We start from the raw sequence: 57,671 nt of genomic DNA on the forward strand, positions 1-57,671 counted from the left end.
ACTGGGCCTCAAGGACCTCAGGGTTTACAAGGTGTTACGGGCTCTACTGGAGACACGGGACCTCAAGGACCTCAGGGTTTACAAGGTGTTACGGGGGCTACTGGGGACACTGGGCCTCAAGGTGTCACGGGCTCAAGTGCTATAATTCCTTATGCATCAGGATCACCTGCTACGTTAGTTACTGTTTTAGGTGGATTAACGAACACAGGCACTATACTTGGATTTGGAAACTCGTTTGCTGGTGTTAATGTAGCCGGTGCAACAATAACTTTAGCACCTGGAAGTGTTTTAGACTTTGCATTCGTTATGCCTCGCGCTGGAACAATCACATCATTATCTGGTTTCTTTAGCGCTACAGCAGCATTAAGCTTATTATTAAGTCCTGTAAACGTTCAAATGCAAATATATGTTGCCCCTGCAGCCAGCAATACTTTTAGTCCAGTAGGTGCCCCTTTATCATTCTCATCCTTCTCTCTACTTTCTATTGGTGATACCTTTGCTAATATTCAAGCTCAATCAATATCCGTATCTGCACAAGATAAAGTTTTACTAGTTGTCTCTACAAACACACAAAGTGCTAGTCTTGCTACTACTATCGCTGGCTTTGCAAGCGCAGGTATAACGATTAACTAACTCTAATATAAATAGAATTCTTTGTAAAAGGTGAATTCAAACGGTAAAAGTTCTATCCTTAGAACTCTTACCGTTTTTTATTAATTTTAAGGTAAATAAAAAACTCCTTAATTCGCATATTAAAAATACGAATTAAGGAGTTCCTATATATAAATACAAGTTGATTTTTTAACATATGAGTCGCTGCTATGCAGAACAAAACATGGCCGCTACTTGCTTTCTACCTTTGTTTTAAACTTTGCACGTGGCAGGAAAAGGAACTGACCGCTTCTATGCATGGCCAGTTGCTCTTGATCTCTCCTAAAAAAAGTGGTTTTTATGTCATTTTTTTAATTTGTATTTATATATGTCCTGTCTTCCGAAAAATCATTTCTATTTTCTTCTTATAGAAAAACATATACCTTATCCTAAAATATGATAACCAGAATCCACATGAATATTCTCGCCAGTCACACCACTTGCTAGGTCACTGAATAAGAATAACGCTGTGTTTCCTACTTCTTCTTGTGTTACGTTACGACGCATTGGCGCACGTTCTTCAATTTGTTTTAAGATGCTGTTGAAGTCGCCAACACCTTTTGCAGATAATGTACGAATTGGTCCTGCTGAAACAGCGTTAACACGAATGTTATGCTTTCCTAAGTCGTTTGCTAAATATTTTACGCTTGCTTCTAATGATGCTTTAGCAACGCCCATTACGTTGTAGTTTGATACAACGCGCTCACCGCCAAGGTACGTTAATGTAACAATGCTTCCGCCCTCTGTCATTACTTCTTTTGCTGCTTTTGATACAGCTGTTAAAGAGAATGAGCTAATATTTTGCGCTAATAAGAAACCATTACGAGATGTATCAACGAACTCACCTTTTAAATCATCGCGGTCTGCGAATGCAATACAGTGAGCTAGTCCATGAATAACACCAACCTCTTCCTTAATTGTTTGGAAGCAGTTTACGATATCTTCATCATTTGTTACATCACATGGTAATACAAGTGATTTTTGTCCTTCTAACGATTCTGCTAAATCACGTACATTCTTTTCTAAGCGTTCACCAGCATATGTGAAAATTAAGTTTGCTCCTGCGCTATGTAATGAACGAGCAATTCCCCAAGCGATGCTTCGTTGGTTTGCAACACCCATTACAACAATATTTTTTCCTTTTACATTGAGAAGATCCATATATTTATCCTCCTATTTTTAAAATAACAGTAGTTGTTAGTACCTGATACTATTTTCATAATATCATAAATAATCAAGAAGGCAAAATAAAAAATCATTGTCCATTTCAATGATTTTTTATTTTGCCTATAGAAATACCTAAAACTCTATGAGCCCATACGGATAAAATTCATAATATGTGATCGCTTCAAGCGCTACTTGAACCGGTCTCCCTTCTTGATCTAATATGTGAAATGAGCCACCATGTTTCTCCTGAATTTCTTGTAATAGTCTAAAAAACAGATCTTTATCTTCCCCAAGCATAACGACATTCCACTCAAATACAATTCGTTTTATTTTCTTTTGTTTAATTAGCTCCATCATTCCTAAAAAGGCGTGATACTCTCCGCCTTCAATATCTATTTTTAATACATCAATTTGCGGGATATCCCGTAATTGCTGATCAAGTGTAACGCCCTCTACATCAATTATTGTATAATCCTCTACACGATTTTCATTTTCGGGCCTAACATGTGTAGAAGAATCACCGTGAAATTTATTCGAAGAACGAAAACTTAATGTTTTTTCTTCTGAATACACCGCTTTGTTATACAGCTTCGTTTGTGTCGTAGTCCAATTCATCGCAATGTTATCTTGCAGTATTTCATAAACAGTAGGATTTGCCTCATATCCGATAACTTTTCCGTGTGTTCCAACTAAGTAACCAGCTAATACGGTAAAATAGCCGACATTCGCTCCAATATCCACAATTGTATTGCCTGGTTTCACTTCTTGAATAAAAAATTTTGTGAGTAAAGGTTCAATTGCCCCTGTCGTAACTAAAGAAGGCATTAAACTAAGGTCTTTAGATGAAATCATTAAAAAGCCGCAATAACTCATTTTAATTAACATCTTGTCATCCCCGATATATGTACCAAACATATCATTCAATCTCCCCTTCCACTCACCTTTTCACACACAAAACGTTATCAATACGAGTAAGACGCCACTTTTCGTATATATTTTTCTAGCAATTCCATTTTTGCTTTATAAGCAAATTGGCCGGCTGTTTCCAACCCTTTATCAATAATGCTCTCCCTCATCGCTTTATTTGTGAGTACCTCAATTATGCCACTTCCTAAACCTTCTATATCGCGCGGTTCATATAGCAACGCATTGTCGAGATGTTTTGCATACATCTCTACTCCTCCGCACTTCGTACAAACAACAGGCGTTCCTGAAGCCATTGCTTCTAGCGGCGGCAGTCCAAACCCTTCATAGTAGGAAGGAAATAGCAATACATCTGCTTCTCTAAATTGTTTCGCAAGCTCGGTTCGACCTGGATTCATCACATATTCAATCGAAAATAACGAGGACTTCAAATCCATATAATACGGCATTACCCATTTCACTTGAAAAGAGATTCCTTTACGCTGCACATATTCAAGCGCTTGTATTGCAATTTGCGATCCTTTAAATTTCAAATACGGATTACCGACAACTAAAACGGTATTTCCGTTTTTCTCTTTTTTAGTTGGATAAAATGTAGTCAAATCAATTCCATTAGTGATCACAGGAGCTTTTCGATCAAATTTTCCCCGTAAAACGTGTGCGACAAAATCAGATACAGCAAATAAAAATATATTACTCCGATAACTTGTATGCATACGCGTTCGAATCGCTGTCACATCAGACGTAGAAAAAGGCATATCTCCAAATAAACATTCATGGCCTTGTTCCCAATATAAAGTTGGTAACATCGCATATTGAAGTTCTGCAATTTGCTGCCACCAACCTGCGACAACTACATCTGATCCCTTTACGTACGGAATGTAAGATTCATTCCAAGGAATATGAATCTCTTTATCTATTTCAATCTGCATATGCTCATGAAATATGGAGCTATCCGGATCGTTAGAACGAAGAATTGCTTGCACAGTATGACCTCTTTTTTTCAACCATTCCATTTGACTAATTAACATCTTTAATCCGCCCGTAAGATTTTTATGCGGCAATACATACGTGATACAGAGCTTCTTTTCTTGCTGTTCTATCTTCTTTGTTATGTACCGATCTAATTCTATTCCTTTATTCTCTCTCGTTCTTTTAGGATATAGTTTTATAATTTGCGATCCATTTCCGCCTATCGGTAACTCTTTACAAGAGAAATCAAAATCTTGAAAATCCATAATTGTCCATCTGCTTTTATGTATTTCAAAAGAATTTCCTTTATATGCAAGTTGTTGTGAAGGATAGGTAGGTGTTGAGACAACTAGCGCTTTATTTGTATGATGAAGTAATTGTTTTAATAGATGTATTCCTTCCTCTTTCGTAAAATGTTGGATAACATCGGCAAGTAAAATCACATCATATTCTTTCAAATCGTCTATTTTCCGAAAAATATTATCATAATACATATGATTATATATATGTTCATGAATCGGATTTCTATAATCTGCAAATACTTCAATACCATCAATTACAACTTGCCATTCCTGTTTATGATATCTCTCATACGGTACATCCAATACTTCTCTTAGAAGTAACCCGTACTTTCCAAATCCTGCTCCAACATCTAAAATTGACATAGGTTCTTCTACGATAATATGCTCTAATATATCTGGAATTGCTTGATAAAAAGAACTCGGCACCGTAGTCCCCCCTTTTTGTATGAATCCATTATGTCTATGTCATTCTATTCGTAATATAATCCCTATATGTCTTAGATTTCTTTCTCTTTTATACACAAATTATCTTTTAAAGTTTACACACCCTCACAAATCCCATTATTTTGTACCCCCCATCTGACATTCCTCTCCCTAAATGTAAACAACGTATTTGCAAACACAAAAAAATCAGATAAGATGGTAATAGTGTCTTTTTTAATAACAATGAGTAATAGAAAGGAATACAGTACGGTGAAAGATAAAAATTCTCAATATCAAATAGATTACGTTTTAATTCTAATTGTACTAGCAATCGCTATAGTAAGTTGCTTTGCCATCGCAAGTGCGCAACCTTCCTTGCCGCCAAAATTCCAAAAGGTTAACTTCGTTGCCCAGCAAATTAAATGGTATGTAATTGGTGTGATAGCAATTGTTGCTGTTATGGTAATCGACTTTGATCGTTATAAGCAAATTTGCTGGTATTTATATGGATTTGCAATGGTTCTTCTTCTTGGACTTGAGTTTCATGTTCCAGGCGCAGTAACAACTAAAGGGGCAACCGCTTGGTACTCAATTCCAGGGATTGGTAATTTCCAGCCGTCAGAAATCATGAAACTCTTTTTAATTCTCGTTGTTGGCCGTCTGATTGTAGACCATAACGAGAAATATGTAGTTCGAACACCGCACGAAGATTTGCTCTTACTTGGAAAAATATTTGCCGCAAGTTTACCACCGCTATTATTAATTGCAAAAGAACCAGATTTAGGGAATACGATGGTAATTTCAGCAATGCTTGCCGCAATGATTTTAGTATCCGGAGTTCGCTGGCGCTTTATTTTCGGTTTAGCTGGCATTGTCGTTGGAGTTGGTGCAATCCTTGTATATATTTACTTTGCACACACGGCATTCTTTAAAGCACATATTTTACAAGAATACCAATTAGATCGTTTCTATGGTTGGTTAGCACCTTATGAATACCCAACGCAAGGTTATCAGTTAACCCAAGCTCTTTTAGCAACCGGATCAGGTGAATTGTACGGCAAAGGTTGGGACGGTGGACAAGTATACTTCCCTGAACCTCATACAGACTTTATTTTTACAAATATCGCTGAGAAGTTCGGATTTTTAGGAGGAAGCGTCGTTATTTCACTATACTTCCTACTGATTTATCGTATGATTCACATTGCATTAGAAAGTAACGATCCATACGGCAGTTATATATGTGCCGGAACAATCGGGATGTTTACATTCCAAGTATTCCAAAATATCGGTATGACAATTGGACTACTTCCAATTACCGGTATTACATTACCGCTTTTAAGCTACGGTGGTAGTTCCTTGCTCACCTATATGATTGCGATTGGCTTCATTCTGAACGTACAATCGCGAACGAAAAAATTTATGTTTGATTAAACCATATCCGAGTGGATATGGTTTTTTTCTTACCTTCTTAGCGGTATACTAATCAAAAAAGAGGAGGTGATCTCATATGAAATATGATGTTATTGGCGATATTCACGGCTGTTTAGAGGAATTTTCATCATTAACAGAACAGCTTGGTTATACTTGGGATAGCGGATTACCTGTTCATCCGCAAAAACGACAGCTTGCTTTCGTAGGCGATATTACAGATCGCGGTCCTCATTCTTTGCGAATGATTGAAATTGTATGGGAGCTTGTCATACATAAAAAAGAAGCATATTATGCCCCGGGGAATCATTGTAATAAATTATATCGCTACTTTCTTGGGCGTAAAGTACAAGTAACACACGGCCTAGAAACAACTGTTGCAGAATACGAGGCATTAAACACACGCGATCAAAAGATGATCCAGAAAAAGTTTATTGACCTTTACGAACAATCACCGCTCTATCACGTACTAGATAACGGAAAACTCGTTGTCTGTCACGCCGGTATTCGCCAAGATTATATTGGAAGAAACGATAAGAAAGTGCAAACTTTCGTTTTATATGGAGATATTACTGGGGAAAAGCATCCTGACGGCTCTCCTGTTCGCCGTGACTGGGCGAAACATTATACTGGGGAGTCTTGGATTATATATGGGCATACACCTGTACAAGAGCCACGCTTCGTCAATCATACTGTGAATATCGATACTGGATCTGTATTTGGCGGGAAATTAACTGGACTTCGTTATCCAGAAATGGAGACCGTTTCAGTACCTTCTTCGATGCCGTTTGTACCTGAGAAATTTCGCTCTATTGACTAAAAAAAGCTGATGGAACCCTTATTCCATCAGCTTTCTCATATCTTCAGGCAACTCCGCATGAAATGTGAGCTGCTTTTCTAATATCGGGTGATAAAATGTTAAGCTTGTGCTATGCAGGGCTTGTCTTTTTATTTCATCCGTTTTCCCGCCGTACAAATCATCACCAAGTAACGCATGACCAAGGTGCGCCATATGTACTCTAATTTGATGCGTACGCCCTGTTTCTAATTGAAGTGCGACATGCGTTTTATTTTCCCATCTTTTTTTCGCATGAAAATGAGTTACAGCCCGCTGTCCATCCCCGCGCACGATGCGCTCAATAATACTATCATCTTTTCGTGCAATTGGAGCATCAATTATTCCGCTATCCTCTGCTATCATTCCATGAACAATCGCTTCGTATGTTCTTTTCACTTGTTTTTGCTGATGTTGCTTCGATAACAAATGGTGAATAAAACGATTTTTAGCAATTAACATTAAACCGGATGTATCCCGGTCAAGCCTAGTAACGATATGTACGGTACTGGCAAGATTTTGCTGATCATAATAATGCAAAAGAGCATTTGCTACACTTCCGCTTGGATGCTCTCTTGACGGAATTGTTGACATATAAGGCCGTTTATTAATAACAAGGACCGATTCATCTTCATACACAACGGAAAGAGGGATATTCTCACTTAGCATCCCTTCACTTCTTTGTTCAGGTGGGAAACATACTGCTAACTTTTCACCTTCTTGCAAAACATGACGCACATTTACATGATGTTCATTCACTTCAATCGCACCGCCATGAAACTTTATATCAGTTAACGCTGCTTTTGAAATACCTTTCGCTTTCAAAAATTCTCGAATCAGCATTCCTTCATCAGCTTTTGTTATACACCACGTTAACGTAAATCTTCTCATCTTCTAACCCTCTCTAATGGTGTGTTCACAATGCAAAAACGCCCGTATGAACCTGATTAGCCGATCTAAGAGGTCCTGACCGCTTCTATGCATGGTCAGACGCTCTCGATCCCCCAAAAAAATAATGGGGGCTTTGTGTCGTTTTTTCAATTTATATTAATATAGCAGCGGGAAAAGAACCCGCTGCTATAAGTTTTCCCTTACTGATCCGCGACAAATGAATCGCGCACTCGCTTCCAGAATGGGAATGGGCGAAACCTAACAAATCGAACTCTTTGATCTGCCACTCGGTATTGAATCGATTTGACATCTTGATGCACCATCGATAAATGATCAATTGTAATTTGCAAATTCATTCCGGTAACTGGTCTTAACACACATGTATGATGCTTCGGTAATACGAGCGGAGAACCAACTGTACGGAAAACACGATTATTAATAGACGCCATTTCCGTAATTTGAATTGCTTCCAAAGACGGGTGAATAATTGCACCACCCAGAGCTTTATTATATGCCGTACTACCAGAAGGTGTTGAAATACAGAGACCATCGCCGCGGAATGTTTCAAAATATTCACCGCGAATTTCTACATCCATAACAAGCGTTCCTTCACTGCTTTTTACTGTTGCTTCATTTAGCGCTAAATATTGCGATTCTTTATTCCCATTCATATAACGAATAATGACCTCTAATAATGGATATTCAACAACTTGAAAAGGCGTTTTCGCAATCGCAATGACAAGCTTCTCAACTTCTGTCGGTAACCAATCTGCATAAAACCCTAAATGCCCGGTATGCACCCCGACAAATGCTGTTTTATCTAACCGATTCTGGTAGCGATGAAACGCATGCAGCAGCGTTCCATCTCCCCCAACGGAAATTACAATATCTGGCTCATTTTCATCCATTGTAAATTTAAAATCACATAAGTACTCTATCATCGTACTCATAAGCGCATTTGATGATTGATCTCCCTTTGACATAATTGCAAACTTCATCGCCCAACACCCTTTAGTTTATTATTCTGTTTCCTTCGATTCTTTCTTGCGTGAAAAAATCTTTTGTGCTTCTTTAATTTCAAGACGAATCGAAGACATCTCTTCGTCTAATAAGTAAGCTGCTTCAGCTGCGCGCTGCAAACGCACTTTAATATCTTCTGGAAATCGTCCACGATATTTATAATTTAAAGAATGCTCGATTGTTGCCCAAAAATTCATTGCTAACGTGCGAATTTGAATTTCAACTAACACTTTTTCCTCTCCGCCAATCGTTTGCACAGGATAACTAATAACAACGTGATAGGAGCGATATCCACTTTCTTTCTTTTGCGTCACGTAATCGCGTTCTTCTACAATTTCAAAATCGTTACGTTTACGTAAAAACTCCATAACCGGCTTAATATCATCAACAAATTGACACATCATCCGAAGCCCCGCAATGTCTTGCATCTCTTCTTGCAAACGACTGAGCGGAATGTTTCGTTTTTCTGCTTTATCAATAATACTTGCAACAGATTTGACTCTACCTGTTACAAACTCAATCGGCGAATGTTCGGCCAACATTTCAAACTGAGAACGCATTCCTTTTAATTTTACTTTCAATTCTCCTACTGCTTGATGATAAGGAGCCAAAAATTCTTCCCAATTTCGATCCAATGTAACCACCACCAAAACAAATCAGTTTCTTTTCCCCGCTGAAAGCATCCCTTTACAGAAACACTCTTTCTACTTCATTTACGAGTTCCTCACCGTAATTTGCATTTCCTTCAATATTTCCAATCAAATACTCTAATTCTTCTTTCATTTGTTCTAACTCAATTTCAACGTCTTGAATACGAACAAACATCGTTTTATCGCCCTTCATCGCCTGTTTCACTTCTTCCCAACACGTATGCGGGATGCTTACGTAAATAAAGGCTGTTTCATTCTCTAAAATATATAAAAATGATAAATTATCTGAATCCACAAGTACATGGCTACGTGCTTTTAATCCTTCTGCACATAACTCTGTATTTTCCGCACAAAAAATAAGAGCATTCTCTCTATGTTCTACGCTCTTAACTTGAATTTTATTTTGCATACTTTAACTCCTCCATAATCATACTTCCTGTCATAATCAACACTTTCATTGTAACATAACATACACTGAAACAAATAAAACATTGATTGAAATTTAAGAAAAAGCGATAATGAGTAACAGATATTTCATAAAAGGAGCGTACGTATGAAACAAGAAATTGAAATTGAGTTTAAAAATATAGTTACAAAAGAGGAATTTCATTCTTTATGCCATGCATTTTCCATTACAGCATTTGCAAAACAAGTGAATCATTATTTCGAAACACCAGCATTTTCATTAAAAAACGCCGGCGCCGCCCTTCGCATTCGTTATAAAAACAATACATATACGCTAACACTAAAACAGCCCGCAGAAATCGGCTTGTTAGAGACACATCAAACTTTAACTGAAGAAGAAGCACATAGAATGATGGAAACAAATACATTAATCAACGGTGCCGTTTTTAAGCAATTAGAAAACCTACAAATTCCTGTTTCTTCATTACAGTATATGGGCAGCTTAACAACAGAACGAGCAGAAACAACATTTGAAGTTGGTACACTCGTATTCGATCATAGTTTTTATTACGAGCATGATGATTATGAAATCGAATATGAAGTAAGCGATGAGCAAGCTGGACAAGCAGCATTTTCTTCTTTCTTAAAGGAGCATAATATTCCAATTAGGCCTACAAAAAATAAGGTACAACGCTTTTTTCTTGCCAAAGAGCAAAAAGAACAATAAACTAGCAAAGGATTGATTGAGAGCTATTTATTTGCTCTTCATAACAATCCGTTGCTACAATAAAGTGAAACTTCCTTTTGTGAGGTGCTTTTCCTCACAAAAGGTTAGTTGAACCAATCGGGCTCAAACGGACAGTTTTCATCTTGGAACACTTGAAGATACTGTCCGTTTGAGCGGGGTAAAGTGAAACTTCCACTTGTGAGACGCTTTTCCTCACAAGTGGTTAGCCCTCACCAATTGGGCCTTACATTATCTCTTGCCTATCTCTTTGTCTTACTACAAACAATAGCGAGGATAGATATATATTTGATGGAAAAAGGAGTTACAAGGATGAACAAGCAACCAACGACACCATTTGAAGCAATTGGCGGTAAACAAGGCATTGCAAAATTAGTCGATACATTTTATTCCTATGTCAGTAAACACCCTGACTTATCTCCCATCTTCCCAGACGATTTAACAGAAACTGCTAGGAAGCAAAAACAATTTTTAACGCAATATTTAGGTGGACCGAGCCTTTATACAGAAGAGCACGGTCATCCAATGCTACGCGCTCGTCATCTACCATTCGAAATTACACCAAAGCGGGCAAAAGCCTGGCTCTCATGTATGGAGCAAGCGATGGATGATACTGATGTACATGGACCGATTCGTGACTTTGTATTCGAGCGTTTAACATTAACTGCACAGCATATGGTTAATACTCCTGAAACAGGTGACGCTTAATGGATAAACAGGAAACAAAATATACTGTACCAAGCTCTCCTTCAAAATGTGAGCCGAAGTCTGTAGAAGCCTATTTATTTATTGATCCACTCTGCAAAGATTGTTGGGAAATTGAGCCATTAATGATTAAATTATGGCTCGAATATGGAGAATACTTTTCACTCCGTCACATCGTTACTGGTAAAGTAGAAGGGGCTATTTCCCCATCACACAAATGGAATAAACCTGCTAATATTCGATTTGTGTGGGAGAAAACAACAAGTTTACAAGGGTTTTCTTGCGATGGAAAAGTATTTACGCATGGCGGCGCATCAACTCCGTATATCACTTCAATTGCAATTAAAGCAGCAGAATTACAAGGTCGAAAAGCAGGTTCGAAATTTTTACGGAAACTACAAGAGTCTATTTTACTTGAAAATATAGCGAAACCAACCATAGACACGCTGCTCACATGTGCAATGCAAAGTGGAATTGATGCGGAAGAATTCAAACAAGATATATATTCTGTAAGTGCAGCAAAAGCATTTCAATGTGATTTGAAATTTACAAATGAAATGCACATTACAGAAATTCCTTCTCTCGTGTTCTTTCATGCAAATTCAAACGAAGAAGGAATTAAAATTGGCGGTATTTATCATTACGATGTATACGTACAAGTATTAAAAGAAATTGTGAAAGAAGACATCAAGCCGCAGCCGCTTCCTCCTCTAGAACGATTCCTGGAGCATGTTCAGTTTATGTCAACAAAAGAAATTGCTTTTATTTATAATTACTCTGAAAACGAAGCAGAACGAGAAATGAAAAAATTGTTATTAAAGAGGAAAGTGCGCATGATTGATATAAAACGAGAACATTATTGGCAATGGATTATAAAAGAAAACGACCTAGTGTAAACACTAGGTCGTTTTCTTTACGGCTTATAAAAATATTAAAGGGGATGGGAGAAATTTCACGTTCAAACAAAGGGGTATATGTTTGTATGTGAATTCGTTCACGTTTATTATATTACAAGATTCGACGTTAATTGACAACCTTTTTTGTCGAATTTCACATTTCTGTCACATTCTAAACGTTTTCATTTTAGAATACAATGTACAAAGAATCTTTTTAGGAGGGTTTTCATTGAAAAAATCCTATCTTTTATTACTTCTCTGTATTATTTTTTTGTTTTTTTGTTTATACGTTCTCTCATTACTACAAGTGTTTCCGCTTATTTTTTCACTGCCTCTTTTATTTGTAGCAATTCTATTCGCTGTATCTTATTTCAATAACCAAAAGCGTTTTAAAGGATTTTAACAATCAAAAAGAGACCTGCGTTTTTTTTGAAAGTAAGAAATAAACATTATATAGAAAAAAAAGAAAAGGATAGAAAATAAAGAATAAATCTGTATTTTCTATCCTTTTTGTACTACAACCACATTTACCACTACAATATTATATGATTTATTGCGACATATTTTAGTTTCACTAATGATAATGCTGCGTTAAGCTGTTATTTATGATATAAATCGCTCATATATCTGTTTCTCTTTTTGTGAATAAGCCGATAACTATAATCATAATACCGTTAATAGCAAATAGCAAACTATAAGAAATCATTAGCATGGCAGTTCCCCATCCTGCTGGATCAAAAAAACTTACTACAAAACCAGTACTAAAAAAGATAATAGGAGTCAAAAGTACAACGATAATTCCAGACCAAATTCTTTTCTTTTTATTTCTCTCTGCTATTTTGAACACAATAAAATTTGTTATGCTTAAAATACCAATTATAATAAAGATGAACAAAAAGAAAATGAACATTTCCACGTTTGTTAACACCTCCTGTAATTTTATTACACTATTAAAAATATTATTCATTTAAATCTCCCAACATAATTCGCAACCCATTTTTGTTGATTAAAAGCAATATATTGCTCTGCTTAGATTAATTGTTGCACAAGTTCTTTCTTAAATAAATTCATGTACTTCGATTCCACATTCTTTACATTTCATTCTGTATTGATACGTCAGTAGTCGATAGGATTAACTCCAATAATTCACCTCATATAAATTTTAAAATATCCATAATATTTTATTTTGGTTATAAAAAAATGAACGCTGTGGTAAATCTATTTTTTGTTATGGTCGTACATGAGATCATGTAGAGGTCTTCTAAAATAAAAAAGCACACCACTCTCTAATGAGTGGTGTGCGAACAAATTATATAATGTGTAACAGTGTATAAAAATATTGTCTTTATAACTACTGTGATTAAATTTTCTACTTCTCTTCAAATAAAAGTGCTTCTAATTCATTTAATTTCTCTTCAAATACTTGCATTGCTTCCTTGACAGGCTCTGATGACGTCATATCAACACCTGCTTTTTTCAATACTTCAATTGGATAGTCAGAGCTTCCTGCTTTTAAAAACTCATTAATATAACGTTCTACAGCTGGCTCACCTTCTTCTAGAATTTGTTTTGATAAAGCCGTCGCTGCACTGAAGCCCGTTGCATATTGATATACATAATAATTGTAATAGAAATGTGGAATACGGGACCACTCTAAACCAATTTCTTTATCAATCACTAAGCTATCCCCAAAATACTTTTTATTTAGCTCATAGTAAATGTCTGTTAACATATCTGGCGTTACTGCATGACCTTCTTGCACTTTTTGATGAATCACATGTTCAAACTCGGCAAACATTGTTTGACGGAATACCGTACCACGGAATCCTTCTAAATAATGATTTAATAAGTATAGGCGCTTCTTCTTATCATCTGTCGTTTTCAATAAATAATCATTGAGAAGTGCCTCATTACATGTAGACGCTACTTCCGCGACGAAAATCGAATAATCGCCATACACGTAAGGCTGCGTTTTTCTTGTATAGTAACTATGCACAGAATGGCCAAACTCGTGCGCCAGCGTAAATAAATTATTTACATTGTCGTGCCAGTTCATTAATACATACGGATTTGTTCCATAAGCACCAGATGAATAAGCACCGCTTCGCTTCCCTTTATTTTCATATACATCTACCCAGCGATTTTCATACGCTTCTTTTAAAATCTCAACATACTCGTCTCCAAGTACATCTAATGATTGTAAAAGCATATCTTGCGCTTCTTTATATGTGACGTTCATTTTCACTTCTGGTACGAGCGGTGTGTATAAATCATACATGTGCAATTCATCTAATCCAAGTGCTCGCTTTCGAATATCAATGTAACGATGTAATAAATGTAAGTTTTCATTTACTGTTTCCACAAGTTGATCATATACAGACTCTGGAATATTATTATTGCTTAGCGCCGCTTGACGAGCAGAATCATATTTACGAACGTTCGCATAAAAATTATTTCGTTTAACCGCACCATTTAATGTGCTCGCAAATGTATTCTTATACTTTCCATACGTTTCATAAACTGCATGGAACGCATCATGACGAACACGAGGATCATCACTTTCTAAAAATTGAATATAACGTCCGTGCGTCACTTCAACCTCTTCCCCATTTTCATCTTGAATAGATGGGAACTTCAAGTCTGCGTTATTTAGAATACCAAATGTATTACTAGATGCACTCATAACCTCAGAAGCTTGTGCTAATAACGCTTCTTCTGCCTCTGATAATACGTGAGGACGCTGACGCGTAATTTCTTCTAATGCATGCTCGTATACCTTTAGTTCTTTATTTTCTTGTAGAAATGATTGCACTGTCTCTTCTGCAATTGTTAAAATTTCTGGCACAATGTACACCATATTACTTGATACTTGCGAATACAAACTTGTCGCACGGTCATTTAATGCTTGATAAGCTGAATTTGTTGTATCTTGGTCATAGCGCATATGTGCGTATGTATACAATTTACCAAGACGCATGGATATTTCATCTTCATATTGCAGCGCCTCTAACAATGTATTTGCTGATTCTCCAAGTTTCCCTTTAAATTCCGTCAGCTTTGGTAATAGTTCTTTCACCGCCTGGAATTCAGCTTCCCACTCTGCATCTGTTTGGAAAATATCTTCTAAGCGCCACGTATTATCTACTTCAATTTCACTACGCGCTGGCAGTGCTTTTACTGTTTTTTGTTCAGTCATTTATAAACCCTCCTTATTCCTATCTCCTAGTACAATTCGATTCTTCTTATGTAATTCCTTCTGGGTACCTTTCTATTATATCCGTTTTCCCTCCACTCATGTTGTACTTTGCTTCCATTAGTCTAAGGGCTTCCGTTAAAAAGAAACGATCAAAATTCTGCACTTCTTCTTCTGTTTTAGGAATAATAAAACAGCGTATTTTTCGATATTTGTATACATCTACTTGCTCAATTTCCCCAATTACACATAAAAATTGCATATATTCTCTCACTGCTTGCCGCCAAAATATTTGCGGAAAATATGGCAGCAAGCGTCTCCGGATCCCCTGATGCCGTTCAACATACTGAAAAACAGTATGCAACGAAAAGTATTCTCCTACTGCAAATTTTCCGAGTAACTCAATTAAAATATAAGCTTGCCATATGAAAGAATGCGTACGAAATGCTAAAAGCGATGGTAACGGAACACCTATTTCAGCAGGAAAACAAGAGAGGGATATGCAATTCCCATAAAGAAGCTCTAAAAAAGAGCGCTCACCCTGCTTCCACATATGAATACTATTTGCTCGGAAGCGCTGTTTTTTATTCATCCACTCCTTTTCTAAACGTTCAATGGAAATCGGTGATGTTGTAAGAAGATTTTTGAATGTAGAAATATGAAGAGGAAAATATATTGCATGCGAAAAAACAATAGACGAGGAAAAAGGTAAAAGAAGATTACATTTGAAAAAAGCTTTTGCATCGGGGCAAAAATAGAGGAGATATGGATTGGGGTGATATTGCACACAGCAGGAATGGAAAGAGGAAAGCGCCAGCCAATATGATCCATGACGTTTGAGTTGATTTCCTCCTAAAATCCATAATATTTGAATCCCTTCTTTCCAATACCCTTCCGTTCGTTTTAACAACTGTTCTGCTGATAAACTTGCGCATTGATATTCAATCGCAATTTGCCGATTCCCAACTGCTACAAACAAATCAGGCCGTTGTTGAATCGCTGGTAAATAGTGCTCTATGTTTACCGAACAACCTTGTGACTGAAACCATCTGTATAACTGTTCTTTCCCCCGCAAGTGATACGCCGATTCATTTTCAAATTCAACTTCACAGCTATGTGATTTCTTATGGGCAAAATGCCACTGTTTTTGTTTTCCTAATTTCAACTGTACCTCGAGGTGACAAATGGGACAGAAAAAGCGCTCATTCTTCCGTAACATCATAAGTTCCTTTTCCCTCCATTCATGAAGAAGATGAATCTCTTCTCCATTTTCTCTCTTTGCAACAAACATACAATCACTCCTTTCTTCCGTATGGACTATTCGACAACAACGGGCGGGTTCCTGCCTTAAAGTAGCGGGATACAAAAAGGCTCATTCGCATGAGCCTTTTAAAGTAAAGGAGATAATAAACGATATGTCGATTCTACAATGCGCATCACAAGACGGCGATTATTAAAACGATCCATATGGATTTCATTCGACACCTGCAAATCCTCTTCAAAATCGGTCACAAGTTTGCGAATGCTGTTTGTATCATATAAAAAAGCATTCACCTCAAAATTTAAATGAAAACTTCTCATATCCATATTCGCTGTTCCAATTGACGCTAAATCAGAATCAACAATCACAACTTTGCTGTGTAGAAAACCTTTTTCATATTCATATATTTTAACGCCTGCCTCTAACAATTCTGGAAAATAAGAGCGGGACGCATAAAATACAGTCCTCTTATCAGGTTTACTCGGCATTAACAAGCGAACATCAATACCCGCTAAGGCCGCTACTTTTAATGCTGATAAAATATCATCATCGGGGATAAAATATGGCGTTGCAATCCAAATTGATTTTCGCGCAGAGGCAATCATCGTAAAATATAAATGTTTAATCGTTTCCCACTTATTATCAGGTCCGCCTGCAACGAGCTGTACTCCGCCCTGTTCTTCCTTCTTTACAACATCCACCTGTAAATAATCAGGAGTTAATACCGCTTCCCCCGTCATATAAAACCAATCTTGTAAAAAGATAAGTTGTAAACTTCGCACTGCTTCGCCTCGTAAATATAAATGAGTATCTCGCCAAAAACCAAAATATTTATTTTCTCCTAAATACTCGTCCCCAATGTTCAAACCACCAACAAACCCTTCATTTCCGTCAACAACAATAATTTTCCGGTGATTTCGATAGTTAATTTTATCATTTAAAATTGGAAAACGCACAGGAAAAAACGGGACCATTTCAACACCGGCGTTGTTCAATTCCTCAATATATGCGTTTGAGAGTTTAAAACTCCCTACAGCATCATATAAAAATCGAACAGCCACGCCCTCTTTTGCTTTTTGGATAAGGATGTCCTTAATTTTTGTGCCAATTTTATCATCACGCACAATATAATATTCCATATGAATATGATGCTTTGCCTTTTTCAACCCATCTAAAATTGCTTGAAATGTCTCTTTTCCATTTGTTAATACTTTCGTTTCCGTATGAAAGGAAATATTTAATGCCCCTAGACGATCAGCTAACCGAAATAACAATTCTTGATGCCCATGCTTTTTCAATATACGGTCCTGATCGTACTCATGCCCTTTATACTGTAAAAATGCTTGCTCGTCTAAAAGCGCTTTCTTTTGAAACATTCGTTTCCTTCGAAAATTTTGTCCAAACAGAAGATATGCAAAAAAACCAACTACCGGAAAAATGCCAAGCACCATTAACCAAGTTAATGTTTTCGAAGGATGACGGTTTTCTAAAAAAATGACAAAACCAATTAGAAACCCTGATATTGTAAATAAAATACTTAATATTCCTAAAAATGAAATATCTTTAATGCCGATTACATCTGAATAAAATGTTACATCAATAAAAAGACGTAACGAAATAAATACCGTAAATAAACCAACTAAAAAGAACAATAGCTTCAACGTATTTTTCATATCCGCCCCCCTTACTTACAATCACTGTTCGTATATACACATTTAAAAAGCCGATTTCATTATAAGGAAATCGGCCTACATTCCAGAAGAAAAATGATGACGAATTGTTTCAAGTGCCCTTTCAGCAACAACTTGCTTTCCATATTCACGAACACGGTGAATTGTTAAAGCGGATTCCTCTCCATATTCTAAAATCACGCTTAAAACACGGTCAATCTCCTCTTCATCGTGCACTACCTCATCAAACTCGACATATACATAATAGCGGTCTTCAAATGAATATAATTCATCTTTTATCTCTTCAAATATAAGTCGATGACTTAATGAAATCACATGCTCAAAGTCGTCAAATTTAATTAAAAAACCAAATGTACCATCTTCGTTAAAGATAGCTCCTGCTTCTTCTTCTAATTCCTGCTCAAATAACGATTCAATTCGTTCATCTAAAGGAATATCGATTATCTTATCAAGGCCAATTGGTAATTCTAATTTTTGTCCGTCTTTCGAAAGCTGCGCTTTCGTTACAAGTACCTCAATCCCCTTTTCAAGCGCCTGCACTTGAATCCAAAGCGGCCCATCTATAAAAAAGTCATCATGGTCACGCACTTCATCCATCATTTCCCAAAATAATTGTTCACTTTTATCGCGATTATACCAAATGTCTTCACGATTAAATCCGCGGTCTTCTATATCAATGTACGAGATATAAAATTTCATCGTATGATCATTAACTCTTTCAATATCCATAATGCACCTCTCCCTTCCTATTTGGAATGGTTATGAAGGGACTCCCCAATCATATTACAAAGAAAGTTAGAATCTTGTACTCTCATTTTATGATAAGATGCGCCAGAATGGAAATAAAATCACCTTATTTGCCAAAAAAACAGTCATTTACCTAATTTCTCATTCAATATATACGTACAAATTGAAAAAACCGCCTTTTTTTAGTTATGCGAGCGCTTCTGGCCATGCATAGGAGCGGGCAGGACGTATATTGTCTTCATAGTAGCAACTCGTTGAAAAATTAAATGAGATTCCCCTCTTCTTATTTCAGAAAAAATATTGGACATGCTTTCGCTGGAAATGATTGTCCTATATTCTTTTTTCCTGCATATGATGTAAACGAAACAAGCTTACGATACATAAAGCAACTCCTTCTCTTACATATGACGCAAATGAAAATAAATCCGCTCCTGATAGATGATTTTTCTTCCTATTGGGACTGAGTAAATGGAGGCAAATTGAATGGATTTAGACTTTCTCACATCCATCTTTATCATCGTTGGTATCGATGTTGTATTAGGCGGCGATAACGCCATTGTCATTGCACTCGCTAGTCGAAACTTATCAGAAGCAGAACGAAATAAAGCAATTATTTTAGGAACTGGTTTAGCCATCATATTACGTATCCTACTCACAGTAATGGCTGTTTACTTGCTTAATATTCCCTTTTTACAATTAGTAGGCGGCATTTTACTTACTTTCATTGCAATTAATCTTCTTACAGATAACAGTCATAATCTTTCTAGTATTAAGGCAAAAACAACATTATTCCAAGCTGTACGAACAATCGTTTTTGCAGATCTTGTTATGGGATTTGATAATGTACTGGCAATCGCAGGAGCTTCTCATGGAAATATTACATTAGTTATTATCGGATTACTCATTTCTATTCCTATTATTATTTGGGGAAGTAAACTTATTTTAATATGCATGGAAAAATTCCCTTTTCTCGTTTATATCGGTGCTGCCATCTTAGCTTACACAGCAGGTCGCATGGTAATGCATGAAGAAAATCTTCAATCATTTTTCGAGACAAAACCAATTTTCACAGCAAGCATTCCTTTTCTTTTTATGATTACAGTGCTACTAGTTGGGATTGTTGTAAACCAAGTAAAACTGCGGAATACTTGAACTATTTATCGTTAATTATGAGCAGATGTTAGATGTCTGCTATAAATACAAAGAAAAACAGCTTTCTTTGTAGGGGGGCGAGAGTATCTGGCCATGCATAGCAGCGGTCAGGGCCTTTTTCTGCCACGGGCATGATTTAAAACAAAAGGAGAAAGCAAGTAGCGGGTATGCTGTTTTTTCATAGCACCAACTTATAGCGTTGAAAAAACGAAAAGGAACTGATTCGCACATTCTCGCTAAAGCAGGAGTGGGAATTAGTTCCTTTGTCATATTATATTAATTTACAAGGCGCTGTGCTTCTCGCAATTGGAACGTTCTCACTGTTCGTGGTAAGAAACGACGAATTTCATCTTCGTTATAACCAACTTGCAGGCGTTTTTCATCAATGATAATAGGACGACGAAGAATACCTGGGTAATCACGAATAAGCTTATATAAATCTTGAAGAGGTAAAGATTCTAAATTAATATTTAATTCTTGAAAAACTTTAGAACGAGTTGAAATAATCTCATCTGTTCCGCTTTCCGTCATACGTAAAATCTCTTTAATTTCCTCAATCGATAATGGATCAGAGAAAATATTACGTTCTGTATAAGGAATATGGTTTTCCTCTAGCCATAATTTCGCTTTTCTACAAGACGTACAACTTGGAGAACTATATAGTGTTACCATACATTACTCACTCTCCTTATAAAAGTACAAACTCTGTACTATTTCACATTTTGATAATTATACTCAAACAAATTTTGTATAACTTATAATTACTTATCTAAACATAACGAACTTCTCTAAAAAAATAATTATTTTAAATAAGTAACTTCTATAAATCATTATACAATAGAAACGAACAGAAATATATACTAATTTTTCTTCATAATATACATAAAAGTTACGTAAAAGATGTGTGTTTTGTAAGAAAAATATGTATACAATCAAACGAGGGAACATTTGTTCTTAATTTATTTTAACAAACTACTTTCCCGCTGTCTATACAAATTTTACAAACACAACCTTTTTATCGAACAATTCTTTTTTTTTTGTCTTTTTCAACATACAATAGAAATATACTTATGCAAAGGAGGATTACATATGGGAGCTTTTTTTCTTGATTTTGTAATCGTTGCAGCATTAGTCATTGGGATCACCGCAACTATTGGGATTATTACAAATGGGATTGGCGAAAAATTGTTTGGCCGCAAAGACAAGATGAAATTCGTAAATAAATCTGCTAAAGTGCAAACTGGTTGGAATCAAGTTGGCGGTAAAGGAATTTATAAAAAAAATACGTATTAAAAAAGAAGCAGGACTCGAATCCTGCTTCTTTTTTGGTACATTTTATTTTCCTACAGAAGTCCACTTAAAGCTTAGCTCTGGACCATATTTATTGATGTAAAGATCGTTTATTGTTTCGCGCTGTAAAAATGCTCTTCCACGTTGATAGATTGGTGCAATCGCCGCTTCATCGAATAAGATTTTTTCTGCTTTCGAAAGATTATTCCAACGTCCTTTTACATCAGATCCTTCTTTCTTAGCCTTTGTAATCAGTTCATCATACTGAGCATTTGAATAGCCCATTTTATTTTGCGCACCGTTTGTTACAAATAAATCAAGGAATGTCATTGCATCCGGGTAGTCTGGTCCCCAACCGCTGTAGGAGATATCATAATCACCGCTGCTCTCTAACTTTAACACTTGTGCAAAAGGTTGTACTTTCACATTTAGTTTTAAGCCTGGTAAATTCTTTTCTAATTCACCTTTTAAAAACTCACTAATTTTCTTCGCTAATTCTGTATCAGAGTTTAATAACGTTAATTCAATTGTGTCTTTTCCAAGCTCTTTTTTACCAGCTTCCCAATACTTTTTCGCCTCTTTCAGATCCACTTTTACAAGATTTCCATTTTCTTTACGGAAATCTTTCCCGTCAGCATTCTTAACAAAGTCTTCTGGAACTAAGCCGCCAGCTGCTTTTGAACCGTTATTCAACATTGTATTGATCATACCGTTGCGTTCAAACCCTAGAGAAATCGCTTTACGAATATTTTTATTTGCTAAAGCTGGATTCTTTTGATTTAAACGTAAGAAGAATACTGTTGGATCACTTGTCGTTTTGAAACCGCCATCTTTTCTATATTTATCTACAAATTCTGCCGATAAAAGAACACGGTCAGCTGCTTTTGTTTCATATAAATTTACCGCTGTTCCTATCTCTTTTACGATATTATAGTTGATTTCCTCTAATTTAACTTTTTTATTATCCCAATAAGATGGATTTTTCTTTAATTGGAAGTTTTGCTCATGCTTCCATTCACTTAATACAAATGGACCATTATATAATGTTGTATTTGCTTCTAGTCCATGCTTTTGCCCTTGTTCTTTTACGAATTTTTCATTAAGTGGGAAGAACAGCGGATATACTGTTAAATTCACAAAATACGGAACCGGATTGTCTAATTCTACTTCGAATGTATAATCATCAACTGCTTTGACACCCAATTGGTCTGCCGGCAATTGTTTCATATTAATCTTCTCTGCATTCTTCACATCAAACATAATGTAAGCAGATTTTGCAGCTGTATCTGGATTTACTGCTCGTTGCCAAGAATACACAAAATCTTTCGCTGTTACAGGTTCCCCATTTGACCATTTTGCATCTTTACGTAATTTAAATGTATATTTCTTTCCATCTGTTGATTTTTCATACGACTCGGCAACACCTGAGACTAATTTTTGATCTTTTCCAAGACGATATAATCCTTCCATTGCATTGTTCATTACGCTTGAAGATGCTGCATCTGTTGTTAATGTTGTATCCATCGTTGGAAGCTCAGATGTTTCAATCATGTTGATTACCTGCTTCGCATTACTTGTGTCCCCTTTTGCTTTCGCTTGCGAATCATCTTTTGAATATCCGCATCCCCCTAGAATCATGCTTACTGTCAATGTTGATGCAAGTAGCACCGGCACTTTTTTCTTCATATATTATACCCTCCTCCAAAATGTTAGACCTTTTATCGAAAATAATAAAAAGTAAATAAGTTCTAACAATTCATATTATACATACAAATTGATTATTTGTATATTTATTTTTCTATTTTATGAAAATTTTCTGTTAACATTTTATTCCTTCTTTTTCGTTTAAGGTCAATATATATACTGATTATTGTTATTTTTTAATTTATTTAAATTATCTGAATATAATTAGAAGATTTTTATGATATATGTTTTGTGCAAAATGCTTTATTTTTAATTATTCTAAAAAAAATGAAAAACCGAGCACATTGTCCATGCGCTCGGTTACTCTTATTGATAAATTTCTTTATATTTTTTATACTCAGCTTCTGAGCAAAGCACGAAATGCCCTGGGCGAACTTCGCGCATTTGCGGCTCTTCATTCCCATATTGATGCTGAGACGAATCGTACACGATACGTTTACGATTGCGCTCATAATCTGGATCTGGAAGCGGAATTGCTGATAGTAGTGATTTTGTATACGGATGAATTGGATGCTCGTATAACTCTTCACTCGTTGCAAGTTCCACGATTTTCCCGTGATACATAACACCGATGCGGTCACTAATATATTTTACCATCGATAAATCATGGGCAATAAATAAGTATGTTAAACCTTTTTCTTTTTGTAACTTTTTCAATAAGTTAACGACTTGCGCCTGAATTGACACGTCAAGTGCTGAAATCGGCTCATCGGCAATAATAAAGTCCGGCTCTACCGCTAACGCCCGTGCAATTCCAATACGCTGACGTTGACCACCAGAGAATTCATGCGGGAAACGACTTGCATGCTCACGGTTTAAACCAACCGTTTCAAGCAATTCATACACACGCTTCATACGATCTTCTTTGTTTTTAGCAAGACCATGAATATCAATTCCTTCTGCAATAATATCTCCAACGCTCATACGCGGATTTAATGATGCATATGGATCTTGGAAAATCATTTGCATTTTACGATTAAATTTCTTTAGTTCAGCACGTGATTTTTTACCGTGTACATTTTCCCCATCAAATAATACTTCTCCTGCCGTCGCATCATATAAACGAATGATTGTTCTTCCCGTTGTCGATTTACCAGAACCTGACTCTCCTACAAGTCCGAATGTTTCTCCGCGGAAAATATCGAACGTAACATCATCAATCGCTTTTACAACTCCGCCGTTCACGTTAAAATATTGTTTTACATTTTTTACTTCAATTAATTTTTCACGATTATTAGTCATGCTGTTCACCCGCTTTCATTTGTCGAATACGTCTTTGGACAATTTCAGGCGGCTCCACTTTTGGAGCTTGTTCATGAAGCAGCCATGTTGCTGCATAATGCGTATCACTTACTTTGAAGAAAGGTGGTTCCATTTCAAAGTCGATTTTTAATGCCTGTGGATTACGCGCTGCGAATGCATCACCTTTTGGCGGATTTAATAAGTCTGGCGGCGTTCCTGGAATCGCATATAATTCTTCTTCCTCGCCTTCTAAACTTGGCATAGACGCCAACAATCCCCACGTATACGGATGCTTTGGATTATAGAAAATTTCATCAACCGTTCCAATCTCTACAACTTTCCCTGCATACATAACAGCTACGCGGTCTGCCACATTGGCAACAACACCTAAATCATGCGTGATAAAAATAATAGCCGCTTCTGTTTTTTGCTGAATGTCTTTCATCAACTCTAAAATTTGTGCTTGAATTGTTACGTCAAGCGCAGTTGTCGGCTCATCGGCAATTAATAATTTCGGATTACAAGCAAGTGCCATCGCAATAACAACACGTTGTCTCATCCCACCTGAAAATTGGTGCGGATATTGTTTTAGGCGTGCTTCCGGATTTGGAATTCCTACAAGGTCGATCAGCTCTAACGCTACTTTACGCGCATCAGCCTTATTCATTCCTTGATGTTTAATAAGACCTTCCATAATTTGATTGCCAATTGTCATTGTTGGATTTAAAGACGTCATTGGATCTTGGAAAATCATCGCAATCTCTTTTCCACGAATTTGTTGCATTTCTTTTTCAGACAACTTCGTTAAATCACGGCCGTCAAAAATAATTTCTCCGTCTTTAATACGACCTGGCGGCTTTGGAATCAAGTCCATTAGCGCTTTAGACGTAACAGATTTCCCCGAACCAGACTCCCCCACAATTGCTAGCGTTTCTCCCTTTTTCAAATCAAAAGTAACTCCGCGTACCGCTTGTACTTCACCAACATGTGTGTCGAACGAAACTTGTAAATCTTTTACTTCTAACAAAGTTTTCATCATTCCCTCTCCTTTCTCCTTTATTTACGCATTTTTGGATCTAATGCATCACGTAAACCATCTGCTAATAAGTTTAATGCTAAAATTAACATACTGATTACAGCTGCTGGAATAAACATCATATGCGGATATGTTTGAATTGACTTATACCCGTCACTTACTAAAGAACCTAATGATGCTAACGGCGGCTGAATTCCAAGACCGATGAAACTTAAGAAAGCTTCTCCAAATACTGCATGTGGAATTGTAAACATTGTCATAACAATGATAGATCCCATTAAGTTTGGCACTAAATGCTTTACAATTAATTGTGTATTTGTTGCTCCAAGTGTACGTGATGCTAACACATACTCTTGATCTTTCATTTTCAACACTTGTCCACGTACAACACGTGACATTCCAATCCATCCTGTAAGAGTCATCGCAAGTGTAATTGATAGAATACCAGGATCCATTACAATTACCATTAAAATTACGACAATTAAGTACGGAATACCATTTAATACTTCAACGAAACGTTGCATGAAGTTATCAACGCGGCCTCCGTAGAATGCGGAAATCCCACCATATGCAACCCCAATAATTAAATCAATTACCGCTGCTAATATTGCGATATATAAAGATACTCGGGTTCCTTCCCACGTTCTTGTCCAAATATCACGGCCAAGATCATCTGTACCAAACCAGAAATAATCTTTAATATCGCGTTTCTCATACTGATCTACACCATATTGGTCTACACCATCAAAAGGCAACCAGTGAATATTCTCTAAAACCGGTACTTTCGGCGGTATTTTTGCACGGTTTAAATCTTGATCTTTATAAGAATATTTACTCATCATCGGACCGAAAATTGCCAACAGAACAATGAGAGCTAAAATAACCATTCCAAAGACCGCACCCTTATGTTGAAACAGTCTTCTTCTTACATCTTCCCAAAATTTTATACTCGGACGGGCAATAACTTCATTATCTGTACTACTACGATTTGCTGGTTGAAATAAATCTGGAGATATTTTTTGCACATCTTTCATCATTTTTTCCCTCCCGCTAAACGAATACGAGGATCAACTACGCCGTATAAGATATCAACAATAAAGATAACAAGAATGAATAGCGCACTATAGAACATCGTTGTCCCCATAATAACTGTATAATCGTTCACTGGAATAGACTTAACGAACTGTTCCCCTAAACCTGGTACAGCAAATACTTGCTCAACAACAAGTGTTCCTGTCATTAAAGCTGCAACCATTGGCCCTAAAATTGTAATGATTGGAATAAGCGCATTTCGCAGTGCATGTTTCACAATAATTACACCTTGACTAAGCCCTTTTGCTTTTGCTGTTAAAATGTATTCTGCTTGCATGACTTCTATTAATTCGGTACGTGCAAAACGAGCTATTGTAGCCACTACAGATACCGCCAATGCAATTGTTGGAAGAATTGTATATTCAAAACCTTTCCAAAACGCTACCGGCAACCATCCCGCTTTTACTGCTACATAATATTGTAATAGTGCTGCAAAAACGAATCCCGGTACAGACATTCCGAGTACCGAAATGAACGTTGCCCCGTAATCAGCCCATGTATTCGTACGAAGCGCTGCAACAATACCTAGTAATAATCCAATAATAGTACCTAAAACAATGGCTTGAAAACCTAATTGTGCAGATGGACCAATGCGGCCAACAATCATCTCTGTTACTGGGCGGTTATCATATTGGAATGATACCCCTAAGTCCCCTTTAGCTAAATTTTTCATGTAGTGAACATATTGCACTGGTAGCGGATCGTTTAATCCGTATTTTTCCAAAATGATTTCTTTTTGTGCAGGTGATAATTTCTCCTGATTTTTAAGCGGAGAACCTGGTAACAACTTCATTAAAAAGAATGTTAAAGTTGTGATTAAAAATAATGTAATGACCATGTACGCGAAACGTTGCAATGTATAACGTCCCATAAATAGCACCTCCCCATTTTTTCAAAAGCAATAAGATAGTTTAAAATATTCTTACTATTATCTTTAAAAATAAGAGCATACGCCCATCATAGGCATATACCCTTGAAAACGATGGAATAAACTGCATTATTACTACCATTTGTAAAAAACTAGTATTAAAAGAATAATCTCCAAGTTTCTACAATTTTCATTATACATATAATGAGTCAATTGTGAATATAATTTTTTATTTTTTTGTTAAAATTTTTAATTTACAGTGTATTTTGTATATACTTTGTAAAGACATGACTTAACATTGAAGTTATCTCATTAAAGGAAAATGCGCAATTATATATTTTTTCTAAAAATTCTTTATAGTACACATTATAACTTTTATAGTATAATAATTCTAGTAATTTTTTTACGGAGGGGAAGCATTTGAATACATTTTTTTCACGTATTAGTATACTAACAGGGAGCACAATTGCGATTTCTGGCGCATATGCTGTTATATTTTCTAATTCTTTTTTATTAAATTTTGTCAATATGATGTTTTATATTGCTTTACTCTTCATTATTATCGGAGGCTTTGTATTTCTATTTCAACGAGGTTTTTTCAATGTAACAATATATGCTTTTAAAAAATTAGGTCGATCGAATAAAAAGATTGAATCTTTAATTGAGGGAGAAGAAGAACGCGATCCGAAAGAAATATTATATAGAACGTATTCTTTTACATGGACATACCCTGTCTTAATTACCGGTATCATATTAGCGGCTTTTTCAAGCATTATGAGTTTTGCTGTTTGAAAAATTTGCAAACGATTTATTGTATGTTATAATGGTACAAAAAATTTATACGTATGCAATGAGAAAGAAGAGTACATATTGAGGCATTTTCAGAGAGCTTGTGGTTGGTGAGAACAAGTAATTGCACAATATGGAATGGACTTTTGAGCACCAAACCGAAACGTTACAGGAGTAGGCTTTGGCGTCACATCCAACGTTACAATGGATAAAGAGATTTTGCCTTTGGCAAAATAATTAGGGTGGTACCGCGGTCCATTCGTCCCTATTTTTAGGGATGAATGGGCTTTTTGTATTGGAAAAGCGCAAGCGGCTTGCTCAGAATCGCAGGGCGTTGGAGCTCCCGGCAGAGAGGTGCTCTTTACCTCGACCGAGGGGGCGAAACGACCGGAGATTCTAGCCGCTGGAGCTAGACATACCGAAAAGCGCAAGCGGCTTGCTCAGAATCGCACAAGTCCCCCGCTCAAAACCATCAAACGTTAGGATTCTATGCGGAAATATAAAAAACAATACACCTTTTCAAGGAGGAAATGATATGTCAGTTATTTTTTCAGGCATTCAGCCAAGCGGAACAATTACACTTGGGAACTATTTAGGAGCAATGAAGCAGTTTACAGAACTGCAAAATGAACACGATTGCTATTTCTGCATCGTAAACCAACATGCGATTACTGTACCGCAGGACCAAGTACAGCTTCGTAAAAATATTCGTAGTCTCGCAGCATTATACTTAGCATGCGGCATCGATCCAGAGAAATCTACACTATTTGTACAATCAGAAGTTCCAGCACACGCTCAGCTTGGATGGATTATGCAATGTACTGCGTATGTCGGTGAATTAGAACGTATGACGCAGTATAAAGATAAAGCAAAAGGCAGAGAATCTGTTCCAGCTGCTTTATTAACATACCCGCCATTAATGGCAGCAGACATTTTACTATACAATACAGAGATTGTTCCAGTTGGAGAGGACCAAAAACAACATATGGAATTAACGCGCGACTTAGCAGAGCGTTTTAACAAGCGTTATCGCGAAGTGTTTACAATTCCAGAAGTTCGCATTCCAAAAGTAGGCGCACGCGTTATGTCATTAACAGAGCCGACGAAAAAAATGAGTAAATCTGATCCAAATCCAAAATCGATGATTAGTTTACTTGACGATCCAAAAACGATTGAAAAGAAAATTAAAAGTGCTGTAACCGATTCAGACGGCATCGTAAAATTCAATAAAGAAAATAAACCAGGTGTTTCAAACTTATTAACAATCTACTCTTCTTTCTCAGGGAAAACAGTAGAAGAATTAGAAGCTGAATACGAAGGTAAAGGATACGGCGACTTTAAAGGCGACTTAGCGCAAGTTGTTGTAGAAGCAATCCGTCCAATTCAAGAAAAATATAATGAACTGATTAACTCTCCTGAATTAGACGAAATCCTTGATCAAGGGGCTGAAAAAGCAAACCGCGTCGCTATGAAACAACTACGTAAAATCGAAAACGCAATGGGATTGAGCAGAAAACGAAGATAGCACGAAAAGCGGAAGCGGCTCGCTCAGAATCGCAGGGCGTTGGAGCTCCCGACTGAGAGGTGCTTTTTACCTCGACCGAGGGGGCGAAACGACCGGAGATTCTAGCCGCTGGAGCTGGACATATCGAAAAGCGGAAGCGGCTCGCTCAGAATCGCAGGGCGTTGGAGCTCCCGACTGAGAGGTGCTTTTCACCTCGACCGAGGGGGCGAAACGACCGGAGATTCTAGCCGCTGGAGCTGGACATACCGAAATGCAGAAGCGGCTCGTTCAGAATCGCAGGGCGTTGGAGCTCCCGACTGAGAGGTGCTTTTTACCTCGACCGAGGGAGCGAAACGACCGCAGATTCTAGCCGCTGGAGCTGGACATACCGAAATGAGGAAGCGGCTCGCTCAGAATCGCAGGGCGTTGGAGCTCCCGACTGAGAGGTGCTTTTTACCCCGCAGGAAGGTGCGAAGCCACCGACCATCCGAGCCGCTGGAGCTGGACATACCGAAATGAGGAAGCGGCTTGCTCACTCGTATGACGGATTTTACCGAAGAATCTTTATTTCGTGTCGAATCGCCGATAAACGCATTACTTCCGCCGATATCTTAAGTGGGCACACAAAAAGGAATGATCCAAAGGCCATACGTGCCTTTTGGATCATTCCTTTTAATTTACCTTTTGCTCATTTTCCATTTCCCACAACTTTTCAAAGAACGGTTGTCCTCTTACAAGTCGCTCACAGAGCTGTTCGTGTTTATCTGACCAGCCGTGCTTCGATTCTTCAAATAAACGGTTCCATACTTCTTCAAATGGTAGATGTTGCACAGCTGAATATGCTGCTGGATCCCATTCTGTATACCAATAGCGAATTTCTGCTGGATTTTTCGTTGTATGTAGCTGATCTAGTGCCATAAAGAGCAGTTGTTTTAATTGTCGTTCTTTCCGTGTTAACCCATTCATCATATGCGGGGAAGGTGATAAAATATGATGTTCCTTTTGCGGTGATTCCCCTTCAAAATCATATGTTTCTGCTTGCACACTTTCTACCATTTCATACACCATTTGCTCTTGTCTTGGAATCAATCTGCTTTTTCGGATTGGAATGTTGTATCCAATTGTATCAACCGCAATAATTCCTTTTCCGTCTGATACAACAAAACAATATTCCTGCTGCAGCCGTTCATGGTTCTTTCGAATATACGCCTTATGATGTACGTCTTCCAATAGTTTTCGCGGAAGTTCTAGCAATTCGTTCTCGATGTAATGATATAATGTGGAATCTACTTTTACTAATGGTACTTGATCTAACAATTCGATCGTATCATCCTTCCGCCATTCATAGAAATGACAGACGTTATACCCGTTTTCTTCACCTTCAAACCAATTTACCCATACATCATGCAGATATAACATTGCTTACCCCTCACTTCACAACTGTTTGTAAATCTCATTATGGTCATCTTTCGTAAAATTTATTCCAAGAGAGGAAATATATTCTTCTTAATTAATTTCTTCATCATCCTCTATCTTTCATGCTTATACAGTGGAATTTTTCTTCCTCGTCCATCAATAACACTTCGCTTCTCTTGGAATATTGAGGTGGAGTTTTATACGGGAGAAAAAGACAACGCCTCTTCTAAAATAGCTTTCGCATCCATGCCTAATAAAGAAGTTGTGTTCCACTTCTTATGCTCTACGCAATCTTTTACAATATGAAATCCCACAGCATACCCAAGCATTTTCGGATAGAATAATCCTCGTCCGTTTAGCAATATATCGTGCTCGCGCGTCCCTCGTTCTATCTCCTGCTTATCTTGTATAAATCGGCGCCAGAACATAATTGCTTCTTCTTTCTCGTAATAAGACACCCACGGCGCATAGTAGCTCTCTCCATGCCGTTCAAACACCGCATGTTCTGCTAATCCTTCCATCACCATTGTATCCAAGATGGTATACGCTTCTTCTCTCCTTTCATTTGCATGAATCCGACATATATGATGATATTCATGAGTAAGCAATGCCTTTAGCTCAGCAATCGAACTTTGGGAATTTACAAATAAAAACAAAGCATTTCGCATTGCCAATCCCGCTTTTCCGTTATATTCTCGCTGAACAGTTCGATTATACGGATCTGATAACAAGATAAATACCGGTATATTAGGCCCCTCTAACCATTCCTGAAGCTTTTTATATTCTACCGCCAATCGCTCCCATACTCGTTCTTTTTGCAATATGTCTATCTCTTTCTCACCACCTGCTACCGGCCGAAACATTCCTTTTGACACAAGAAATCGATACAACGTTTCTTTCTGGAGCGGAATATACTTTGTAAACTTCTCGCAAATTTTTTCCGGCTCTTGATAATGCGTACGCATCCACTCTGCTGTTTGAACCACTCCCATCTCTCCCACTCTCCTTTTGTTCCATACATATGCAACAAAACGAAAGAAAGCATAAAAAAAGTTCATATTTCCATCAAAATCATTGAAATAGGCCATAAAAAAGAAGATAACCATCTACTGTACAGACGATTATCTTCCTTTCAAATTCTATATATTCAATGGAATTTCTATTATATAAATCCACTTTGTTTTTGAGCATACAAATCGCTGCCACGCAAAACAAAAAGTAATCTACACTCGTTTTCTCTCTTTGCTTCTACGCACGGCTAGATGCTCTCGATCACCTAAAAAGAAGGTTTTTTCAATTTGTATTTATTTATATTCTTTAAATACTAACGCTGCGTTATGACCACCAAACCCCAATGAGTTACTTAATACAGCACGTACTTTTTGTTGTCTTGCTTGATTTGGCACACAATCTAAATCGCACTCTGGGTCTGGTGTTTCATAGTTAATTGTTGGCGGAACAACGCCATCTGTAATTGTTTTCACAGATATAATCGCTTCTACCGCACCAGCTGCACCTAATAAATGTCCTGTCATTGATTTTGTTGAGCTTACCGCTACTTTATATGCATGCTCACCAAATACTTCTTTAATTGCCATCGTTTCATATCTTTCATTCGCTTCCGTACTTGTACCGTGCGCATTAATGTAATCGATATCTTCTGGCTGAAGACCCGCTTCTTCTAACGCTTGACGCATTGCACGTACGCCGCCTTCACCGCCAGGAGCTGGAAGTGTAATATGGAATGCATCACCTGTTGCTCCGTATCCAACAATTTCAGCATAAATGTGTGCACCGCGCGCTAATGCATGCTCTAATTCTTCTAATACGAGAATTCCTGCTCCTTCTCCCATTACGAATCCACTTCGATTTTTATCGAACGGACGGCAAGCAGTTGCTGGATCTTCATTAAATGTTAATGCTTTAGCTGAACAAAATCCGGCAACCGCCAAATTTGTTAACGGTGCTTCCGCTCCGCCTGCAATCATCGCATCTGCATCTCCGCGCTCAATAACTTTATATGCATCACCAATAGAATGTGCACCTGATGCACAAGCTGTCACTGTACATGTATTAATCCCTTTTGCACCTAATGCAATGGACACTTGACCTGCAGCCATATCAGGAATCATCATTGGTACCAAAAATGGACTAACGCGGCGTGGGCCTTTTTCATTAAAGATTTTAAACTGCTCTTCATATGTTTCCATACCACCGATTCCGGATCCAATCCACACACCAATGCGCGGTCCGTTTTCTTCAGTAATTTCTAGCTTTGCATCTTCTACAGCCATTTTTGCTGCTGCTACTGCATATTGTGTAAAGCGGTCCATACGACGCGCTTCTTTTTTATCAATATATTTTTCAACTTCAAAGTCATTAATTTCCGCAGCCACTTTCACCGGAAACTGATCTGCATCTAAGCGTGTAAGACGTCCGATTCCAGATACACCATTTTTAATATTTTCCCAAGCAGCTTCTACATTCGTTCCTACTGGAGTAACTGCTCCTAATCCTGTAATTACAACACGCTTTTTTTTCATACAACATACACTCCTTTTCTCTCAGTCCTTATTTACCCCAACGAAGAGCAACTGCTCCCCATGTTAATCCGCCGCCAAAACCAACTAATATGATGAGATCCCCATCTTGAATACGTCCATTTTGCAATTCTTCTACCATAGCAATCGGAATTGAAGAAGCTGACGTATTCCCAAACTTGGAAATTGTCGTACTCATTTTTTCTTGCGGTAAATTTAGCCGTTCCCTCGCTGATTCCATAATACGAATATTCGCTTGATGAGGCACTAAAAAGTCCACATCTTCTTTCGTAAGACCCGCTTTTTCTATAACGCGAAGACACGAATCACCAAGTTGACGAACAGCAAACTTAAAGACTTCTCTGCCATTCATCATAACATATTCATCACGATAAAGGTGTTTACCACCACTTCCATCTGCACCTAATTCAAACGAAAGAATACCTTTTCCTTCTGAAACAGCTCCCATAACGACAGCACCTGCTCCATCTCCAAATAAAACTGCCGTATTTCGGTCATTCCAGTCTACAATTTTGGATAACTTATCGCTACCAATTACTAATATATTTTTATAAGCTCCAGTTTGAATAAATTGTTGTGCGGTAATCATTCCGTACATAAAACCAGCACAAGCAGCACCTAAATCCATCGCTGCTGCATGCTTTGCTCCAATTTGTTCTTGAACTTCGCAAGCAACCGCCGGAAACGAACGATCTGGCGTTACTGTTGCAACTAAAATAAGATCAATTTCTTCTCCGCTAATTCCTGCGTCTTCAAGTGCTTTTTTTGCAGCTTCCGCGGCCATATATGAAGTATCTATTGTATCATCAGCAATTCGTCTTTCTTCAATTCCTGTTCTTGTTCGAATCCATTCATCAGATGTATCCATTATTTTTTCCAAGTCGTGATTTGTGACAACTTTTTCTGGCACATATCTCCCGATCCCTAAAATGCCTACATTCACATTGCAACCCTCCGGTTTATATCAATTATTATGACTTGGTACTAATTTTAAATGATAAGTTTCCTTTTGTCTATATATTATTAATTTGTTATTTTATAGTACATGGCAAGCCTTTCCCGCAAATCACAGAATTCTGGATACAATTTCAAATTGGACAACATTCCCTGAATAACTAGTACTATCGGCTTATTCATCTTCAGTTCTGCCTCTAATACATCTAAAGTTACCAATAATTCATCATTCTCTATTCGATCTACTAATATACGTTTTAATGACAGTGATCGCATCCACTTGCATTAGGCTTTGAAGGAAGCTCCTTATCTCAAAAGGTCTTGGCGTCACAGTAATCGGCAGATTAACAAGCTCTACACTATTAACATTATTAATCGTACCAATTGTGTACGAAGTAATAAGTAAGTTCAAACGCAAAAATAAAGTAGCGGAATAAAAAAAGCGAGACCTCTTTAAAACGGAAAGGTCTCTTTTTATACACTTCCAACCATTAAGTCACTGCTATGCAGAAAATAACATGACAACTACTTGCGTTCTCCTGTTGCTTTAACCTCGCACGTGGCAGAAAAAGCCCTGACCGCTTCTACGCACGGCCAGATGCTCTCGCCCACCCTAAAAAGAAAGCGGTTTTTCAATTCGTATTTATTTTACTCTTTTGCATCTGCTTTCCCAAGTTCATATGCTTCGCCCATAACCTTCATTAATAACTCCAATACAGGCTGTGCTTTCGCCATATCCAATGCTACGCCGTGATCATCTAAAATTGCTTTCGCTTCCGGTAAGTGTTTCATTGCGATTTGTAAAAACTGCATATTTTTTTCGTTCATGTTTCTTCATCCTTTCCACATCAAAACTTTCATTTTCAGTTTACCATGTGTTACTTGTTTCGTATAACTCCCGATATTGTTTTATGTGAGAAATTTGACGCCCCATCCCCTGTTCTAAAGAAAACTTACTTGGAACAACTATTTTTTCTTCCTCACCTGTTACGCACTCTTTCTCCTCTATTTGAAAAGCACCTGTTTTCTGTAATAGTTCAATTCCTTTTTGCCAGCGATTTTTCTCTTCACTGCAAAGAGAATATATTTTCATTTCCATTTTCCTTTGACCGATCATATATAAATAGTTCGCAACATCTTCGACATATAAAAGGTCACATGTACATTCTTCTACCCTAAGAGAAATCGTTTGTTGTTGTAACTGAGCTAGAATGATATGGTGATATGCCATAAATGACGGTTGCCACGGTCCATATACTACCGGAACACGTAGTATACAGTAATCCGCGTCTCCTTTTTGTACTTCTCGTTCAATTTTTGAAAAAAGCATACGATTTTCATTGCGACTACAAGTATGATTCACTTCTACAGAAGATAAAATAACGAATTTTATTTCTTTTCGTTTGCAATAACTCTCAAAGCGCTTTACATATTGCAATATGGTACGTTCATTTCGAAAATTCTTTTGCTGATTTGGCTCACATAAACAAAAGTATGCCGCATCAATATCTATTTCCTCCAAAACTTCCCATCCATCATTATCCCGCAGCGAAAAATACTTAAACAATGCATTGCGACCAATTAAATATAGTTTTTCTTCATTTATTTTAGAAACATTATTCATTTCATCAAAATCAAACGCATACACTTCAATCTCTTCTTCAAGGAACTTCTGCACAAGATGATAACCTATAAATGTTAACGCCCCAACAACAATGACTCGTTTCATTTGTTCTTCCTCCCCGCATAGATAAAAAGCTCCTTATGTACAGGAGCCTTATAAATCTTCATACCACTTAAAAAACTGACATGTATTTTGCGCCATTTTATATTTTACATCTTGTATATGAAAGGATAATGAAGTCGGACAATTCTCTTGTAAACGTTTCTTTTCATATTCCCGGAGCAACTGTTTTCGTTCTTTTTTTTCTTGAGCAGATACAAATATTTTCACTGGAACGGATGATACTAAATACGGAAATGCTTTCTTTTCAATTTTTCGTTCTAATTCCGATTCAGTTGCATCATATGCTTGCATCAGTTCACGAAGTAATCGCTTATAAAAAAATTTGTGCTCTTTTTCAATTTCAACGTGTGCCGGTAAATGAAGGCACGGGTTAAACATAAGGACAGAGCGCACACATTCAGGATATTGCGCCATCATGTCCATGGCAACAAGCGCACCCATTCCTTCTGCTATAATATGAATTTTTTCGTTTAAAATCTCCTTTTTCATGACGACATGATACAACCGCTTCGCTAAACGAACCGCCTGTTCATTCCCCCAATGTCTCCCGTATAAATTAGAAGAAAAAACTGTATAACCATTCTTGCGCAATTCGTTTAAAAATTGTAAGCGCCCGGCATGTTGCAGCCATAAACTTGTACCATTCTCAATGAAGTAATTGTAGTCACCTAATAATAATATTCCAAATCCATTCGGCTTTTCTGGTAAATGAATTACACATGGCTCTTGTTCTAAAAAGAAAAAACGTTCCGTAATCCTCATGCTTCTCCCGCCTTATATGACAACATCAAATATACTCTTTTATAATGTATGATACGAAGAGCAATTTGCTTTGCAAAAACGACAAATATTTTTTCTATATTCTTTTTCGAGTTATGATACAATAAAGACAAACTGAACGAATAGAGGTGTAAAAAGATGCGTGTATTTTGGGCCTTTTTCTGGTCGTTCTTGCTTGTACAAATGATGAGCTACGTAATTAGCGCGATGACGCCAGGCGTTACATACGATTTTGGGCAAGCGTCTATTTTTTCTGTAGTTATTACTGTACTTGTAATCGCACTTGGAGCTTTAATTCCAAACGAACCTGCACAGCAGCATTAATAAAAAAGAGTCCGGATACCCGGACTCTTTTTTATTGAACTTTGACAATTAACTCGTTATTTGATGCCTCAATCAATACATGACTATGATCTGTAATCGTGCCTGCAATGAGCGCACGCGCTAACTTCGTTTCAATTTGACGCTGTACGTAGCGTTTTAACGGACGTGCACCGTACATTGGATCAAACCCAGACTCTACAACAAACTCTTTTGCAGCATCTGTAAGTTCCACTGTAATATGACGATCTGCTAAACGATGTTGCAACTCTTTCACAATTTTATCAACAATACCTTTTATCTCATTTGTTGTAAGTGGTTTAAAGAGAATAATTTCGTCCACTCGATTTAAAAACTCTGGGCGGAAGTGACCGCGAAGTTGTCCCATTACAAGGTTTCTTGCTTCTTCTTGAATAGAACCATCTTCTCCTAATCCTTCTAATAAATATTGTGATCCGATATTGGACGTCATAATGATCACTGTATTTTTAAAATCAACTGTACGTCCTTGTGAATCTGTAATACGACCATCATCTAACATTTGCAGTAAAATATTAAACACTTCCGGATGCGCTTTTTCAATTTCATCTAATAAAATGACAGAATACGGTTTACGGCGCACAGCTTCTGTTAATTGTCCGCCTTCTTCATATCCGACATACCCAGGAGGTGCTCCGATTAAACGAGATACGGCATGCTTTTCCATGTACTCAGACATATCAATTCGAATGATTTGTTCTTCGCTATCAAATAATGACTGTGCCAATGTTTTCGCAAGTTCCGTTTTCCCAACACCTGTTGGTCCTAAGAAAATAAACGAACCAATCGGACGATTCGGATCTTTAATTCCCGCACGAGCACGTAATACTGCATCCGACACAAGGCCGACCGCTTCTTCTTGTCCGATGACACGCTCAGATAAAATTTGCTCTAAACGAAGCAGCTTCTCACGTTCTCCTTCTACGAGCTTTGCAATCGGAATACCAGTCCAGCGCGATACAATATTCGCAATTTCTTCTTCACTTACTTCTTCACGAAGAAGACGGTTATCTTGCTGTTTATTCGCACTTGCTTCTTCTGCTTCTTTCAATTCTTTTTCTACAGCTGGAATTTTGCCGTGACGAAGCTCTGCTGCTTTATTTAAATCGTAATTTCCTTCCGCTTCTTCTAGCTCTCTTCGCAAACGCTCTAAACTTTCACGTAAATCGCGCACTTTATGAATTTCTTCTTTCTCTTTTTGCCACTGCGCCCGCATTCCACTCGCTTTTTCTTTTAAATCCGACAACTCACGCTGCAATGTTTGCAGGCGTTCCCTACTTGCCTGGTCTGTTTCTTTACTTAGCGCGGCCTCTTCAATTTCTAGCTGCATAATACGACGTGTTATTTCGTCTAGCTCTGTTGGCAGCGAATCAATTTCTGTCCGAATCGTTGCACATGCTTCATCAACTAGATCGATTGCTTTATCCGGTAAGAAACGATCAGAAATATAGCGATCTGATAACGTTGCAGCTGCAACAAGAGCACGATCATGTATATTCACACTATGGTAAATTTCAAATCGTTCTTTTAAACCGCGCAAAATAGAAATCGTATCCTCAACTGTCGGCTCTTCCGCTAATACTTGTTGGAAACGACGCTCTAATGCCGGATCTTTTTCAATATATTTGCGATATTCATTAAGTGTTGTCGCCCCGATGCAATGCAGCTCTCCGCGTGCTAACATTGGTTTTAACATATTTCCGGCATCCATTGCCCCCTCTGTTTTACCTGCACCAACAATTGTATGCAGCTCGTCGATAAATAATAAAATCTTTCCTTCACTTTTTTTAATTTCATTTAAGACCGCTTGCAGACGTTCTTCAAATTCACCGCGGAATTTCGCTCCTGCAACAAGCGCGCTCATATCGAGCGCAAAAATCGTTTTATCTTTTAACCCTTCTGGTACATCTTTACGAACAATACGCTGTGCTAATCCCTCAACGATCGCCGTTTTCCCAACACCGGGTTCACCAATTAATACAGGATTATTTTTTGTTTTACGCGATAAAATGCGAATTACGCGTCTAATTTCACTATCACGTCCAATGACTGGATCGATTTTTCCTTGTCTCACTTCCGCTACTAAATCACGACCATATTTCTCTAAAGCTTCGTATGTTACTTCTGGATTTTGACTCGTCACTCTTTGATTCCCCCGAACTTCTGTTAATGCTTGTAATAACGCTTCTTTCGTAATACGAAGCGACGTAAATAATTCACGTATATCATTTGTTTTCTTTTCATCACATAATGCAAGAAGAATATGTTCCACTGAAATGTAGTCATCTTGCAAATACTTCGCTTCTTCTTCAGCTCTTACAAGCAGCCCTTGAAGTGCACTTGTAATATAAACTTTCCCTACTTCTGCGCCTCCTCCTGTAACTGCTGGCTTTCGCTTCAGCAATCGTTCTACCGCTTGCACGAACTGATCTATATTTACATTCATCTTTTGAAAAATACGAATTGCTAATCCATCTTGTTGCTGAAGAAGCGCGGCTAAAAGATGTACAATATCAATATCTTGATGATGATGCTTAGTAGCAATTGATTGTGCACCCATAATCGCTTCTTGTGTTTTTGTCGTCATTCGATTTAAGTCCATCACGCCACAACTCCTCTATAGTTTGACTTTTTTTGACCTTTGATTTGATTATACGACAAAGCACCTATTTTATTCAACAATGAAGACCTTTTAGAAATTTAGAAAAGGGTATGATTCTAGTGAAGATGTGTCTCTCTATTACTTATAAAATGAAACTTCCACCAGTGACGATTTTCTCACTGGTGGTTAGTTGAACCAATCGGGCTTTTACTGGCAGTTATCTTTCCTGTGTGTTCCTTATCTTTACTGCTAGTTAATGCGGGATAAATTCATTTTTTGACATATAGAATGCTGTCATACAAACAGAGCAGGAAAAGGCCCTGACCGCTCCTATGCATCACCAGTCTCTCCCTGGCCATTTTAAAAAATGCTTTTCTGCCTTTTTTTCATAAAGCAAATGAGTAGTTACTTTTTTCAATTTATTCATCATAAGAAATCCCGCAGCTTATAACTGCGGGATTTCTTATGGTCTTCTTTTATATGTCCATTGTCTATTTTGATTTGTAACTTCTGGAAATTTATCTCCAGCAGAAAGCTTTACCATTTTTGGATCCTTAACCATACTTCCTGTTTCACCAATTTCAACATAAATACCATCATTAGGTGCTTTTTGACCAGCTCGGAATCGATGACTTTGTCCCATGTCCATTCTCCTTCCATTCCATCATTACATCTTTAGTATGTCCCATTTTAGAAAACCTTTTCTGTTATGTTTAGGAAACCAAGCTCATATAATGAAATTACACATTTTAGCAGGAGATACATCAGTATATGTAGAAACAAAAAAAACTGGCCGTAAAGACCAGTATCAAAGGAGAGTCAAACAACTTATACGAGAAGATTACATTTTCATTATAAACACGATAATCCCAACATTGTAACCCCTTTCACAAATTATACAAAAGGAAAGGAACATTATTCGAACTTTCAGAAAAAAACTTGACTTTTCTCGTTTCCATTGACAAATAGTAGACAACACAATCATGCAGGAATTAAGATGAATATACACAAAACTTTTTATAAAAGGTGTGAGACGCATGAAAAAACAACATTTAATTGCATTAGATTTAGATGGTACTTTACTTACAGATCAAAAAATAATTTCAGCTCGTACAAAGCAGACCATTGCAAAAGCAAAAGAACAAGGCCATATTGTTGTAATATCCACGGGCCGTCCATTTCGTGCGAGTCATGCATATTATAAAGAACTTGGCTTAAATACACCGATTGTAAATTTCAACGGCGCATACGTCCATCATCCACTTGATACGAAATGGGGAATGCACCACTCTCCACTTGAACTTACTACTGCACAAGAAATCGTTCGTACATGTATGGAATTTGGAGTAGAAAATATTTACGCAGAAGTAATTGATGATGTATATATGAAACAACTTGATGAAGACAAAAAACATATTTTCGAGTTCGGCTCTCCGAACATCTTCACAGGTGATTTACTCAATATTTTACAAGATCATCCAACTTGCTTATTAATTGATGCACATGAGTCAAAATCAAATTTTATTCGTCAACATTTAACAGATATGCATGCAGAAGTAATTGATCACCGGAAATGGGGAGCTCCTTGGCCAATTATTGAAATTGTGAAAAGCGGGTTAAATAAAGCAATAGGCCTCCAAAAAGTTTCAAATTACTACAATATCCCAAAAGAACGTATCATCGCGTTTGGTGATGAAGATAACGATTTTGAAATGATTGAATTTGCCGGGCACGGAATCGCTATGGGGAACGCCATTCCAGAATTAAAATCATTAGCAAATCACATAACATTATCAAACGAAGAAGACGGCATTGCCCTTTATTTAGAGGAAGCACTTGGATTGTAAGGTGAAAATTCCCTACTTATAGTCTGACGTCAAGCGCACATACTATAGGAGACACAGCAAATGTGTCTATGCTTTTCTGCTAAAAGGGGGCATTACGAATGGGTAAAAAGAACAAATCAAAACGTTTCGTGCAACAAGGAGCAGACTCTGTTATGCAACACGACGCAAGATTCCCATACCGTGGTACATTAGCTGAAGCAGAAAAAGAACGAAATAACTCTTCTCTCGGAGGGTTCTAATGGGTAACTTACTATTTCAACAAGCACGAGATGCCGTCTCTCAAGCTGTATCTTGTTCCAACGACAGCGAACAGCAAGCACTTGTTAATCAAGCAAAAAATGCATTGCTGTCCGCTTATACGAATTCTTCTACTGCCGAAAAAGTACAATTACGCGAAATGCAAGAAGAGCTTCAAAGCATTTCAACAACTGAGTAACTACAACTAGAGGAACAAACAAAAAGAGGACCAAATACGGTCCTCTTTTATTAATCTTTACGGAACAACCCAAACACCCCAACTGTTTCAAGAACATTTGTGAATGCACCTGGATCTACTTTTTTCACAATTCTTTCTAATTCATATAATTCGTAACGAGTAATAACGATCATTAACATCTCTTTATTTTCATTCGTAAACGCACCTGTTGCTGGAACTGAGGTAATCCCTCGAACTAATCGTTCATGAATTGCTTTTCGCACCTCTGCTCCATTTTTCGTTACAATGAATGCCGTAATTTTCACATGACGTGTATGTATGGCATCAATAATGCGTGAAGATACATATAATGTCACTAACGTATAAAGCGCTTTTTCCCAACCATATAAATAACCGGCTGCGACAATAATAATCGCATTAAATAAGAAGAAATACGTTCCGACCGGCTTATCTTTCATTCTAGATAAAATCATCGCAATGATATCTAAACCGCCTGTTGAAGCTCCCCATTTTAACGCAAGTCCTACACCTACCGCAGAAATTAGCCCTCCAAAAATAGCATTTAAAATAATATCATGAGATACGGCTTTGACTGGCACGATTTCTAAAAATAGCGTCATAAATGCGACACTTAAGAAACTAAAGAACGTAAATGATTTCCCTACTTTTTTCCAAGCTAAAATAACAACCGGGATATTAAACAAACTAAAAAGTACTCCTGTAGAAATATGAATTGACAGAAAATCCCCTAACACTTGGGAAAGCAATTGTGATAATCCAGCAAAACCGCTGGCGTATACTTTCGCCGGCGTTAAAAACAAGTTCATTCCAATTGCATTTAACAAACCGGCAATGATAACAACGACTAATTTTTTAGCGAGTTCGGCATAATTCAGTTTTAAGTCCATATCTCCCAGTCCACCTTTATATAAATTCCATCGTATACATTATACATAGTCTTAACGAAAACGGAAATGATAAACGTACAACTGTTATGAAGGGAGTTGAATCATATGCCTCATACAAGTGACAATGACAAAAAAGCGCGTGATAATAACGCAAAACGCACACAAAAAAATGAAGAACAACAAAAAAATATAACGCAAGGAAAACGCGCTTATTCCAAAAAGACGGATCATCTATAAATAGCTAAACTCGGATCCTCTATTTCATACAAACAGGTCCTCCTCGTACATCGACATTTCCGTTGATGTACTTTTTTATTTCGTAACTACTCAGCCATACATTTCATTTAGAAGTTTGGTAAGGAGTATAATTCCAGCGAAAATACACTTACCTATAATTGCTGCCCTGAAAATAAAGTGAAACTTTAATCAGTGGAGTAAAAATGGACCTACACCTCGCTGCCTTTCTTTGTTTTCAAACTTTGCGCGTGGCAGGAAAAGGTCCTGACCGCTTCTATAAATAGCCAGTCCCTCAGCGCCACTCAAAAAAATGCTTTTCTATCGGTTTTTCATAAAGTGACTGAGTAGTTACTTTATTTCTACAAAAGTCATCTCGAATTCACATCATGTTCACTTCCTTTTTCTACAATAGTAATAACAATTTTCGGATGAGGTGTTTACATGAAACGAAGACAATTATTTATTGCAGCAGCGACGCTCGGTACATTAATGTTAGCTGCTTGCGATCCAAAAGATAGTTCCGATCCCATCGCAACTTCTACTACTAGCACGATATCAAAAGGCGAATTTGATAAGGCGTTAAAAGAACGCTTCGGAAAAGATATGCTTTATGAAATGATGGCACAAGATATTATGACTAAAAAATATAAAGTGTCTGATGATGAAGTGGATAAAGAATTTAACAAGGCGAAAGAACAAACAGGCGATAATTTTAAAATGTTCCTTGAAACTAACCGCATAAAGAACGAAGACGATTTAAAAAAACAGATTCGTTCTAGCTTAGCCATCGATAAAGCAATCAAACAAACAATCACTGAAAAAGACATAAAAGCTCGATATAAACCAGAAATTAAAGCTAGCCAAATTTTAGTAAACGACGAACAAACGGCAAACGATATAAAAAAACAACTGAATAGCGGTGCATCATTTGAAGAATTAGCAAAAAAATATTCTGAAGATATAGCTTCAAAAGAAAATGGTGGAGATTTAGGATACTTTGGCCCTGGGAAAATGGTACCTGAATTCGAAGATGCTGCCTATAAATTAAACGTCGGTGAAGTAAGCAAACCTGTCAAATCAACAAAAGGCTACCATATTATTAAATTAACAGACAAAAAAGAATTAAAGCCATACGACGAAGTAAAAGATTCTATTCGCAAAACCCTTGAAGCTGAGCGTATCCAAGATAACACATGGCGCCAAAAAGTATTAATCGCCGAATTAAAGAAAGAAAATATTAAAGTAAAAGATGACGACTTAAAAGATACTTTTACACGTTTAGGGCAATCATAAAAAACAGCCGAACAAATTACATTTGTTCGGCTGTTTTTTATTACTTTTTAAAATATGTCCAGCCTTCTTCTTGATAAACCTTTTCTTCTTTCATCAATTTACCAAGAGCACGTTTGAAGGCTGCTTTACTCATTTGAAAACGCTCCCCAATATCTTCTGGGTGACTCTTATCCCAAAACGGCATCGCACCGCCGCGACTTTCCATATATTCACAAATTACCGCTGCATCATCTTCCATTCCTTCTTCTTTACGGGGAAGAAGAGAAATATTAATTGTTCCATCTTCTTTCACATCAATAATACGACCTGTTACGCGCTCTCCAATACGCACTTGCTCTTTGCGCTCAGAATGGTGCAAGAAGGCACGAAAATGTTCATCTGTAAATACAAATGATCCCACTTGCAACGAACGGTACACACGACCATTTACATTTTTATTGCGCATAGATGGCGTCGCTTCTACTACAATTTCTTGCATATCCGCATCTCTTGCCGGAAGAGCAATTAAACGGCCACGATTTGTTAATTTTAATGTACAATATAACTCATCGTCTTCTTGCGGCCATACTGGTGTATAAATCGGAAACTCATCAGCTGGAATTAATATATCTTTCGAAACACCGATATCAACAAACACTCCTAAACGAGGCTTCACTTCCACAACTTTTACCCAGTTCCAATCCTCTGTTGTAATAAGTGGCGTTTTCATCGTCGCTGCTAAACGTTCTTGATGATCGTGATATAAAAACACTTCAATTGTGTCGCCTTCTTCAATTTCTCCAGCAACTTCATTTTTATGTAAAAATACTTCATCTTCTTCGTAACCGACCATATATCCAATTTCTGTTTCGCGTAAAACCGTTACTTCTTCAATCGCTCCTGGTTGTAACTTCATAGTTTTAATTCCCTTCTCTATATACTTTATCTTATTCTAACAGGTGGAATCTTCATATAAAAACACCCACATCGAGAACAGCTTTATATTATTTTTTATCATTCCAAACAAAGTTTCATTATACACGTTTTTTCATTTATTTGTCCAACTGACCAAAATTCACTATAATAAAATGAGACTTTAATCATTGAAGCTGTCTTCTTCAATGATTATTAGTCGAACCAATCGGGCCTTTATGGACTGTTTATCCCGCTTATCCCACGAATGTATTTTCCGCTATACTTTAAGTGGAATATTATAGCCCGTTAAAGCGGGGTAGAGGTGGAATTTAATTTGGAGGTGCTTATTATGGCAAAAGATAGTTCTTTTGATATCGTTTCAAAAGTAGAGTTTCCAGAAGTAACAAACGCGATTAATATCGCTTTAAAAGAAATTCAAAATCGCTATGACTTTAAAGGAAGTAAAAGCGACATTAAATTAGAAAAAGAGGAAATCGTATTAACTTCTGACGACGAGTACAAATTAGATCAAGTAAAAGACGTTTTGATTTCAAAATTAATTAAGCGTGAAGTTCCGATCAAAAACTTAGATTACGGCAAAGTCGAAACCGCTTCTGGCGGTACGGTCCGTCAACGCGCAAAATTACAACAAGGCATTGATAAAGAAAATGCGAAAAAAATTAATAATATTATTAAAGAATTAAAATTAAAAGTAAAAACACAAGTACAAGATGATCAAGTTCGTGTAACAGGAAAAAGCCGAGATGATTTGCAAGCAGTTATCGCAGCTGTACGCGGAGCTGATTTATCAATCGACGTACAATTTATCAACTACCGATAGTCATACATAAAGTGAAACTTTAATCAGTGGGGTTTTCTTCTCCCCCACTGATTATTTGTTGAACCAATCGGGCTTTTACGGGCAGTTTATCTCCCACCAACCTTCTTTGCTTTCGCTGAAGTTTGAGGCGGGAGTATTATTGCCCACGAATAGCGGGATAAAAAGAGCTGACCAAAATCCACTTTTTTGGTCAGCTTCTTTTATTTTTCAATAGGATTCCGTTCCTTTTCGTTTCTTTATCAATACAAGGAAGATGATAAATAACACATTCACACCTACTAAAGCAGCAATAAACGACCAGTTCCATCCTGATTTTTCGGCAAGCGCATATACATTCGCAGTTTCTCTTTTCAGAACAATGTAATATTTCCCATTTTCTTCTCGCACCCTATCATCTTCTAACAATCCGCGCAGCTCATGATCTTTCCCAAATTCATTTGCAGCAAGTTCCACCTTTTGTGTTTTCGTTGTGTTATTTATCGCAATAAGCGTTGTTTCACCTTTATACTTGCGCTTTATTATGCTCATACCATCTTTATCATTTAATAATTCAAATGTGCCGTAACGAAGAGCTGGTAATGTTTTGCGAAGTTCTCCTAATTTCCCTATATACTGCAAAAACTTCTCATCTGATTTAAAATCCATTAACCGCCGATTATCAGGTACCTTTCCGCCATCTAATGCAATTTCAGTACCATAGTATACAAACGGAATACCAGGTGATGTATATAAATAAACAAGCGCTAATTTCAAGCGGGCCGGTGGATAATATTTATTTTCTTTTGCTTTTCTAACAAAACGCTCCGTTTGGCTATTATCTACATACGTCCCTTCCAAACGATCGTCGCCGCTTTTCGTCACATCATACAATGACTTTACAGAAATATTCGGCTTTGCAAACACGTCTGCCATGCGCTCTTGATAAGCTTGATTCCATACTCCTTTTGCTCCTTCCATTTGCGTATCCGTTATTACAAAAAAATGTTGTTTTACACTTTGTGCAGATGCAATCACTTCATTCAAAACTGACTTCGGAATATTCTCATTATGTATCAAATAATAACCATCTATATCCGTCTGCTTAATCCATTGTTTCGCATATTCAATCGTGCCCGTTTTATCTTCATTATTCACTACAAATTCAAGCATTACTTTCATATCTCGCTCGTGCGCTTCTTGGACGAGTTGCTGCATGTCCTTCACCTGGCCAAAATGTTCATTCATTTTTGTTATATCAGTTGGATCATACCCATCATAACTACTACTTGCAGTGGGCGGTGACAACAATATAGCAGTAAAGCCCATCTCTTTTATATAATCCAGTCGTTTTATAATCCCTTGTATATCTCCCCCTTGATATGCTTCTAAACGATTCGCATCAATCCCTTTATCATTTCTCGAATCGCCATTATTAAAACGATCAATCATAATAGAATACACAATTTCATCTTCCCACGGCCTCATTTCTTTCGCCGACACATGAATAGGTAATTGAAATACAAACAATAGACATATAAAACATAGAATATATTTCCCTAACTCCCTCTTCACATTGCTTCCCCCAAATTTTCTAATTATAAGAAAAGTATAACAATTTAATCCCATCTCGTATACTAACGTATTTCAATTACATAGAAGCGCTTAGGGATATGTTTGATTGGAAGTTAGACCACCAAGGTAGGTTATGTTTGAACAAAAATTCAGCCAAAAAGCTCAGATTAAAAAACTCTGAGCTTTCTCATTTTAATATCGAAAACTTATTTTTCTTTACGTTCCACTGCATTTTTAATTTCTTTCAGAAGTTCAATCATTTGCTTTTCATTGCTTGATTTATTCTTTCATATCAATCCCATACTCTTTAAACCAAACATGAATTTGCCCCAAATGCGCCAACAACTGCGGTCCTGTCATAAGCTGCCCAAACCAAGGCGTTTGAAATGCACTTCCGCCTGATTCAATTAATCCATGCAACTGTTCATTATCAAATAACTCATGGAGAATGGACTGTTTATCCGTTAATAGCTCTTGTAGCCATGATGTGACAGCCTTCGTGTAGTATGGATTATGCGTTTTCGGGTATGGACTTTTCTTTCTATACAGCACATCATTTGGCAAGACACCTTCTAACGCCTTGCGCAATAGACCTTTTTCGCGGTTTTTATACATTTTCATTTCCCAAGGAATATTCCACGCATATTCGACAAGGCGGTGATCAGCAAATGGCACACGTACTTCTAAACTAGCCCCCATACTCATCCGATCTTTTCGGTCAAGCAGCGTTGTCATAAACCAAATCATATTTAAATAAAATAATTGTCTTCTTTTTGCATCTAATGCACTTTCTCCTTCTAACGCCGGGGTTTCACGCACTGATTCTTCATAGCGATACTGAACATACTCTTGTAAATTTAGTTTTTTACGCCATTCTTTTTTTAACAATTGTTCACGAGCCTCTGTTGATCGCATCCACGGAAACGCGCTGGATTGTAAATCATCCTCTCGGTAAAACCACGGATAACCACCAAAAATTTCATCTGCACATTCCCCTGATAAACTTACGACAAAATCTTGTTTAATTTCTCGGCAAAACCATAGTAATGAGGAATCGATATCAGCCATCCCCGGCAAGTCACGAACAATGACAGCTTCCGTTAAATATTTTGCTAAACTTTCGTTAGAAATTACACAGCGATGATGGATCGTATCAAATGTATTTGTCATTAGCGTAATAAACGGAGCATCTGAATTTGGCTGAAATGCATTTGATTTGAAATATTTTTCGTTATCTTCATAATCAATCGAATACGTATGAAGCTTCCCTTTCGCTTCTCGCTCATACGCCATCGCCGCAAATGCGGTAATCGCGCTGGAGTCGACACCGCCCGATAAAAATGTACAGAGCGGAACATCCGATACTAACTGCCTTGTAATGGCATCTTGCAATAGAAAACGAACTTGTTCTACCGTTTCTTCAAAATTATGTGTGTGCTCTTCGCTTACAACATTCCAATAGCGCCAAACTTTTAAACCATCTTTCGAAAACGTAAGTGCATGACCTGGGCGCAACTCATCAATTCCAGCAAATACACCATGCCCAGGAGTTCGAGACGGACCTAATCCAAATACTTCTGCCAATCCCTCTGTCGTAATCTCTGCCTTCACATTAGGATGAGCTAAAATCGCTTTTAACTCTGAGCCAAACAATAACCGCCCAGCATCATGTTTATAAAAGAGTGGCTTTACTCCTAATCGATCACGCGCAATAAAAACTTTTTCTTCCTGTTCATCCCATACAGCAAATGCATAAATACCATTTAAATGATTTACGCACTGTTCTTTCCATTCCACATAAGAAGCGAGCAACACTTCCGTATCAGAATGCCCCTTAAACGTATAACCTCTTTGCAGCAATTCTTTCCGAATATCTTCTGTATTATATAGTTCGCCGTTATAGCAAATGGCGTAACGTTCTTCTTTTTTCTCCCGCACCATCGGTTGTCTACCGCCTTCAGGGTCGACAACTATTAACCGTTTATGGCCAAAAGCAACATGATTCAAAAGCCAAACGTTCGTGTCATCCGGACCTCTTTTTGCGAGCGTTTCTGCCATCTTTGTTATTGCTTCTTTTTCCTGTAATAACACTTTTGTATAATCAACCCACCCTGTAATGCCGCACATTGCGATCACCCTTTCTCATCTCATATCCGCAGTCTGTTTTTATTCTATGCCCAATTTTAATTGTACGTTCCTATGTTATGAAAACTCCCTCCACTGATCTCCTTGGATCTTGAAGTGGGGGTTTCTCGTGTATCCCCTTTACCAGATGCTTAACACGAGTGGAGTTGACACTGCTGCCTGATGGCACACCCCCTCTATTCCATCGCCAAACGCCTTTGAAACTGCTTTTTTCAATTATAAATTACCTATTTTTGGATAAACAATGACCGAACTGTCTATAACAAGAACAGAAACTTCTATATAAAGGAGCGAACACGAATGAAACAGCGTAAACATATTTTGTATAGTCAACCGCGTGCTCATACAATTGGAAATGTGGAATATATAAACGAAGAATGGATATTTTTTGACGAAGAAAGCGATGAGGCTTTTTTACTAGAAGATATAATTGAAGATGGATTTGAGATTTTATATAACAATAATTGGTTACCCGCTCGTTTTTATGAACATAATATTTTGCAAGTAGCAAATGAACATCATCCGCTGCAAAACGGCGAAACCATTCGCATTCGAAAGAAACTGCTGACAAGCTACCATGAGTGGATAGAAGAGCTTTCAGATTCATCCTTTTCACTTGTCACGGAAGCTTTGCAATCACTAGGCTACTCTTTATACGACTGCATCTATGCTCACAATTTTTTATCATTCCATCGAAAAGACCATTCATGCGAAGGCGTTAATATTCTCTTATTTGATAATGAAGAAATGATTTGCGCCCTCCATCATCATTATGTCCGCTATTCTACAAATAGTAAGGATCTATTTAAAATGACAAAAGCAGATGGAGATGAATTGCACGTTGGAAATTAACAATAAAAGCACGTTAATCTCACTTATAGAGCGAGATAACGTGCTTCTTTGTTTAAGCAAATGGCGAAAACCCTAGCGGTAATCGTAAACCAAGATATAATACAACTACAAACATAATAACAAATTGAGCCCAAAACGCCCCTGTTGCTTTCTGTTTACTTGCTTTCACAAGAACCATTTCCATTGAAGCAATTACCCAGATGCCAACAAGCATTTTAATCCCATACATCATAGGCATCCAATGGACATCTTTATAAATTAATAATCCTGATGCAATAATTAAGATGTACAGTAAGCGAACTACCATGTGCATACCTTTTGCCTTTTTCCCACTCGTATACATCGAATATGCCACAAAAAACAAAATAATCCCAAGTGCCCATGCCGTAATGTGCATATGTACCATATAAATTTCTTCCTCCTCTTTTCCCAAACTTTTTCACTTTATATGATACCACGTCCGTTTCTTTTCAGGAAATATTTCGCTTTTTCGTTACTTAAATGATATAATATTTAGAGTATTTACAAACTTCTTGTAAAAACAAAGGGGGAGCTAGCATGATTCAAACAAAGGACATTATCGAATTAACAGAAACTTACGGCGCAAATAACTATCATCCACTTCCAATCGTAATTGCGAAAGCTGAAGGTGTTTGGGTAGAAGATCCAGAAGGCAATCGTTATATGGACATGCTCAGTGCATATTCTGCTGTAAACCAAGGGCATCGTCATCCAAAAATTATTCAAGCACTTATCGACCAAGCTGGGCGTGTAACATTAACATCACGTGCATTTCACAGTGATCAATTAGGTCCTTGGTATGAAAAAGTTGCGAATTTAACAAATAAAAATATGATTTTACCAATGAATACAGGTGCGGAAGCTGTTGAAACCGCTATCAAAACAGCAAGACGCTGGGCATATGATGTGAAAAAAGTAGAAGAAAATAAAGCGGAAATTATTGTCTGCGTAGATAACTTCCATGGCCGCACAATGGGTGCTGTGTCCATGTCATCCAATGATGAATATAAACGCGGATTTGGACCAATGCTTCCAGGTATTGTTGTGATTCCTTACGGCGATATCGACGCATTAAAAGGGGCAATTACACCAAATACAGCTGCCTTTATTTTAGAGCCAATCCAAGGCGAAGCTGGTATTAACATTCCACCAGCAGGATTCTTACAAGAAGCATACAATGTATGTAAAGAAGAAAATGTATTATTTATCGCAGATGAAATCCAAACAGGCTTAGGCCGTACAGGAAAATTATTTGCATGTGATTGGGACAATGTTATTCCTGATATGTACATTCTTGGAAAAGCACTAGGCGGCGGTGTATTCCCAATTTCTTGCGTTGCTGCAAATCGTGACATTTTAGAAGTATTTGAGCCAGGCTCTCACGGTTCTACATTCGGCGGTAATCCATTAGCTTGTGCAGTTTCTCTTGCTTCTCTAGATGTACTATTGGAAGAAAAATTAACAGAACGCTCTTTACAATTAGGAGAAAAGCTGTTAAATCAATTACGTGAAATTGACAATCCAATGATTACAGATGTGCGCGGAAGAGGATTATTTATCGGTATCGAATTAAATGAATCTGCACGCCCTTACTGTGAACAATTAAAAGCAGCTGGTTTACTATGTAAAGAAACACATGAAAATGTAATCCGCATTGCTCCCCCACTTGTTATTTCTGAAGAAGATTTACAATGGGCATTCGAAAAAATTAAAGAAGTATTATCTTAATACCAAAGAAGGTTGCCCGTTAAAAGGCAACCTTCTTTTTGCTATGCAATGGTCCTAACGATATACAACAGACTAGCTAGAATAGGAAACATGAGTAAAATACCGATGATACACGATATCCACACGTGCTTCCATTTCCACCAACTACATACACTCCCTTTCCAAAACAAAAACAATGAAAAAGGAATGACTAAGAATAAAGCTGTACCAAATCCAGGCACATACCCTCTCTTTAAAATTGCCCCTACAAGATGAACAATCCCATTCATAAAAATCATGGCTTGTGTAAACAACACCATATATAACGTAATCTTCTTCAAAAACAGATTGTGTATAAGCACAACCCCGCACACAAAAACAGTTAATATGAGTAGTGCTATGAAAAAATGCTTAAATTGCAGCATATTCTCTTCCATTTGAACCGGGAGGAAATACTTCATTTCCGGAAAAAAATAATACTCTTCTGCATTATGCAAAGCAAAAATAATTGGAATCAGCCAGAAATATGAAGAACGTGCCTTTTTATTTGACACCATTACGAAGCGTTCCAACATCTTCTACAGTAACAACAACCTCATCACCAGCATGTAAAAATCGCGGTGGTTGAAACCCTTTTCCAACTCCGGCTGGTGTTCCAGTTGCAATAATATCACCTGGTTCTAACGTCATTCCTTTACTTACAATGGAGATAATTTCTTCAATGGAAAATATCATGTTTGCCGTTGAAGAAGATTGGCGTACTTCCCCGTTCACCTTCGTTTCAATATGAAGATCATTCGGATTCCCAATCATTGAGTGATGCACAATAGCAGGTCCCATTGGACAAAACGTGTCAAAGCTTTTTCCAAGGAAAAATTGCTTATGTTTCTTTTGAATATCTCTAGCTGTAACATCGTTTATAATCGTATAACCAAACACGTAATGAATGGCATCTTCTTTTTGAATTTCCTTTCCACGCTTGCCGATTACAATTGCAAGCTCTCCTTCATAATCAAGCTCACTTGTCGCATGTGGATGACTATAAATTTGATCCCCATCGCCAATTACCGTTGTTGGAGCCTTTGTAAAAATAATAAGATTTTCTGGAGTGATTCCCTCTTTGTCCATTTCGATTACATGCTCACGATAGTTCTTTCCAACACAAAGAATATTTTTTCTCGGTCTTGGAATAGGAGCCAATAACTTAACTTCCGATAATGGATAATAAGCATCTTTACCATGTTCTTTCGCCCATTCGACAATCTCATTTACTTTCGTAATAAAGGATTCTCCTTGTTCCATGCACTCTAACATCGTAATAGGAATCGTAACTTTTTCTTCTTTTTTCCTCTGTGCTTCCCTTACATGCAACACCGTTTGTGATGTTTCGTCTACAACACCAACAAACACTTTTTCATCTGTTTTTGCTGTCACAAACCGCACGTTTCCACATCCCATCTTCAAGTTCATACTGTAATTGTATTCGTACCTACTAACAAAAATCCTCCCGAAAATATTTTTAATTTACAATATTCTCGCTATTGTTCACATAATCGAAAAAATTTTTTGCCAAAATATGTAGAATCCCTTCTTCTTTTAGCGAATGAGTTTCTTTTTTATGGAAATTTTGTATAATATGTACTACGGACACACCTAAAATCTATAAGGAGACGGAGCCGATTCTATGTTTGAGCAAGCGATTGAAAAAAAACGTGAAAAAATGAAATACTTGGCCAAACGATACGGAATGACATCTCAAAAAACAGTTAGTTGTAGTCAAGAGCTGGACAGGCTCTTAAATGTTATATTACTCATTCAAATAGATGATATGCCAACTCATCATACAGACGTGCACTCTCGCTAAGTGCACGTTTTTTATTTTAAAAAAACAGACACATATTTGCCCAGACGCCCATACAATAATAGAGTAAAACTCCCATCATAAACATTCGGAGTAAAAAGGGGCAAATACAAAAATTTTTCACATGAAAGGTGTTTTCTATGCCTGCAATGGTTGGACACATTAATATTGTTAATATCGGATCAAGCGGTGTATTGCACATTGGTGATGTATTTGCTATTCGTCCTATTAGTTATTCCCGTGCATTTGCAGGAGCGGGTTCTTTTAATGTTGGAGAAAATGTATCTGTATATAATTACGAAAGTACGACAAATGTAAATGATAATGACATTATCGATCAGCCAATTACTGCTACTTATTAAAGGAGGGAATAGAAATTGAAACTATTTGTACACCAAAGTATTATCATTAACAATTTAAGGGTAGATAGTATTACAACTTCATCTGTCTTTCAAATCGGAAGTGCCGGCAGTATTAAAACATTATCAAAGTTCTCTAATACAGGCGGATTCACACAACCAACCCCTCCGCTAACAGCCGAGGGACAAATTATTTCTATTTCCCCTCCTCCTAGTTCTTCTTAACGTACTAATATCATAGACATATACCAATCCCCCCTCCAGATTGAAAAGGAGGCTTCTAGCAGTGAGTCAAGATTTATATACTTTTTTACAGCAAATGCAACAATTCATTCAACAACAACAAGAGAAAATTAATGCTCTAGAAACAAAACTAGCGCAGCTAACTGAGCAAATAGAAGAACTAAAGCAGCGTCCATCCTCTTCCATTGGAAAAGTCGAATATAAATTTGATCAGCTAAAAGTCGAAAATTTAAATGGTACATTAAATATTGGTTTAAATCCATTTACGAGTAGTGGAGAAATGATCGAAGACTTTGATGTAGCTACCGAAACATTAAAAGTAAATCCTGAGACTCAGATAAATCCCGATTTTTATCAAGACATCATTCAAGAAATGCATCGCTATTTAGACGAAGAAGCATATAGTCGTATTCTTTACTTTGAACAAGAAGAACGAGCACCTCTTGACGATATGTACCGTCAAATGATGATCGATGATATAAAGCAACAAATGGAACACCGTCTTCCATACTATTTATCTCAAGTACAGCCGCATCCAGAAATTACATCTAATCCACAGTATATGAAAGATCTCATTGTCCAAGCAATGAAACAAGATATCGATAAAGCATTTCTTTCCTTTATTCAGCATATACCGCGTAACTTCCGAAAGGAGTAAATGCATATGAATTTTACTGTTATTAATCACGAAATCAAAGTAGGAAACATTAGAGCGATCGGGCTATCTTCGTCTGCTTTATTCTTAATCGGCGATGCAAACTTCATTATTTCATCTTCTATTTTAGATACACCATTCGAGTCTGTTACAGGCGGTCCATTTGTACCACTCGTAACCGCTGTACCTACCACTCCAAGGTAAGGAGGACTCATTATGTTTCGACATATTTCTGTTGTACATCAACCTTCTGTTTTTTCACTCGGACTTAGCGCCGTTGTTCAAATTGGTGATACAAATCATGCGGAATTAAAAAGTAGAGCGATTGTCGTTCAGCGCGAAATTCCTAACTTTCATTCTAAAGAAGAAAAGTTCGAATCATATGAATTATTTGTTGATGACGAAATCACAATTCCAACTCGCGTAAACGAAGTACAAATGAAAGTTATTAATAAAAATCCTTTTATCGAAGTAAATTGTATTACCATACAAAGTATGCTAAGCGCGTCTTGTCTTCATATCGGATCTATTGATTACGTATTTGCAAACTCACGTATTTTACAAATTCGCCAATTTGCTACCGAGGAACCTTTTGATAAATAAATCATATAGTACCATAAAAGGAAATTGAAGTAGGTGAAAATATGCCATCTCTTGTCGGAAACTTAGTCGTTCAAAATAGTAACGGTTCTTTTAACTTAGGAGACTTCTATAATGTATCCCCAAAAGAAAATACGAAAGCTTATAACGGATCCGGTTCTTCAAATGTTGCGTTTGTTCTGAATACATTTAACGGTGTAAGCGGTACAAATACATTTGACTCAGATGTAGCTGATCAAGATCAAATTGGAACAGCATAATAAAAAACGGAGGGAATCCCTCCGTTTTTTCGTTCCTTATCAGTCTACTTGCAATACGTGACTGCCATCAAAGAAGTATAAATATGTTTCTTTTACGGATTGATGTAAACTTTTCTCTAGCGCTTTCCGATAAAGTGCTAGCTGTATTTTGTACCGTTCTTCTAATATTGGTCTCGCTTGTTCAAATCCACCTGGGAAGCGGCCTTCAATTGCATCTGTTTTAAAATCAATTAAAACGATGCCATCCTCTTCTTCAATCATACAATCAATAACCCCTTGAACAAGGATGGATTCGTCTTGTTCATCTGCCCAATCTTGATATGCTTCGTCTGCAGATAACATCATCGTAAACGGTACTTCGCGCTCTACACACTTTGCAGCTAACAGTCGTTTTCCGAGTTCTGTTTCAAAAAAGGCAACAATTTTTTCTGGTGCGATTTCTTCTGCTTGTTCAAATGTTAACAGCTCTTTATTCACCATTTCCGCCATTTTTTCTCGAATCACTTCAACTGTTATTGCTTTCGCTAAATTTACATGCTGCATAACAGTATGAACAGCTGTCCCGCGTTCTGCATACGTAAGTCCTTTTTTCTCCATAAAACGCGGGCGCGTTTCAATTGGTGCACGAACTCGTTTTATAAACGCCGTATCACTACCTTCTTGCGCTTGGTAGTTTCGTTTAATTTCCGTAACAGATTGCTTGGCGCGGTGCGTTGCCGCATCCTCGAACCCGTACTGCCACGTTAACCTTTTATACACTTCATCTTTTTTCTCACTGCTTAGTGAAACTGATTTTTGCTCTCTGAGCGCTTCTAATAATTCTTGCTTTTCTTCTTTCATTGGCTCTGGCGCTTGCAACTCTGCCCCATCAACCGCTTCTACTTTCCAGTTTGCATCATATTCATATATATCAGCCGGAATACTTCCTTGTCCCATCTCAAAAAGCATGTCACTATCT

61 protein-coding genes, 1 pseudogene and 1 other annotated feature (1 of these 63 running past the window's edge) are annotated in these 57,671 nt (G+C 37.3%); of the genes and pseudogenes, 27 read left to right on the forward strand and 35 right to left on the reverse strand.

Annotated features, from left to right (window positions below; genetic code table 11):
• The coding region (locus H280_RS0103860; protein WP_020059796.1) for an exosporium glycoprotein BclB-related protein at window positions 1-633 on the forward strand (633 nt) is incomplete at its 5' end.
• 402 nt (window positions 634-1,035) lie between these two features.
• Here the strand turns inward: H280_RS0103860 and fabI are convergent.
• The 3 genes from fabI to H280_RS0103875 form a co-directional block, all read right to left on the reverse strand.
• The gene (fabI, locus tag H280_RS0103865; RefSeq protein WP_020059797.1) at window positions 1,036-1,812 is read right to left on the reverse strand and encodes an enoyl-ACP reductase FabI; all 777 of its coding nucleotides are present in this window, start codon (window positions 1,810-1,812) and stop codon (window positions 1,036-1,038) included.
• A gap of 138 nt (window positions 1,813-1,950) precedes the next feature.
• Window positions 1,951-2,733: an FkbM family methyltransferase gene (locus tag H280_RS0103870; RefSeq protein WP_020059798.1), complete on the reverse strand. Its 783-nt coding sequence runs from the start codon at window positions 2,731-2,733 to the stop codon at window positions 1,951-1,953.
• 47 nt (window positions 2,734-2,780) lie between these two features.
• Entirely contained in the window at window positions 2,781-4,442 is a 1,662-nt protein-coding gene (locus tag H280_RS0103875) for a glycosyltransferase family 4 protein (protein ID WP_020059799.1), read from the reverse strand.
• 267 nt (window positions 4,443-4,709) lie between these two features.
• Here H280_RS0103875 and H280_RS0103880 point away from each other — a divergent pair, with 267 nt between their 5' ends.
• Together H280_RS0103880 and prpE are read left to right on the forward strand one after the other, a co-directional pair.
• A complete protein-coding gene (locus tag H280_RS0103880) occupies window positions 4,710-5,870 on the forward strand; it encodes an FtsW/RodA/SpoVE family cell cycle protein (RefSeq protein WP_020059800.1) in 1,161 nt (386 codons plus the stop codon).
• A 76-nt stretch (window positions 5,871-5,946) separates the two neighbouring features.
• Window positions 5,947-6,687: a bis(5'-nucleosyl)-tetraphosphatase PrpE gene (gene prpE, locus H280_RS0103885; RefSeq protein WP_020059801.1), complete on the forward strand. Its 741-nt coding sequence runs from the start codon at window positions 5,947-5,949 to the stop codon at window positions 6,685-6,687.
• Window positions 6,688-6,705: 18 nt separating this feature from the next.
• On the opposite strand, the gene H280_RS0103890 is transcribed toward prpE, so the two are convergent.
• From H280_RS0103890 to H280_RS0103905, 4 genes are all read right to left on the reverse strand, one after another.
• On the reverse strand, window positions 6,706-7,593 hold the full coding sequence (locus H280_RS0103890) for an RluA family pseudouridine synthase (RefSeq protein WP_020059802.1): 888 nt from the start codon (window positions 7,591-7,593) through the stop codon (window positions 6,706-6,708).
• Between the two features lie 200 nt (window positions 7,594-7,793).
• The gene (locus H280_RS0103895) at window positions 7,794-8,591 is read right to left on the reverse strand and encodes an NAD kinase (protein WP_020059803.1); all 798 of its coding nucleotides are present in this window, start codon (window positions 8,589-8,591) and stop codon (window positions 7,794-7,796) included.
• 21 nt (window positions 8,592-8,612) lie between these two features.
• Window positions 8,613-9,248, reverse strand: coding sequence for a GTP pyrophosphokinase (locus tag H280_RS0103900; protein WP_020059804.1), 636 nt, complete (start codon window positions 9,246-9,248; stop codon window positions 8,613-8,615).
• 52 nt (window positions 9,249-9,300) lie between these two features.
• Complete coding sequence (locus H280_RS0103905; RefSeq protein ID WP_020059805.1) at window positions 9,301-9,672, reverse strand: hypothetical protein; 372 nt, start codon at window positions 9,670-9,672, stop codon at window positions 9,301-9,303.
• A 144-nt stretch (window positions 9,673-9,816) separates the two neighbouring features.
• Here H280_RS0103905 and H280_RS0103910 point away from each other — a divergent pair, with 144 nt between their 5' ends.
• From H280_RS0103910 to H280_RS0103920, 3 genes are all read left to right on the forward strand, one after another.
• Window positions 9,817-10,395: a CYTH domain-containing protein gene (locus H280_RS0103910; RefSeq protein ID WP_020059806.1), complete on the forward strand. Its 579-nt coding sequence runs from the start codon at window positions 9,817-9,819 to the stop codon at window positions 10,393-10,395.
• 330 nt (window positions 10,396-10,725) lie between these two features.
• Window positions 10,726-11,121 (forward strand): globin domain-containing protein, encoded by a 396-nt coding sequence (locus tag H280_RS0103915; protein ID WP_020059807.1) that lies wholly within the window; start codon window positions 10,726-10,728, stop codon window positions 11,119-11,121.
• Window positions 11,121-12,014: a ClpXP adapter SpxH family protein gene (locus H280_RS0103920; protein WP_020059808.1), complete on the forward strand. Its 894-nt coding sequence runs from the start codon at window positions 11,121-11,123 to the stop codon at window positions 12,012-12,014. The genes H280_RS0103915 and H280_RS0103920 overlap by 1 nt, the downstream gene beginning before the upstream one ends.
• Window positions 12,015-12,633: 619 nt before the next feature.
• Here H280_RS0103920 and H280_RS0103930 read toward each other — a convergent pair.
• The 5 genes from H280_RS0103930 to mecA form a co-directional block, all read right to left on the reverse strand.
• Entirely contained in the window at window positions 12,634-12,930 is a 297-nt protein-coding gene (locus H280_RS0103930; RefSeq protein WP_155894960.1) for a hypothetical protein, read from the reverse strand.
• Window positions 12,931-13,383: 453 nt separating this feature from the next.
• Window positions 13,384-15,210: an oligoendopeptidase F gene (gene pepF / locus H280_RS0103935; protein WP_020059811.1), complete on the reverse strand. Its 1,827-nt coding sequence runs from the start codon at window positions 15,208-15,210 to the stop codon at window positions 13,384-13,386.
• Window positions 15,211-15,256: 46 nt separating this feature from the next.
• A complete protein-coding gene (locus tag H280_RS0103940; RefSeq protein ID WP_020059812.1) occupies window positions 15,257-16,498 on the reverse strand; it encodes a competence protein CoiA in 1,242 nt (413 codons plus the stop codon).
• A gap of 98 nt (window positions 16,499-16,596) precedes the next feature.
• Window positions 16,597-18,141 (reverse strand): cardiolipin synthase, encoded by a 1,545-nt coding sequence (gene cls, locus H280_RS0103945; RefSeq protein ID WP_020059813.1) that lies wholly within the window; start codon window positions 18,139-18,141, stop codon window positions 16,597-16,599.
• 75 nt (window positions 18,142-18,216) lie between these two features.
• Window positions 18,217-18,888 (reverse strand): adaptor protein MecA, encoded by a 672-nt coding sequence (mecA, locus tag H280_RS0103950; protein ID WP_020059814.1) that lies wholly within the window; start codon window positions 18,886-18,888, stop codon window positions 18,217-18,219.
• A 501-nt stretch (window positions 18,889-19,389) separates the two neighbouring features.
• Between mecA and H280_RS0103960 the strand changes: the two genes are divergently transcribed.
• Entirely contained in the window at window positions 19,390-20,058 is a 669-nt protein-coding gene (locus tag H280_RS0103960) for a TerC family protein (RefSeq protein ID WP_020059816.1), read from the forward strand.
• A gap of 276 nt (window positions 20,059-20,334) precedes the next feature.
• On the opposite strand, the gene spx is transcribed toward H280_RS0103960, so the two are convergent.
• Window positions 20,335-20,730 carry a transcriptional regulator Spx gene (gene spx / locus H280_RS0103965; protein ID WP_020059817.1) on the reverse strand — a complete coding sequence of 132 codons (396 nt, stop codon included), beginning with the start codon at window positions 20,728-20,730 and terminating at the stop codon, window positions 20,335-20,337.
• Between the two features lie 417 nt (window positions 20,731-21,147).
• Between spx and H280_RS0103970 the strand changes: the two genes are divergently transcribed.
• Entirely contained in the window at window positions 21,148-21,351 is a 204-nt protein-coding gene (locus tag H280_RS0103970; RefSeq protein ID WP_020059818.1) for a hypothetical protein, read from the forward strand.
• Window positions 21,352-21,393: 42 nt separating this feature from the next.
• On the opposite strand, the gene H280_RS0103975 is transcribed toward H280_RS0103970, so the two are convergent.
• From H280_RS0103975 to opp3b, 5 genes are all read right to left on the reverse strand, one after another.
• A complete protein-coding gene (locus H280_RS0103975; RefSeq protein WP_020059819.1) occupies window positions 21,394-23,034 on the reverse strand; it encodes a peptide ABC transporter substrate-binding protein in 1,641 nt (546 codons plus the stop codon).
• A gap of 324 nt (window positions 23,035-23,358) precedes the next feature.
• A complete protein-coding gene (locus H280_RS0103980; protein WP_020059820.1) occupies window positions 23,359-24,294 on the reverse strand; it encodes an ABC transporter ATP-binding protein in 936 nt (311 codons plus the stop codon).
• A complete protein-coding gene (locus tag H280_RS0103985; protein WP_020059821.1) occupies window positions 24,287-25,330 on the reverse strand; it encodes an ABC transporter ATP-binding protein in 1,044 nt (347 codons plus the stop codon). Before H280_RS0103985 ends, H280_RS0103980 begins: the two co-directional genes overlap by 8 nt.
• A gap of 20 nt (window positions 25,331-25,350) precedes the next feature.
• Window positions 25,351-26,367: an oligopeptide ABC transporter permease gene (opp3C, locus tag H280_RS0103990; RefSeq protein WP_020059822.1), complete on the reverse strand. Its 1,017-nt coding sequence runs from the start codon at window positions 26,365-26,367 to the stop codon at window positions 25,351-25,353.
• A complete protein-coding gene (opp3b, locus tag H280_RS0103995) occupies window positions 26,364-27,293 on the reverse strand; it encodes an oligopeptide ABC transporter permease (protein WP_020059823.1) in 930 nt (309 codons plus the stop codon). Before opp3b ends, opp3C begins: the two co-directional genes overlap by 4 nt.
• Before the next feature lie 417 nt (window positions 27,294-27,710).
• On the opposite strand from opp3b, the gene H280_RS0104000 reads away from it, so the two are divergent.
• Both H280_RS0104000 and trpS read left to right on the forward strand, forming a co-directional pair.
• Window positions 27,711-28,082 (forward strand): DUF3899 domain-containing protein, encoded by a 372-nt coding sequence (locus H280_RS0104000; RefSeq protein ID WP_020059824.1) that lies wholly within the window; start codon window positions 27,711-27,713, stop codon window positions 28,080-28,082.
• A gap of 49 nt (window positions 28,083-28,131) precedes the next feature.
• Window positions 28,132-28,349, forward strand: a binding site (T-box leader).
• A gap of 265 nt (window positions 28,350-28,614) precedes the next feature.
• Window positions 28,615-29,604 (forward strand): tryptophan--tRNA ligase, encoded by a 990-nt coding sequence (gene trpS / locus H280_RS0104005; protein ID WP_020059825.1) that lies wholly within the window; start codon window positions 28,615-28,617, stop codon window positions 29,602-29,604.
• 651 nt (window positions 29,605-30,255) lie between these two features.
• Here trpS and H280_RS0104010 read toward each other — a convergent pair.
• From H280_RS0104010 to H280_RS0104025, 4 genes are all read right to left on the reverse strand, one after another.
• Window positions 30,256-31,002 (reverse strand): YjbA family protein, encoded by a 747-nt coding sequence (locus H280_RS0104010; protein WP_020059826.1) that lies wholly within the window; start codon window positions 31,000-31,002, stop codon window positions 30,256-30,258.
• 194 nt (window positions 31,003-31,196) lie between these two features.
• Window positions 31,197-31,991 (reverse strand): DUF2268 domain-containing protein, encoded by a 795-nt coding sequence (locus H280_RS0104015; RefSeq protein ID WP_020059827.1) that lies wholly within the window; start codon window positions 31,989-31,991, stop codon window positions 31,197-31,199.
• 312 nt (window positions 31,992-32,303) lie between these two features.
• Window positions 32,304-33,542, reverse strand: coding sequence for a beta-ketoacyl-ACP synthase II (gene fabF, locus H280_RS0104020; protein ID WP_020059828.1), 1,239 nt, complete (start codon window positions 33,540-33,542; stop codon window positions 32,304-32,306).
• Between the two features lie 28 nt (window positions 33,543-33,570).
• Entirely contained in the window at window positions 33,571-34,503 is a 933-nt protein-coding gene (locus H280_RS0104025; RefSeq protein WP_020059829.1) for a beta-ketoacyl-ACP synthase III, read from the reverse strand.
• 287 nt (window positions 34,504-34,790) lie between these two features.
• Between H280_RS0104025 and H280_RS26910 the strand changes: the two are divergent.
• A pseudogene (locus H280_RS26910) lies at window positions 34,791-34,951 on the forward strand (hypothetical protein); the annotation flags it as partial.
• Between the two features lie 211 nt (window positions 34,952-35,162).
• Here the strand turns inward: H280_RS26910 and H280_RS0104035 are convergent.
• The 3 genes from H280_RS0104035 to H280_RS0104045 are packed head-to-tail and all read right to left on the reverse strand — an operon-like array spanning window position 35,163 to window position 37,023.
• On the reverse strand, window positions 35,163-35,342 hold the full coding sequence (locus tag H280_RS0104035; RefSeq protein WP_020059831.1) for a ComZ family protein: 180 nt from the start codon (window positions 35,340-35,342) through the stop codon (window positions 35,163-35,165).
• A 40-nt stretch (window positions 35,343-35,382) separates the two neighbouring features.
• Window positions 35,383-36,243, reverse strand: a complete 861-nt coding sequence (locus H280_RS0104040) for an NAD-dependent epimerase/dehydratase family protein (protein WP_020059832.1) — start codon at window positions 36,241-36,243, stop codon at window positions 35,383-35,385.
• 48 nt (window positions 36,244-36,291) lie between these two features.
• Window positions 36,292-37,023, reverse strand: coding sequence for a hydrolase (locus tag H280_RS0104045; RefSeq protein ID WP_020059833.1), 732 nt, complete (start codon window positions 37,021-37,023; stop codon window positions 36,292-36,294).
• Between the two features lie 156 nt (window positions 37,024-37,179).
• Here H280_RS0104045 and H280_RS0104050 point away from each other — a divergent pair, with 156 nt between their 5' ends.
• Complete coding sequence (locus H280_RS0104050) at window positions 37,180-37,365, forward strand: YjzD family protein (protein ID WP_020059834.1); 186 nt, start codon at window positions 37,180-37,182, stop codon at window positions 37,363-37,365.
• A 31-nt stretch (window positions 37,366-37,396) separates the two neighbouring features.
• Here H280_RS0104050 and clpB read toward each other — a convergent pair whose 3' ends face one another.
• Both clpB and H280_RS0104060 read right to left on the reverse strand, forming a co-directional pair.
• The gene (clpB, locus tag H280_RS0104055; RefSeq protein WP_020059835.1) at window positions 37,397-40,003 is read right to left on the reverse strand and encodes an ATP-dependent chaperone ClpB; all 2,607 of its coding nucleotides are present in this window, start codon (window positions 40,001-40,003) and stop codon (window positions 37,397-37,399) included.
• Window positions 40,004-40,466: 463 nt separating this feature from the next.
• Entirely contained in the window at window positions 40,467-40,646 is a 180-nt protein-coding gene (locus tag H280_RS0104060; protein WP_020059836.1) for a YjzC family protein, read from the reverse strand.
• A 394-nt stretch (window positions 40,647-41,040) separates the two neighbouring features.
• Between H280_RS0104060 and H280_RS0104065 the strand changes: the two genes are divergently transcribed.
• The 3 genes from H280_RS0104065 (at window position 41,041) to H280_RS0104075 (ending at window position 42,286) form a co-directional block, all read left to right on the forward strand.
• The gene (locus H280_RS0104065; RefSeq protein ID WP_020059837.1) at window positions 41,041-41,850 is read left to right on the forward strand and encodes a Cof-type HAD-IIB family hydrolase; all 810 of its coding nucleotides are present in this window, start codon (window positions 41,041-41,043) and stop codon (window positions 41,848-41,850) included.
• A gap of 98 nt (window positions 41,851-41,948) precedes the next feature.
• Window positions 41,949-42,089 carry a hypothetical protein gene (locus tag H280_RS0104070; protein WP_020059838.1) on the forward strand — a complete coding sequence of 47 codons (141 nt, stop codon included), beginning with the start codon at window positions 41,949-41,951 and terminating at the stop codon, window positions 42,087-42,089.
• Window positions 42,089-42,286 (forward strand): DUF3813 domain-containing protein, encoded by a 198-nt coding sequence (locus H280_RS0104075; protein WP_020059839.1) that lies wholly within the window; start codon window positions 42,089-42,091, stop codon window positions 42,284-42,286. Before H280_RS0104070 ends, H280_RS0104075 begins: the two co-directional genes overlap by 1 nt.
• Before the next feature lie 50 nt (window positions 42,287-42,336).
• Here the strand turns inward: H280_RS0104075 and H280_RS0104080 are convergent, their stop codons facing one another.
• Window positions 42,337-43,194, reverse strand: a complete 858-nt coding sequence (locus tag H280_RS0104080) for a YitT family protein (protein WP_020059840.1) — start codon at window positions 43,192-43,194, stop codon at window positions 42,337-42,339.
• 105 nt (window positions 43,195-43,299) lie between these two features.
• Here H280_RS0104080 and H280_RS24650 point away from each other — a divergent pair, with 105 nt between their 5' ends.
• Together H280_RS24650 and prsA are read left to right on the forward strand one after the other, a co-directional pair.
• Window positions 43,300-43,431 carry a DUF3941 domain-containing protein gene (locus H280_RS24650; RefSeq protein WP_020059841.1) on the forward strand — a complete coding sequence of 44 codons (132 nt, stop codon included), beginning with the start codon at window positions 43,300-43,302 and terminating at the stop codon, window positions 43,429-43,431.
• A 441-nt stretch (window positions 43,432-43,872) separates the two neighbouring features.
• The gene (gene prsA / locus H280_RS0104090) at window positions 43,873-44,724 is read left to right on the forward strand and encodes a peptidylprolyl isomerase PrsA (protein WP_020059842.1); all 852 of its coding nucleotides are present in this window, start codon (window positions 43,873-43,875) and stop codon (window positions 44,722-44,724) included.
• Between the two features lie 40 nt (window positions 44,725-44,764).
• On the opposite strand, the gene H280_RS0104095 is transcribed toward prsA, so the two are convergent.
• Window positions 44,765-45,619 (reverse strand): CvfB family protein, encoded by an 855-nt coding sequence (locus H280_RS0104095; RefSeq protein ID WP_020059843.1) that lies wholly within the window; start codon window positions 45,617-45,619, stop codon window positions 44,765-44,767.
• Between the two features lie 348 nt (window positions 45,620-45,967).
• On the opposite strand from H280_RS0104095, the gene H280_RS0104100 reads away from it, so the two are divergent.
• Window positions 45,968-46,459, forward strand: coding sequence for a YajQ family cyclic di-GMP-binding protein (locus H280_RS0104100; RefSeq protein ID WP_020059844.1), 492 nt, complete (start codon window positions 45,968-45,970; stop codon window positions 46,457-46,459).
• A 207-nt stretch (window positions 46,460-46,666) separates the two neighbouring features.
• On the opposite strand, the gene H280_RS0104105 is transcribed toward H280_RS0104100, so the two are convergent.
• Together H280_RS0104105 and asnB are read right to left on the reverse strand one after the other, a co-directional pair.
• Window positions 46,667-48,064: an alpha-amylase family glycosyl hydrolase gene (locus H280_RS0104105; protein WP_081625586.1), complete on the reverse strand. Its 1,398-nt coding sequence runs from the start codon at window positions 48,062-48,064 to the stop codon at window positions 46,667-46,669.
• Between the two features lie 225 nt (window positions 48,065-48,289).
• A complete protein-coding gene (gene asnB / locus H280_RS0104110; RefSeq protein WP_020059846.1) occupies window positions 48,290-50,137 on the reverse strand; it encodes an asparagine synthase (glutamine-hydrolyzing) in 1,848 nt (615 codons plus the stop codon).
• A 318-nt stretch (window positions 50,138-50,455) separates the two neighbouring features.
• Here asnB and H280_RS0104115 point away from each other — a divergent pair, with 318 nt between their 5' ends.
• Entirely contained in the window at window positions 50,456-51,007 is a 552-nt protein-coding gene (locus tag H280_RS0104115; RefSeq protein ID WP_020059847.1) for a DUF2777 domain-containing protein, read from the forward strand.
• Window positions 51,008-51,059: 52 nt separating this feature from the next.
• On the opposite strand, the gene H280_RS0104120 is transcribed toward H280_RS0104115, so the two are convergent.
• Window positions 51,060-51,413 carry a YisL family protein gene (locus tag H280_RS0104120; RefSeq protein WP_020059848.1) on the reverse strand — a complete coding sequence of 118 codons (354 nt, stop codon included), beginning with the start codon at window positions 51,411-51,413 and terminating at the stop codon, window positions 51,060-51,062.
• 152 nt (window positions 51,414-51,565) lie between these two features.
• Between H280_RS0104120 and H280_RS0104125 the strand changes: the two genes are divergently transcribed.
• Window positions 51,566-52,756: an ornithine--oxo-acid transaminase gene (locus H280_RS0104125; protein WP_020059849.1), complete on the forward strand. Its 1,191-nt coding sequence runs from the start codon at window positions 51,566-51,568 to the stop codon at window positions 52,754-52,756.
• A 41-nt stretch (window positions 52,757-52,797) separates the two neighbouring features.
• Here the strand turns inward: H280_RS0104125 and H280_RS0104130 are convergent, their stop codons facing one another.
• Together H280_RS0104130 and H280_RS0104135 are read right to left on the reverse strand one after the other, a co-directional pair.
• Window positions 52,798-53,292 carry an HXXEE domain-containing protein gene (locus H280_RS0104130; RefSeq protein ID WP_020059850.1) on the reverse strand — a complete coding sequence of 165 codons (495 nt, stop codon included), beginning with the start codon at window positions 53,290-53,292 and terminating at the stop codon, window positions 52,798-52,800.
• Window positions 53,279-54,205 (reverse strand): fumarylacetoacetate hydrolase family protein, encoded by a 927-nt coding sequence (locus H280_RS0104135; RefSeq protein ID WP_020059851.1) that lies wholly within the window; start codon window positions 54,203-54,205, stop codon window positions 53,279-53,281. The genes H280_RS0104130 and H280_RS0104135 overlap by 14 nt, the downstream gene beginning before the upstream one ends.
• 214 nt (window positions 54,206-54,419) lie before the next feature.
• Between H280_RS0104135 and H280_RS0104140 the strand changes: the two genes are divergently transcribed.
• The 7 genes from H280_RS0104140 to H280_RS0104170 all read left to right on the forward strand — a co-directional run bounded on the left by H280_RS0104140 (window position 54,420) and on the right by H280_RS0104170 (window position 56,713).
• Window positions 54,420-54,599: an aspartyl-phosphate phosphatase Spo0E family protein gene (locus H280_RS0104140; protein ID WP_020059852.1), complete on the forward strand. Its 180-nt coding sequence runs from the start codon at window positions 54,420-54,422 to the stop codon at window positions 54,597-54,599.
• A 137-nt stretch (window positions 54,600-54,736) separates the two neighbouring features.
• Window positions 54,737-54,958: a spore germination protein gene (locus tag H280_RS0104145; RefSeq protein ID WP_020059853.1), complete on the forward strand. Its 222-nt coding sequence runs from the start codon at window positions 54,737-54,739 to the stop codon at window positions 54,956-54,958.
• Between the two features lie 15 nt (window positions 54,959-54,973).
• Complete coding sequence (locus tag H280_RS0104150; RefSeq protein WP_020059854.1) at window positions 54,974-55,180, forward strand: spore germination protein GerPB; 207 nt, start codon at window positions 54,974-54,976, stop codon at window positions 55,178-55,180.
• A gap of 61 nt (window positions 55,181-55,241) precedes the next feature.
• Complete coding sequence (locus H280_RS0104155; RefSeq protein ID WP_020059855.1) at window positions 55,242-55,856, forward strand: spore germination protein GerPC; 615 nt, start codon at window positions 55,242-55,244, stop codon at window positions 55,854-55,856.
• 6 nt (window positions 55,857-55,862) lie between these two features.
• The gene (locus H280_RS24655; RefSeq protein WP_081625587.1) at window positions 55,863-56,057 is read left to right on the forward strand and encodes a spore gernimation protein GerPD; all 195 of its coding nucleotides are present in this window, start codon (window positions 55,863-55,865) and stop codon (window positions 56,055-56,057) included.
• Between the two features lie 12 nt (window positions 56,058-56,069).
• Window positions 56,070-56,456, forward strand: a complete 387-nt coding sequence (locus tag H280_RS0104165; protein ID WP_020059857.1) for a spore germination protein GerPE — start codon at window positions 56,070-56,072, stop codon at window positions 56,454-56,456.
• A gap of 41 nt (window positions 56,457-56,497) precedes the next feature.
• Entirely contained in the window at window positions 56,498-56,713 is a 216-nt protein-coding gene (locus tag H280_RS0104170) for a spore germination protein (RefSeq protein WP_020059858.1), read from the forward strand.
• A gap of 39 nt (window positions 56,714-56,752) precedes the next feature.
• On the opposite strand, the gene addA is transcribed toward H280_RS0104170, so the two are convergent.
• Window positions 56,753-57,671: the final stretch of a helicase-exonuclease AddAB subunit AddA gene (gene addA, locus H280_RS0104175; protein ID WP_020059859.1), read on the reverse strand. Its footprint extends 2,804 nt past the window's final position; only the last 919 of its 3,723 coding nucleotides appear in the window; the start codon falls outside the window, past its right edge; the stop codon is at window positions 56,753-56,755.

It is taken from the genome of Bacillus sp. 123MFChir2 (assembly GCF_000383235.1).
Lineage (GTDB): Bacteria > Bacillota > Bacilli > Bacillales > Bacillaceae_G > Bacillus_A.

Excerpts from the sequence above, each read along its gene's own strand:
- H280_RS0103915 (WP_020059807.1), top strand. The coding sequence starts at position 10,726 with ATGAACAAGCAACCAACGACACCATTTGAAGCAATTGGCGGTAAACAA.
- H280_RS24655 (WP_081625587.1), top strand. The coding sequence starts at position 55,863 with ATGAATTTTACTGTTATTAATCACGAAATCAAAGTAGGAAACATTAGA.
- H280_RS0103970 (WP_020059818.1), top strand. The coding sequence starts at position 21,148 with ATGGGAGCTTTTTTTCTTGATTTTGTAATCGTTGCAGCATTAGTCATT.
- H280_RS0104105 (WP_081625586.1), bottom strand. The coding sequence starts at position 48,064 with ATGGGATTAAATTGTTATACTTTTCTTATAATTAGAAAATTTGGGGGA.
- H280_RS0104080 (WP_020059840.1), bottom strand. The coding sequence starts at position 43,194 with ATGGACTTAAAACTGAATTATGCCGAACTCGCTAAAAAATTAGTCGTT.
- mecA (WP_020059814.1), bottom strand. The coding sequence starts at position 18,888 with ATGGATATTGAAAGAGTTAATGATCATACGATGAAATTTTATATCTCG.
- prpE (WP_020059801.1), top strand. The coding sequence starts at position 5,947 with ATGAAATATGATGTTATTGGCGATATTCACGGCTGTTTAGAGGAATTT.
- fabF (WP_020059828.1), bottom strand. The coding sequence starts at position 33,542 with ATGAAAAAAAAGCGTGTTGTAATTACAGGATTAGGAGCAGTTACTCCA.
- opp3C (WP_020059822.1), bottom strand. The coding sequence starts at position 26,367 with ATGATGAAAGATGTGCAAAAAATATCTCCAGATTTATTTCAACCAGCA.
- H280_RS0103905 (WP_020059805.1), bottom strand. The coding sequence starts at position 9,672 with ATGCAAAATAAAATTCAAGTTAAGAGCGTAGAACATAGAGAGAATGCT.
- asnB (WP_020059846.1), bottom strand. The coding sequence starts at position 50,137 with ATGTGCGGCATTACAGGGTGGGTTGATTATACAAAAGTGTTATTACAG.
- H280_RS0104070 (WP_020059838.1), top strand. The coding sequence starts at position 41,949 with ATGGGTAAAAAGAACAAATCAAAACGTTTCGTGCAACAAGGAGCAGAC.
- H280_RS0103960 (WP_020059816.1), top strand. The coding sequence starts at position 19,390 with ATGGATTTAGACTTTCTCACATCCATCTTTATCATCGTTGGTATCGAT.
- H280_RS0104060 (WP_020059836.1), bottom strand. The coding sequence starts at position 40,646 with ATGGGACAAAGTCATCGATTCCGAGCTGGTCAAAAAGCACCTAATGAT.
- H280_RS0104170 (WP_020059858.1), top strand. The coding sequence starts at position 56,498 with ATGCCATCTCTTGTCGGAAACTTAGTCGTTCAAAATAGTAACGGTTCT.
- H280_RS0104075 (WP_020059839.1), top strand. The coding sequence starts at position 42,089 with ATGGGTAACTTACTATTTCAACAAGCACGAGATGCCGTCTCTCAAGCT.
- H280_RS0104015 (WP_020059827.1), bottom strand. The coding sequence starts at position 31,991 with ATGGGAGTGGTTCAAACAGCAGAGTGGATGCGTACGCATTATCAAGAG.
- H280_RS0103985 (WP_020059821.1), bottom strand. The coding sequence starts at position 25,330 with ATGAAAACTTTGTTAGAAGTAAAAGATTTACAAGTTTCGTTCGACACA.
- H280_RS0104065 (WP_020059837.1), top strand. The coding sequence starts at position 41,041 with ATGAAAAAACAACATTTAATTGCATTAGATTTAGATGGTACTTTACTT.
- H280_RS24650 (WP_020059841.1), top strand. The coding sequence starts at position 43,300 with ATGCCTCATACAAGTGACAATGACAAAAAAGCGCGTGATAATAACGCA.
- H280_RS0103890 (WP_020059802.1), bottom strand. The coding sequence starts at position 7,593 with ATGAGAAGATTTACGTTAACGTGGTGTATAACAAAAGCTGATGAAGGA.
- H280_RS0104095 (WP_020059843.1), bottom strand. The coding sequence starts at position 45,619 with ATGAAGTTACAACCAGGAGCGATTGAAGAAGTAACGGTTTTACGCGAA.
- H280_RS0103895 (WP_020059803.1), bottom strand. The coding sequence starts at position 8,591 with ATGAAGTTTGCAATTATGTCAAAGGGAGATCAATCATCAAATGCGCTT.
- H280_RS0103940 (WP_020059812.1), bottom strand. The coding sequence starts at position 16,498 with ATGTTTGTTGCAAAGAGAGAAAATGGAGAAGAGATTCATCTTCTTCAT.
- H280_RS0104125 (WP_020059849.1), top strand. The coding sequence starts at position 51,566 with ATGATTCAAACAAAGGACATTATCGAATTAACAGAAACTTACGGCGCA.
- prsA (WP_020059842.1), top strand. The coding sequence starts at position 43,873 with ATGAAACGAAGACAATTATTTATTGCAGCAGCGACGCTCGGTACATTA.
- fabI (WP_020059797.1), bottom strand. The coding sequence starts at position 1,812 with ATGGATCTTCTCAATGTAAAAGGAAAAAATATTGTTGTAATGGGTGTT.
- H280_RS0104120 (WP_020059848.1), bottom strand. The coding sequence starts at position 51,413 with ATGGTACATATGCACATTACGGCATGGGCACTTGGGATTATTTTGTTT.
- trpS (WP_020059825.1), top strand. The coding sequence starts at position 28,615 with ATGTCAGTTATTTTTTCAGGCATTCAGCCAAGCGGAACAATTACACTT.
- H280_RS0104035 (WP_020059831.1), bottom strand. The coding sequence starts at position 35,342 with ATGAACGAAAAAAATATGCAGTTTTTACAAATCGCAATGAAACACTTA.
- H280_RS0104135 (WP_020059851.1), bottom strand. The coding sequence starts at position 54,205 with ATGAACTTGAAGATGGGATGTGGAAACGTGCGGTTTGTGACAGCAAAA.
- H280_RS0104040 (WP_020059832.1), bottom strand. The coding sequence starts at position 36,243 with ATGAAACGAGTCATTGTTGTTGGGGCGTTAACATTTATAGGTTATCAT.
- H280_RS0104045 (WP_020059833.1), bottom strand. The coding sequence starts at position 37,023 with ATGAGGATTACGGAACGTTTTTTCTTTTTAGAACAAGAGCCATGTGTA.
- clpB (WP_020059835.1), bottom strand. The coding sequence starts at position 40,003 with ATGGACTTAAATCGAATGACGACAAAAACACAAGAAGCGATTATGGGT.
- pepF (WP_020059811.1), bottom strand. The coding sequence starts at position 15,210 with ATGACTGAACAAAAAACAGTAAAAGCACTGCCAGCGCGTAGTGAAATT.
- H280_RS0103870 (WP_020059798.1), bottom strand. The coding sequence starts at position 2,733 with ATGTTTGGTACATATATCGGGGATGACAAGATGTTAATTAAAATGAGT.
- H280_RS0104145 (WP_020059853.1), top strand. The coding sequence starts at position 54,737 with ATGCCTGCAATGGTTGGACACATTAATATTGTTAATATCGGATCAAGC.
- H280_RS0104165 (WP_020059857.1), top strand. The coding sequence starts at position 56,070 with ATGTTTCGACATATTTCTGTTGTACATCAACCTTCTGTTTTTTCACTC.
- H280_RS0104130 (WP_020059850.1), bottom strand. The coding sequence starts at position 53,292 with ATGGTGTCAAATAAAAAGGCACGTTCTTCATATTTCTGGCTGATTCCA.
- cls (WP_020059813.1), bottom strand. The coding sequence starts at position 18,141 with ATGAAAAATACGTTGAAGCTATTGTTCTTTTTAGTTGGTTTATTTACG.
- H280_RS0104010 (WP_020059826.1), bottom strand. The coding sequence starts at position 31,002 with ATGTTATATCTGCATGATGTATGGGTAAATTGGTTTGAAGGTGAAGAA.
- H280_RS0104050 (WP_020059834.1), top strand. The coding sequence starts at position 37,180 with ATGCGTGTATTTTGGGCCTTTTTCTGGTCGTTCTTGCTTGTACAAATG.
- H280_RS0103910 (WP_020059806.1), top strand. The coding sequence starts at position 9,817 with ATGAAACAAGAAATTGAAATTGAGTTTAAAAATATAGTTACAAAAGAG.
- H280_RS0104100 (WP_020059844.1), top strand. The coding sequence starts at position 45,968 with ATGGCAAAAGATAGTTCTTTTGATATCGTTTCAAAAGTAGAGTTTCCA.
- H280_RS0103980 (WP_020059820.1), bottom strand. The coding sequence starts at position 24,294 with ATGACTAATAATCGTGAAAAATTAATTGAAGTAAAAAATGTAAAACAA.
- H280_RS0104140 (WP_020059852.1), top strand. The coding sequence starts at position 54,420 with ATGTTTGAGCAAGCGATTGAAAAAAAACGTGAAAAAATGAAATACTTG.
- H280_RS0104115 (WP_020059847.1), top strand. The coding sequence starts at position 50,456 with ATGAAACAGCGTAAACATATTTTGTATAGTCAACCGCGTGCTCATACA.
- H280_RS0103920 (WP_020059808.1), top strand. The coding sequence starts at position 11,121 with ATGGATAAACAGGAAACAAAATATACTGTACCAAGCTCTCCTTCAAAA.
- H280_RS0103975 (WP_020059819.1), bottom strand. The coding sequence starts at position 23,034 with ATGAAGAAAAAAGTGCCGGTGCTACTTGCATCAACATTGACAGTAAGC.
- spx (WP_020059817.1), bottom strand. The coding sequence starts at position 20,730 with ATGGTAACACTATATAGTTCTCCAAGTTGTACGTCTTGTAGAAAAGCG.
- opp3b (WP_020059823.1), bottom strand. The coding sequence starts at position 27,293 with ATGGGACGTTATACATTGCAACGTTTCGCGTACATGGTCATTACATTA.